The 57671-nt window shown below is 69.0% G+C and carries 44 protein-coding genes (2 of these 44 only partly in view); 21 read left to right on the forward strand and 23 right to left on the reverse strand.

What is annotated here, in order from left to right; genetic code table 11:
- Positions 1–8, reverse strand: the start of a protein-coding gene (locus tag PLC66_RS05775) for a cation:proton antiporter (protein WP_324538293.1). It extends 2077 nt beyond the left edge of the window; the window shows 8 of its 2085 coding nt (coding positions 1–8); its start codon is at positions 6–8; the stop codon falls past the left edge of the window.
- 167 nt (positions 9–175) lie between these two features.
- On the opposite strand from PLC66_RS05775, the gene gntR reads away from it, so the two are divergent.
- From gntR to PLC66_RS05810, 7 genes are all read left to right on the forward strand, one after another.
- On the forward strand, positions 176–1204 hold the full coding sequence (gntR, locus tag PLC66_RS05780) for an HTH-type transcriptional regulator GntR (protein WP_324538294.1): 1029 nt from the start codon (positions 176–178) through the stop codon (positions 1202–1204).
- Positions 1205–1449: 245 nt separating this feature from the next.
- Positions 1450–1977 carry a gluconokinase gene (locus PLC66_RS05785; protein WP_324538295.1) on the forward strand — a complete coding sequence of 176 codons (528 nt, stop codon included), beginning with the start codon at positions 1450–1452 and terminating at the stop codon, positions 1975–1977.
- Positions 1978–2475: a TRAP transporter small permease gene (locus PLC66_RS05790; protein ID WP_324538296.1), complete on the forward strand. Its 498-nt coding sequence runs from the start codon at positions 1978–1980 to the stop codon at positions 2473–2475.
- On the forward strand, positions 2472–3749 hold the full coding sequence (locus PLC66_RS05795; RefSeq protein ID WP_324538298.1) for a TRAP transporter large permease: 1278 nt from the start codon (positions 2472–2474) through the stop codon (positions 3747–3749). The genes PLC66_RS05790 and PLC66_RS05795 overlap by 4 nt, the downstream gene beginning before the upstream one ends.
- A 37-nt stretch (positions 3750–3786) precedes the next feature.
- Positions 3787–4809, forward strand: a complete 1023-nt coding sequence (locus PLC66_RS05800; protein ID WP_324538300.1) for a TRAP transporter substrate-binding protein — start codon at positions 3787–3789, stop codon at positions 4807–4809.
- 214 nt (positions 4810–5023) lie between these two features.
- Positions 5024–6199, forward strand: coding sequence for an aldose epimerase family protein (locus PLC66_RS05805; RefSeq protein WP_324538302.1), 1176 nt, complete (start codon positions 5024–5026; stop codon positions 6197–6199).
- Positions 6196–7263, forward strand: coding sequence for an oxidoreductase (locus tag PLC66_RS05810; protein WP_324538304.1), 1068 nt, complete (start codon positions 6196–6198; stop codon positions 7261–7263). The genes PLC66_RS05805 and PLC66_RS05810 overlap by 4 nt, the downstream gene beginning before the upstream one ends.
- A gap of 41 nt (positions 7264–7304) precedes the next feature.
- Here the strand turns inward: PLC66_RS05810 and PLC66_RS05815 are convergent, their stop codons facing one another.
- The 19 genes from PLC66_RS05815 to zwf all read right to left on the reverse strand — a co-directional run bounded on the left by PLC66_RS05815 (position 7305) and on the right by zwf (position 35933).
- On the reverse strand, positions 7305–8237 hold the full coding sequence (locus PLC66_RS05815; protein ID WP_324538306.1) for a carbohydrate kinase family protein: 933 nt from the start codon (positions 8235–8237) through the stop codon (positions 7305–7307).
- A gap of 147 nt (positions 8238–8384) precedes the next feature.
- Positions 8385–9317 carry an ABC transporter substrate-binding protein gene (locus PLC66_RS05820; protein WP_324538308.1) on the reverse strand — a complete coding sequence of 311 codons (933 nt, stop codon included), beginning with the start codon at positions 9315–9317 and terminating at the stop codon, positions 8385–8387.
- Positions 9318–9415: 98 nt separating this feature from the next.
- Positions 9416–10399, reverse strand: a complete 984-nt coding sequence (locus PLC66_RS05825) for an ABC transporter permease subunit (RefSeq protein WP_324538310.1) — start codon at positions 10397–10399, stop codon at positions 9416–9418.
- Positions 10400–10442: 43 nt separating this feature from the next.
- Entirely contained in the window at positions 10443–12008 is a 1566-nt protein-coding gene (locus PLC66_RS05830; protein ID WP_324538312.1) for a sugar ABC transporter ATP-binding protein, read from the reverse strand.
- On the reverse strand, positions 12001–13245 hold the full coding sequence (locus PLC66_RS05835) for an ROK family transcriptional regulator (protein ID WP_324538314.1): 1245 nt from the start codon (positions 13243–13245) through the stop codon (positions 12001–12003). The genes PLC66_RS05830 and PLC66_RS05835 overlap by 8 nt, the downstream gene beginning before the upstream one ends.
- A 112-nt stretch (positions 13246–13357) precedes the next feature.
- Positions 13358–15832: a glycogen/starch/alpha-glucan phosphorylase gene (locus tag PLC66_RS05840; protein WP_324538316.1), complete on the reverse strand. Its 2475-nt coding sequence runs from the start codon at positions 15830–15832 to the stop codon at positions 13358–13360.
- Positions 15833–15871: 39 nt separating this feature from the next.
- Positions 15872–17332, reverse strand: a complete 1461-nt coding sequence (gene glgA / locus PLC66_RS05845; protein WP_324538318.1) for a glycogen synthase GlgA — start codon at positions 17330–17332, stop codon at positions 15872–15874.
- Between the two features lie 14 nt (positions 17333–17346).
- Positions 17347–18615, reverse strand: a complete 1269-nt coding sequence (gene glgC, locus PLC66_RS05850) for a glucose-1-phosphate adenylyltransferase (RefSeq protein WP_324538320.1) — start codon at positions 18613–18615, stop codon at positions 17347–17349.
- Positions 18616–18680: 65 nt separating this feature from the next.
- Entirely contained in the window at positions 18681–20318 is a 1638-nt protein-coding gene (locus tag PLC66_RS05855; RefSeq protein WP_324538322.1) for an alpha-D-glucose phosphate-specific phosphoglucomutase, read from the reverse strand.
- Positions 20319–20325: 7 nt separating this feature from the next.
- On the reverse strand, positions 20326–22683 hold the full coding sequence (gene glgX / locus PLC66_RS05860; RefSeq protein ID WP_324538324.1) for a glycogen debranching protein GlgX: 2358 nt from the start codon (positions 22681–22683) through the stop codon (positions 20326–20328).
- Positions 22684–22725: 42 nt separating this feature from the next.
- Positions 22726–24981, reverse strand: a complete 2256-nt coding sequence (gene glgB, locus PLC66_RS05865; protein ID WP_324538326.1) for a 1,4-alpha-glucan branching protein GlgB — start codon at positions 24979–24981, stop codon at positions 22726–22728.
- Positions 24982–25037: 56 nt separating this feature from the next.
- Positions 25038–26363, reverse strand: coding sequence for an NAD(P)/FAD-dependent oxidoreductase (locus PLC66_RS05870; protein ID WP_324538328.1), 1326 nt, complete (start codon positions 26361–26363; stop codon positions 25038–25040).
- A gap of 126 nt (positions 26364–26489) precedes the next feature.
- Positions 26490–27773, reverse strand: a complete 1284-nt coding sequence (gene eno / locus PLC66_RS05875; RefSeq protein WP_324538330.1) for a phosphopyruvate hydratase — start codon at positions 27771–27773, stop codon at positions 26490–26492.
- Positions 27774–27937: 164 nt separating this feature from the next.
- Entirely contained in the window at positions 27938–29581 is a 1644-nt protein-coding gene (locus tag PLC66_RS05880; protein WP_324538332.1) for an NADP-dependent glyceraldehyde-3-phosphate dehydrogenase, read from the reverse strand.
- A gap of 50 nt (positions 29582–29631) precedes the next feature.
- On the reverse strand, positions 29632–31059 hold the full coding sequence (gene pyk / locus PLC66_RS05885; protein ID WP_324538334.1) for a pyruvate kinase: 1428 nt from the start codon (positions 31057–31059) through the stop codon (positions 29632–29634).
- Between the two features lie 22 nt (positions 31060–31081).
- Positions 31082–32737, reverse strand: coding sequence for a glucose-6-phosphate isomerase (gene pgi, locus PLC66_RS05890; protein WP_324538336.1), 1656 nt, complete (start codon positions 32735–32737; stop codon positions 31082–31084).
- A 19-nt stretch (positions 32738–32756) separates the two neighbouring features.
- Positions 32757–33797 carry a glucokinase gene (locus PLC66_RS05895; protein ID WP_324538338.1) on the reverse strand — a complete coding sequence of 347 codons (1041 nt, stop codon included), beginning with the start codon at positions 33795–33797 and terminating at the stop codon, positions 32757–32759.
- The gene (pgl, locus tag PLC66_RS05900; protein ID WP_324538340.1) at positions 33778–34470 is read right to left on the reverse strand and encodes a 6-phosphogluconolactonase; all 693 of its coding nucleotides are present in this window, start codon (positions 34468–34470) and stop codon (positions 33778–33780) included. Before pgl ends, PLC66_RS05895 begins: the two co-directional genes overlap by 20 nt.
- Before the next feature lie 2 nt (positions 34471–34472).
- Complete coding sequence (gene zwf / locus PLC66_RS05905; RefSeq protein ID WP_324538342.1) at positions 34473–35933, reverse strand: glucose-6-phosphate dehydrogenase; 1461 nt, start codon at positions 35931–35933, stop codon at positions 34473–34475.
- Positions 35934–36199: 266 nt separating this feature from the next.
- Here zwf and edd point away from each other — a divergent pair, with 266 nt between their 5' ends.
- The 3 genes from edd (at position 36200) to glk (ending at position 40690) form a co-directional block, all read left to right on the forward strand.
- The gene (gene edd / locus PLC66_RS05910; RefSeq protein ID WP_324538344.1) at positions 36200–38023 is read left to right on the forward strand and encodes a phosphogluconate dehydratase; all 1824 of its coding nucleotides are present in this window, start codon (positions 36200–36202) and stop codon (positions 38021–38023) included.
- A gap of 69 nt (positions 38024–38092) precedes the next feature.
- Positions 38093–38734 (forward strand): bifunctional 4-hydroxy-2-oxoglutarate aldolase/2-dehydro-3-deoxy-phosphogluconate aldolase, encoded by a 642-nt coding sequence (locus tag PLC66_RS05915; protein WP_324538346.1) that lies wholly within the window; start codon positions 38093–38095, stop codon positions 38732–38734.
- Between the two features lie 66 nt (positions 38735–38800).
- Complete coding sequence (gene glk, locus PLC66_RS05920; RefSeq protein WP_324538348.1) at positions 38801–40690, forward strand: glucokinase; 1890 nt, start codon at positions 38801–38803, stop codon at positions 40688–40690.
- Here glk and PLC66_RS05925 read toward each other — a convergent pair.
- Positions 40683–41804, reverse strand: coding sequence for a substrate-binding domain-containing protein (locus PLC66_RS05925; protein ID WP_324538350.1), 1122 nt, complete (start codon positions 41802–41804; stop codon positions 40683–40685). The two genes, glk and PLC66_RS05925, sit on opposite strands and share 8 nt — an antisense overlap.
- Positions 41805–42035: 231 nt before the next feature.
- Between PLC66_RS05925 and PLC66_RS05930 the strand changes: the two genes are divergently transcribed.
- The 10 genes from PLC66_RS05930 to PLC66_RS05975 all read left to right on the forward strand — a co-directional run bounded on the left by PLC66_RS05930 (position 42036) and on the right by PLC66_RS05975 (position 55117).
- Positions 42036–43676: a glycoside hydrolase family 13 protein gene (locus tag PLC66_RS05930; RefSeq protein WP_324538352.1), complete on the forward strand. Its 1641-nt coding sequence runs from the start codon at positions 42036–42038 to the stop codon at positions 43674–43676.
- Positions 43677–43744: 68 nt separating this feature from the next.
- Positions 43745–45439: an alpha-glucosidase gene (locus tag PLC66_RS05935; RefSeq protein WP_324538354.1), complete on the forward strand. Its 1695-nt coding sequence runs from the start codon at positions 43745–43747 to the stop codon at positions 45437–45439.
- 66 nt (positions 45440–45505) lie between these two features.
- A complete protein-coding gene (locus PLC66_RS05940) occupies positions 45506–46771 on the forward strand; it encodes an ABC transporter substrate-binding protein (RefSeq protein WP_324538356.1) in 1266 nt (421 codons plus the stop codon).
- Between the two features lie 104 nt (positions 46772–46875).
- On the forward strand, positions 46876–47862 hold the full coding sequence (locus PLC66_RS05945) for a carbohydrate ABC transporter permease (protein ID WP_324538358.1): 987 nt from the start codon (positions 46876–46878) through the stop codon (positions 47860–47862).
- Positions 47859–48704, forward strand: coding sequence for a carbohydrate ABC transporter permease (locus PLC66_RS05950; protein ID WP_324538360.1), 846 nt, complete (start codon positions 47859–47861; stop codon positions 48702–48704). Before PLC66_RS05945 ends, PLC66_RS05950 begins: the two co-directional genes overlap by 4 nt.
- Positions 48705–48802: 98 nt before the next feature.
- Positions 48803–49981, forward strand: a complete 1179-nt coding sequence (locus tag PLC66_RS05955; protein WP_324538362.1) for an ABC transporter ATP-binding protein — start codon at positions 48803–48805, stop codon at positions 49979–49981.
- Positions 49982–50215: 234 nt separating this feature from the next.
- Positions 50216–51715, forward strand: coding sequence for a carbohydrate porin (locus tag PLC66_RS05960; protein ID WP_324538364.1), 1500 nt, complete (start codon positions 50216–50218; stop codon positions 51713–51715).
- Between the two features lie 101 nt (positions 51716–51816).
- Positions 51817–52995, forward strand: coding sequence for an MFS transporter (locus PLC66_RS05965; RefSeq protein ID WP_324538367.1), 1179 nt, complete (start codon positions 51817–51819; stop codon positions 52993–52995).
- Positions 52992–54566 carry a trehalase family glycosidase gene (locus PLC66_RS05970; protein WP_324538369.1) on the forward strand — a complete coding sequence of 525 codons (1575 nt, stop codon included), beginning with the start codon at positions 52992–52994 and terminating at the stop codon, positions 54564–54566. The genes PLC66_RS05965 and PLC66_RS05970 overlap by 4 nt, the downstream gene beginning before the upstream one ends.
- Positions 54563–55117 (forward strand): sugar O-acetyltransferase, encoded by a 555-nt coding sequence (locus PLC66_RS05975; RefSeq protein WP_324538371.1) that lies wholly within the window; start codon positions 54563–54565, stop codon positions 55115–55117. Before PLC66_RS05970 ends, PLC66_RS05975 begins: the two co-directional genes overlap by 4 nt.
- A gap of 38 nt (positions 55118–55155) precedes the next feature.
- On the opposite strand, the gene pyk (PLC66_RS05980) is transcribed toward PLC66_RS05975, so the two are convergent.
- A complete protein-coding gene (gene pyk / locus PLC66_RS05980; protein WP_324538405.1) occupies positions 55156–56574 on the reverse strand; it encodes a pyruvate kinase in 1419 nt (472 codons plus the stop codon).
- Positions 56575–56719: 145 nt separating this feature from the next.
- Between pyk (PLC66_RS05980) and PLC66_RS05985 the strand changes: the two genes are divergently transcribed.
- A complete protein-coding gene (locus tag PLC66_RS05985) occupies positions 56720–57670 on the forward strand; it encodes a LysR family transcriptional regulator (protein ID WP_324538373.1) in 951 nt (316 codons plus the stop codon).
- Here the strand turns inward: PLC66_RS05985 and ttdB are convergent.
- Positions 57663–57671, reverse strand: partial view of a L(+)-tartrate dehydratase subunit beta gene (gene ttdB / locus PLC66_RS05990; RefSeq protein WP_324538375.1) — the 3' end only. It continues 600 nt past the right edge of the window; only the last 9 of its 609 coding nucleotides appear in the window; its start codon lies beyond the right edge, outside the window — the gene reads right to left on this strand; its stop codon occupies positions 57663–57665. The genes PLC66_RS05985 and ttdB overlap by 8 nt on opposite strands.

Genomic DNA, 57671 nt, shown 5'->3' on the forward strand with positions numbered 1-57671 from the left:
TTCGACATCGTGCACCGCAGCAAGCTCGATCGAGGTTGCATCATAGCGCGTTCGCCGGTCTGCGCACGCTGGGCCATCGCGCTGCCGCGAAGGGCCGGGTCCGGCATCGAAACTTGCCCTCCGTCCCCTGGATAGCGCTATCCTAAGCGCATCTCCCTTCGCTCCAGCTTTCGTGATGAAGAAGCCCAAGACCGCGACCCCGCGCACGCGCGGCGGCAGCACCTTGCAGGACGTGGCCGCGCTGGCCGGTGTCAGTCCGATGACCGCATCGCGGGCGCTGCGTGGCTTCGACAGCGTGGCCCCGGAGCTGGCCGAGCGCGTGCGCGCTGCGGCCGAGCAGCTTCAGTACGTGCCCGATCCGGCGGCACGCGCGCTGGCATCGGCACGCAGTCGGTCGGTGGTGGTGCTGGTGCCGTCGCTGGCGAACACCGTGTTCATCGACCTGCTCGAGGCGGTGCACGAGGTGCTCGCGCCGGCGGGCTATCAGGTCCTGATCGGCAACACCCACTACGCGCGCGACGAAGAAGAGAAGCTGTTGCGCAACTACCTTGCCCATCGGCCGAGCGGCATGCTGATCACCGGCTTCGAGCGCAACGAGGCGGCACGGCGGTTGATCGAGGCGAGCCACGTGCCCTGTGTCTATCTGATGGAGCTGACCGATGCGCCGGGCGTGCATTGCGTCGGCCTGTCGCAGGTGGCGGCCGGCGAGGCCGTGACGCGCCACCTGCTGGGCGGTGGGCGAGGGCGGGTCGGCTTCGTCGCTGCCCAGCTCGATGCGCGCACCATGCAGCGCGCCGAAGGCTATCGGCGGGCGATGCAGGCCGCGGGCTGTTACGACCCGGCGCTCGAGCTGCTGAGCCCGGCGCGCTCCTCGGTCAAGCTGGGCGGGCAGTTGTTCACCGACTACCTGCGGCGTCACCCCGACGTCGAGGCGCTCTTCTTCTGCAACGACGACCTCGCGCAGGGGGCGTTGCTCGAGGCCTTGCGCACCGGCGTGAAGGTGCCCGAACAGCTGCGGGTGGCGGGCTTCAACGACCTGGAGGGGTCGGAATGCACCGTGCCGCGACTCACCACGGTGCGTACCCCACGTGCCGAGATCGGGCGCCGGGCGGCGGCGATGCTGCTGCGCATGATGCGCGGGGAGGCGGTGCCGGTCGCATCCGTGGATGTGGGCTTCGAGCTGGTGTGCAGGGAGAGCGCTTGAGGGGCGCTGCATCGGCGGCTTGAATCGCTAAAAAAAATTCCCTGATGGGCTTGTGGTCGCCGATATGCGGCGTTAGGATAGCGCTACCTCATCGCTGAAGACGCCTCGCTGCTCCCGGCTAGCGGGCTACGAAGCCGTCTGGGGTGCATCCATGAAGTCTGAAAAGTGTTGAAGCCAGAGGAGGCAGCGGGCATGGAAAGCGTTCGTATTGGCGAGATAGCGGTATCTTGCTCTGCAGGTGCATCATGAGAGCCCCGGTTCCCGCCCTCGTGGTGATGGGTGTGTCGGGTTGCGGCAAGAGTGAGCTGGGCAGGGGCGTGGCCGGGCGTTACGGCGCCGCCTTCATCGAGGCCGACGAGTTCCATCCCGCCGAGAACGTGGACAAGATGCGCCGCGGCACTCCGCTTGACGACGCGGACCGCGCCGGCTGGCTGGCGCTGCTCGCGGACAAGCTCCGCGACGCCAGCACGCGCGGTGAGCCGGCCGTCATGGCCTGCTCGGCCCTGAAGGCGAGATATCGCGATCAACTGCGCGCGGCCGCGCCCGGCCTGCGCTTCGTCTTTCTGGAGCTTTCACGCGACGCGGCGGCCGAGCGGGTCGCCAACCGGCCCGGCCACTACATGCCGCCCAGCCTCGTCGACAGCCAGTTTGCCGCGCTCGAGCCGCCTTGCGGCGAGCCCGGGGTGCTGACCGTGGATGCGACTGCGCCGCGCGAGGCGCTCGTCGAGCAGGTCCTCGCCTGGCTCGACCAGGCGCTGACGGAGGAGGTCTGAATGCGAACGATCGGACATTGCCTGCAGCATCTCATCGAGCTGCTGATGGCGCTGATGCTGTCGGTGATGGTCATCGCCGTATTCATGAACGTGGTGCTGCGCTACACCGCGGGCACCGGCTTTGCGAGCTCCGAAGAGCTCGCGCGGCTGCTCTTCGTCTGGCTGGTCTGCCTGGGCGCCATCCTCGCCAGTGCGGAGAATCGTCACCTTGGCTTCGATCTCGTGCAGTCCCGCCTGCCGTGGCGCGCGCGCCAGGCCTGCACCTGGATCACCCGCGTGCTGGTGCTCTATCCCATCCTGTTGCTGATCCAGGGCGCCTACGAGCAGGTCAAGGTCGGCGTCGGCATCTACAGCCCGGTCATGGGTTATCCGCTGGCACTGACTGCGGCCGCCGTGCTGGTGATGGCGGCGGCGATGCTGGGCCTGCTGGCGGTCAATACACTTCGCGGCCTGCGTGAGCAGGCGGACGACAACGCCGGCGAGGATCGTCAAGCATGAGCATCCTGATCTTCCTCGTCGTGCTCTTCGTCGCCATGACGCTGGGTGCGCCCATCGCCTTCGCCCTGATGCTGACCGCGATCGCGCTGATGTGGCAGCTCGACTTCTTCGACGCGCAGCTGCTGGCGCAGAACGTGCTGGCCGGCATCGACAGCTTTCCGCTGCTGGCCGTGCCCTTCTTCGTGCTGGCCGGCGAACTGATGAACGCGGGCGGCCTGTCGCGGCGCATCATCGACCTGGCGCAGGCCTTCTTCGGTCACATTCGCGGTGGCCTTGGACTGGTCGCGATCGGCGCCGCGATCATGCTGGCGAGCATGTCGGGCTCGGCGATTGCCGACACCGCTGCGCTGGCGACGCTGCTGCTGCCGATGATGCGGCGACAGAACTACCCGGAAGGGCCTTCGGCCGGCCTCATCGCGGCGGGCGGCATCATTGCGCCGATCATTCCGCCGTCGATGCCGATGGTCATCTATGGCGTCACCACCGGCACCTCGATCACCAAGCTGTTCCTGGGCGGCATCGTGCCCGGCGTGCTGATGGGCATCGCCCTGATCTTCGCCTGGCGCTGGGTGCAGCGCGGCCAGGATTTCGCGGTGGCGCCGCGCCAGCCGTGGAGCGCGCGGGTGAAGGTGCTCGGCTCCTGCGTGTGGGCGCTGATGCTGCCGGTCATCATCGTCGGCGGCCTGCGCGGCGGCATCTTCACGCCGACCGAGGCGGCCGTGGTCGCCGCGGTGTATGCGCTGTTCGTCGCCACCGTGGTGTATCGCGAGCTCGACTTCAAGCGCTTGTACGACGTGCTGGTCGCCGCCTCGCGCACCACCGCGGTGGTGATGTTCCTGTGCGGGGCGGCGACGGCCTCGGCCTACATGATCACGCTCGCCGACCTGCCCTCGGAGCTCGCCGACTCGCTGGCGCCGGTGATGAGCGATCCGCGTCTGTTCATGGTGGCGGTGGTGGTGTTCCTGCTGCTGTTCGGCATGGTCATGGACCTGACGCCCGCGATCCTGATCCTCGGCCCGGTGCTCGCGCCGCTGGCGGTCAAGGCCGGTGTCGACCCGGTGTATTTCGGCGTCGTGTTCATCCTGACCGGTTCGATCGGCCTGATCACGCCGCCGGTGGGCACCGTGCTCAACGTGGTCTCCGGCGTGGGACGCCTGCGCATGGAGACGGCGGTCACCGGCGTCCTTCCCTTCCTCACCATCTACCTGATCCTGCTCGGCCTGCTGATCGCCTTCCCGGCCATCGTCACCGCGCCGCTTGCCTGGATGTCCTGAGCCACCCCCGCCACCCCCCCTGTCTGGAGACGACATCATGAAGATCCTTCGCCGCACCCTGATCGCCCTCACCACCGCTGCGCTGCTCGGCGCGGGCGCCGTCGGCAGCGCCGCCGCGGCCGACGTCAAGTCGCGCATGATCCGCTTCGGCTACGGCCTGGCCGAAGACACCAACCAGGGCCGCGCCACCAAACGCTTTGTCGACGAGGTGGCAAAGCTGTCCGACGGCAAGCTCAAGGTGCGCGCCTTCGGCGCCGCCAGCCTGGGCTCGGACGTGCAGATGCAGAACGCCCTGATCGGTGGCGCGCAGGAGATGATGGTGGGCTCGACCGCCACGCTGGTGGGCATCACGCCCGAGATGGCGCTGTGGGACACGCCCTTCCTGTTCGCCAACGAGAAGGAGGCCGACGCCGTCCTCGACGGCCCGGTCGGCCAGAAGCTGCTCGACAAGCTGCAGGAGAAGGGCCTCGTCGGCCTGGTGTACTGGGAAAACGGCTTCCGCAACCTGACCAACAACAAGCGCGCGGTCAACAGCCTGGAAGACCTGGGCGGCATCAAGCTGCGGGTGATGCAGAACAACGTCTTCCTCGACACCTTCAGGACGCTGGGTGCCAATGCGATCCCGCTGTCCTTCTCCGAGCTCTTCACCGCGCTCGAGACGCAGGCGGTCGACGGCCAGGAGAACCCGTTCAACACCATCCTCACCAGCAAGTTCTACGAGGTGCAGAAGTACCTGACCGTGACCAATCACGTCTACAGCCCGTGGGTGATGCTCGCCAGCAAGAAGTGGTGGGACAAGCTGAGCAAGGATGAGCAGGACATCCTGATGCAGGCCGCACGCAACGCGCGCGATTTCGAGCGCCAGGACACCCGCGAGGAGGCAGCACGGGCACTGGGCGAGCTCGAAGGCAAGGGCATGATGGTCAACACGCTGACGGGCGACGAGGTGCAGCGCATGCGCGAGAAGATCGAGCCGATCACGCAGAAGGTCGCTGCCGATGTCGGCGCCGAACTGTGGAACGAGGTCCAGCAGGAGCTCGCCAGGGTGCGTGCGCAGTAAATCCTGCACCAGCAGCCGGTGTGCGCGTGTGCGTCGGCGGGACGAGACCGGCTTCGGCCGGTTTCGTCGTCTCTGGCATGCGCCGTTCGCGAGCACGCCTGATTGCGCTTTCCAGGCACCGGGATCATTGTTCGCTCGAGCGCGGCAATCCCGCTTGACAGGGCAGGCGGCGCATCTTTAAATAAGTCAATTTACTTTATTAAAAGGTCGATGCATGGCGTCTCAGTCTCGCGAGGACAAAGCCGTACCCGCGGCGCCACGCGCGCCCACCGCTGCGCCCGGCGAAGAGGCCTCGGAAGCGGCAGATCGGGCGGAACACCGCTTGCCGCGCTTCCGGGTGACGGCCGGTCGCTTCGGCGGCATCGATGGGGTGATGCTCAGCGACGTCGCCGACGGTGCCCATGTCATCCTTGCCCTGCGCGGCGCGACCTTGCTCGACTGGTGCGTCCCCTTCGGCGGCGGGATGCTGTCGCTCACCGACGGCTACTGCTCGCGGATCGAGCTCTACCGCCAGGACGGCGTGCGCAATGGGCTGATGGCTCCGTTTCCCAATCGCATTGCGGCCGGGCGCTACCACTTCGAGCACCGCGACCACGACCTGCTGCCCGCCGTGGAGGAAGGCAAGCGTCTGATCTATCATGGCTTTCTGCGCGAGCTCGACCTCGAGCTGGGCGGTGCGCGCGAGCGTGACGACGGCGCCCAGGTGCTGTTCGTGAGTGACGCCATCCAGCCCGGCGTCTTCCCGGGCTATCCCTTCGCGCTGGCGCTGCATGTGCTCGTGCGCTTCGGGCTGGACGGGCTGTCGCTCGCGGTGACGGCCACCAACCTCGGCCATGTGACCGCACCCTATGCCGCGGGCTGGCATCCCTATTTCCGCTTCGGCGAGGACAGCATCGACCATCTGGAACTGCAGGTGCCCGCATCGCAGGCCATCCTCACCGATGCCGACCTGCTGCCGCTGCCGGGCGAAGCCGCCTACGTGCCGATCGCGCGCCGACCCGATCTCGACTTTCGTGGCGGGCGCGCACTGGGCGGCGGGGCGGTCGACGCCTGCCTCGGCGCGCTGGCGGCCGATGCCGACGGCCTGATCCGCAGCCGGCTGCGCGACCCTGTGCGTGGCTGCGGCCTTGTTGTGTGGCAGCAGGGCGGGCTCGTCCACCTGTTTACGGGCGACACCCTGGCGCGCGATGCGCGTCGCTCGCTCGCCATCGAGCCGGTCGAGGTCATGACCGATGCGTTCAACCGCGCCGACTGCCAGGCCGCGATCAGCCTGCCGCCCGGTGCTTCGCGCAGCTTTCGGTGCGGCGCGCAGTTCGTCCCCGCGATGCAGCCCCTGGCTGCGCCGGGGGGGCTTGCCGGCGCCGCGGCGGCGCAGGGGTGGAGGCGATGAGCGCGGCACGGCTGCGAGTCGCCCTCATCGGCTACGGTGGGGCGGGGCGGGTGTTCCACGCCCCGCTGACCCAGCATACGGCCGGTCTCGAGCTGGCGCTGGTGGCAAGCAGCCGCGGGGATGAACTTGCCCGCGCACTGCCCGGCGTCGAGGTGGTCGCCACGCCGCAGCACGCCCTGAGCCGCGACGACATCGACCTGGTGGTCATCGCCAGCCCCAACGCCACCCACGCCGCGCTGGCCGAGGCGGCGCTGCGCGCCGGTCGCCACGTTGTCGTGGATAAGCCATTCACGCTCACCCTGGCCGAGGCGCGCGGCCTGGCAAGGCTTGCAGCGCAAAGCGGCCGCGTGCTCGCCGTGTTCCAGAATCGACGTTGGGACAACGACTTCCTCGCCTTGCGCGAGGTGCTCGCAAGCGGGCAGATCGGACGTCTCACCTGGCTGGAATCGCGCTTCGACCGCTTCCGGCCGCAGGTGCAGGATCGCTGGCGCGAGCGTGCCGACGATGGAGGCGGCATCTGGCTCGATCTCGGCCCGCATCTGATCGACCAGGCGCTGCAGCTGTTCGGCTTGCCCGCGCGGGTGGGCGGACGCTTGAGCCGGCAGCGCGACGGTGCCGTCGCCGATGACGGCTGCGAGGCCTGGCTCGACTACGAGGGGTTGCGGGTGAGCCTGTCGGCGTCGATGCTGGTCGGCGGCGGGTTACCCCGGTTTGCCGCGCACGGCTCGGCGGGAAGCTGGATCCGCCACGGGCTGGACGTGCAGGAGGACCAGCTCAAGGCGGGCCTCGTGCCGGGTGACACGGAGTGGGGGGAGGATGCACGGCCCGCCTGCCTGTACCGTGGCGACGGCGAGATCCTTGACCTGCCGGTCCCGCGCGGCCGCTACGAGGCTTTCTACGCCGCGGTGCGCGACGCCATGCTCGGCTGCGGCGCCAATCCGGTGCCGCCGGCGCAGGCGGTGGCGACGATGGCGGTGCTGGAGACGGTGGTGGAGGCGGCGCGTCTCGGCCGCATGCTGCCCTTGCCGCTGGACGCGGCCGAGCGCACGGCTTTCGCCGGCTGAGCGGCGCCGGCGCAGGGGCGTTGCCCAGCGCAGCGCTGGCTTCAGGCCGCGCCCACCTCGGTGCGCCGGGGCAGGTCGGCGCCGCGGCGCGAGCAGGTGAGCGCCGCGCCGTGGGCGGCAAACTGCAGCAGCGCGCGCACGCGCTCGGCATCGAGGCCGGCGAGGGCGTCCGGATTCAGAACGTCGTTCTCGGCCAGCCACGTCAGGCTGGCCGCCTGGAAGGTGTCGCCGGCACCGACGGTGTCGATCACGTTGACCCTCGGGGCGGCGATGTCCCCCCGTCCCTGCGCATTCCAGGCGCTGGCGCCGTCGCCACCGCGGGTCATCACCACCAGCCGCGCACCGGCGGCCAGCCAGCGTCCGGCGAGTTCATCGTCGGCGGTGCCGGCATACAGCAGGTGGGCGTCCTCGTCGCTGATCTTGACGAAGTGGGCCAGCCCGGCGAGCGTTTCCACCTTGTCCTGCCAGCGCGCTACCGAGGGTTCGACGTTGAGGCGGATGTTCGGATCGTAGGCGATCAGGCGGTGGTCGCGCTCGCGCCGCACCAAGGCCTCGAGCGCGCTTGCGACCGGTTCGACCACGGTGGCGAAGGAGCCCAGATGGATCGCGCGCACGGCCTGGTCGAGCACCGGCAAGGCGTCGGCGGTGATCAGGCGGTCGGCGGCGCCGTTGCCGTAGAAGGCGTAGTGCGGCACCCCGTCCGCCCCCACTTCGACCATGCCCAGCGTGGTCGGCGCGTCGAAGCGCTGCACGGTGGCGGTGCCGACGCCTTCGGCCTCGAGCACCTGGTGCAGGCGGTCGCCGAGCATGTCGCGGGCGATGCCGCCGAGGAAGGAGACCGGTTGGCCGAGGCGGGCGAGGCCGATCGCCACGTTGAAGGGCGAACCGCCCGGATGGGCGTCGAGATGCAGGGAACGGCCGGACTCGGCGCCGATGAAGACGTCGAACAGAGCTTCGCCACAGACGATGAACATGGGGGTATCCGTAAGTGCAGGTTCGGAAGGAAGACGGACGACTCCGCGACGGGAGAGACGGCGGCGCCGTCCGTGAAGGGATTCGCCGGCAGCGGCCGAAGGAGGGCCGCCGCCGGGCACGGGCCCGGCAGCAAGCCGGGCGGGTGCTCAGCGCGGCGCCGACCAGCCCTTGTAGTCGGCGACGTTGTCGCGCGTGATCAGCGCCGAGGGGATCAGCACCATCGGGTTGTCGGGCTTGGTGCCGTTCAGGATGCCGTGGCCGATCTCCACCGCACGCTGCGCCATCAGCCACGGGTCCTGGCTGGCCGAGGCCTCGACCAGGGTGTTGTTGCGGATCGCGTCCTCGATGTCGGGCGCGCCATCGACCGAAGCGATGACGATGCCGCTGCGCTTGAGCTGGCGGGCCGCAAGATCCGAGCCGATGGCCTGCGGATCATTGATCGTGAACACCGCATCGACCTTCTGGAAGCGGGTCAGGTGGCCGAGCATCACGTTGAGGCCGCCTTCGCGCGAACCCTTGCCGTCCTGGTCCTCGGACAGCACCTTGATGTCGGGCGCGGCGGCGAGCTTGGCCTTGCAGCCATTGACGCGGTCGATCACCGCCGACACCTGCGGACCGTTCTGGATGATCACGTTGCCCTTGCCGCCGAGGCGATCGACGATGTACTGGCAGGCGATCTCGCCGGCCTGCACGTTGTCGGTCTGCACCACCGCATCGGCACCGGCCGCCGCCACGTCGACACCGACCACGACGATGCCTGCCTTCTGCGCTTTCTTCACCGCCGGTTCGATCGCGCGCGCATCGGCGGCGTTGAGCAGAATCATGTCGACGCCGGCGGCGATGAAGTTGTCGATCTGGGTGAACTGCTTGTTGAGGTCGTAGTCGGCGGACACCGCCAGCACCTTCACGTCCGGGTTCAGCGCCTTCGCCTTCGCCTCCGCGCTCTTGGCGATGGTGACGAAGAAGGGGTTGCCGAGCGAACCGACGGTGATGCCGATGGACTTGAGGTCACGGGCCTGGGCGAAGCCGCCGGCGAGCGCCAGGGCGAGGCCGGCGGCGATGATTTTCTTGTTGAGCATGAGTGTCTCCTCGCTGGTCTTGGTTGTCTGCCGCACCCGGCGGCCAGAAGCCGGGTGCAGAATGGGGCAAATGTGGGAGGCGAAGGGGTGAGGCCGACTCAGGTGCGGGCGCCGGACTGGCGGTAACGGTCGAGGGCCACCGCGCCGATGATCACCAGGCCCTTGATGATGTATTGCCAGATGTCGGACACGCCGACCAGCACCAGACCGTTGGTGAGCACCGCGATGATCAGCGCGCCGATCAGGGTACCGACGATGGTGCCGACGCCACCGACGAAGCTGGTGCCGCCCAGGATCACCGCGGCGATCGCGTCGAGCTCGTAGGACTGGCCCAGCTGCAGGCCGTTGGCGGCCATCAGGCGGGACGAGGTCATCACCGCGCCGAGGCCGGCGAGCAGGCCCGAGATCGCATACACGGTGAGCAGCACCTTCCACACCTTGATGCCGGACAGGCGGGCGGCCTCCGGGTTGCTGCCCACCGAATAGATGTGCAGGCCGAGCACGGTGCGGCGCAGGATGAACCAGGAAGCGATGATCACCGCGGCGGCGATCACCACCAGCCAGGGCACGCCCAGGATGCTGTCGTTGCCGATGAAGGCGAAGGGCAGCTCGGGGTTGAACACGGTCTTGTCGTCGCCAATCAGGCGGGCGACGCCGCGCACCGCGGTGAGCGCGCCGAGGGTGACGATGAAGGGCGGCAGCTTCAGGAAGGCGATCAGGCCGCCATTGATGAGGCCGAAGATCAGCCCGGTGAGCAGGGCAGCGGCGATGCCGAGCATGCCGATGTCGGGGATGCCGGACACGATCAGCGCCACCACCGCAGCCGCGGCGAGGATGGAGCCCACCGACAGGTCGATGCCGCCGGTGAGGATGACGAAGGTCATGCCGGCCGCGAGCACGATGTTGATCGAGGCCTGCTGGGCGATGATCGAGAAGTTCTGCACGGTGAAGAAGGACTCGGCGATCAGCCCGAAACCGATCATCAGGAGGATCAGCACCGGCAGCATGCCGACGGCACGCATCAGGGACTGGAACTGCTCGCGGGGGTTGGCGGCGGTTGCGCCCAGGGTGGTGGAAGTCATGAGGGGTCTCCTGGATTTCTTGTCGTGAGAATGCGTGCGGGGCTCAGGCCGCGGCGCGCAGGGGTTCGGCCGTGCCACTGCCGGCACCGGTGGCGAGTTCGATGATGGATTCCTGGGTGATGCTGCGCCCGGAGTGGCCGCCGAGTTCGCCCACGATCTCGCCTTCGCGCATCACCAGCACGCGGTCGGCGGTGCCGACCACCTCGGGCAGCTCGCTCGAGATCACGATGACGCCCACGCCGCGGCGGGCGAGCGCGTTGATGATGCGGTAGATCTCGGATTTGGCGCCGATGTCCACCCCGCGCGTGGGCTCGTCGAGGATCAGCACCTTGGGGTGGATCTCGAGCAGGCGCGAGAGCAGCACCTTCTGCTGGTTGCCGCCGGACAGCGCGCCGACATTGACCTTGGGGCTCGGCACCTTGATCGCCAGCTCGCGGATCGCATCGACGGCGCGCGTGCGCCCGCGCACCAGGTCAAGCACGCCGAAGCTGCGGGCGTCGGTCGAGCAGGCGCAGGTGTTGATGTTGTCGCCCACGCTCATGTCGAGGAAGAGACCGCGGCCCTTGCGGTCCTCGGTCAGGTAGGCCATGCCGGCCTTGATCGCGTCGAGCGGCGTGCGGATGCCGACCGGCACCCCCTCGATACTGACCTCGCCCGAGGCGCGCTCGTCGGCGCCGAAGATCAGGCGCGCCAGCTCGGTGCGCCCGGCGCCGACCAGGCCGGCGATGCCGAGGACCTCGCCCGCATGCAGGTCGAAGCCGCAGCCCTTGACCCGGCCACCCTCGTGCCGGTCGCGCATGTCGCGTACCGCCAGCACCACGTGGCCGGGGTCGTAGGGCGCATGTTCCTTCTTGTAGAAACCGGAGATGTCGCGTCCCACCATCATCTGCACCAGGCGGTCGGCGGACAGCTCGGCGCGCTCGAGCGTGCCGACATAGGTGCCGTCGCGCAGCACGCTGACGCGGTCGGACAGCTCGTAGATCTCGGCCATGCGGTGGCTGACATAGACGATGGCCATCCCGTCGGCGCGCAGCTGGCGGATCAGCGCGAACAGGCGGTCGGTCTCGCGTGAGGACAGCGGCGTGGTCGGCTCGTCCATCACCAGGATGCGGGCCTTCGCCTCGAGCGCGCGGGCGATCTCGACCAGCTGGCGCTCGGCGATTGACAGCGTGTCGACCACGGTGTCGGCGCGGAACCCGGCGCCCAGGCGCTCGAGGATGCCGGTGCAGGCGGTTTCCATCTCGCGCCGCGCCACGCGCAGGCCGTGGCGCAGCTCGCGACCGAGGTAGATGTTCTCGGCCACGGTGAGGCTGGGGCACAGCGCGAGCTCCTGGTAGATCACCGCGACGCCCTGCTCGCGTGCCGACTGCGGTCCGGCGATCGTCACCGGCAGGCCGCCGATGCGGATCTCGCCGCCGGCGTCCGCCGTGTAGGCACCCGACAGGATCTTCATCAGGGTCGATTTGCCGGCGCCGTTTTCGCCCATCAGCGCATGCACTTCGCCCGGATACAGCGTCAGCGACACCTCGTTAAGTGCGCGCACGCCGGGGAAGGTCTTGGAGATGCCGCGCATCTCCAGCACCGGGGCCTTGTCCTTGTCTTCAGACATGTTGCATCTCCTCGTTTACGCGGTTGCCGCTGTCCAGCAGCTCGGAGCGCGGCGAGAAATTGAAGAACATCGGCAGGCTGGCGGCGCCGATCGCGCCGGCGTCGCTGCCGAAGGTGCCGCGCACGATGTCGGGCACGCCGCGCGCTTCGGGGGCGGTGTCGCGCAGTTCGCGGGCGAGTGCCTCGCGCAGGCGCTCGATCAGGCCGAAGTCGATGTCGGCATCGAGCACCACCACCGGCACGTCGAGCATGCAGTGCGCCGAGCGCACGGCCGGCGCGAGGGCATCCACGCAGTCCTGCAGCCATTCGTCCACCGCCGGATGGCCGTCGCGGATGAAGGGGCCGAGGTCGACATGGGTGTCGAGCCGCTCGCCGTGCCAGCGCAGGTGGCGGACCAGCGCATTGAGCGAGGCGCGCGCCAGCAGCATCGTCCACTTGCCCGTGGGTGCAGGCGCCGAGGGCAGGCGGCTGGCCGGGACGGGCATCACCGCGATGTCGCCGGCGTTGCCGCTGACGCCGCGCACGCAGGTGCCGCCGAGGGCGATGCCGGCGCCGATTGCCGGGCCCATGAAGACGTACAGGAAGTCGTCGTACTTGCGGCCGCAGCCATAGAACAGTTCGGCGATCGCGGCGGCGTTGCCGTCGTTCTCGGCATACACCGGCAGCCCGGCTTCGCGCTCGAGCGCGGCGCCGAAGTCGAAGCGGTCCCACTCGGCGAAGCTCGGGCTGTCGAGGCCGAGTTCGCCGAGCCAGGCGCCGAGGTTGTAGGGCTGGGCGACGCCGATGCCGGCGATGCGGGCGCGCTCCTCGGCCCCGAGCGGGGCGAGCAGGGCGCGGATGTCCATCACCACCAGCGCGAGCGCATCGGCGGGGGCGGGCAGCAGGCAGTCGTGCACCCGGCGGCCGATGATGTCGCCGCCGAGGTCGACGAGGATGGTCTCGATTGCGTCGCGGTCGAGGCGCACGCCGATGCCGAAGGCGCCCTTGGGGTTGATGCTCACCAGGGTGGCGGGCTGGCCGCGCTGGCCCTCGATGCGGCGGCCGGTGGGCGTGACCAGGCCATCCTGCTCAAGCGCCTGGATGATGGTGCCGACCGCCGTGCTGGTGAGTTGAGTGCGGCGCGCGAGCTCGGCCTTGGAGGCCTCGCCCAGGCGGCGCAACAGCTGGAACAGGCGGCGGTCGTTGGGGCGGCGCAGACCCATCGTGGGTGCGCCGCGTCCGCCTTGGTCGATGTCCATCCTGTCTCCTCCCGATCCCGCAGGGATCGCTCTGGCTTATTAATAAATCAACTGAGTTTATTAAAAGCCTTTGGAGGCAATTTGTCAAGATTGTTTATTAAATAGAATGGAGTTAAACGTTGCAGGACGGATCGAGCCTCACTTCGTCGAGCTGCCAGATCGTGCGCGCGTACTCCGCGATCGTGCGGTCGGCCGAGAACGGGCCCATTCCCGCGACGTTGAGCAGGCTGCGGCGAGACCATTCCACGGGCTCTCGGAACAGCGCATCGACGCGCCCCTGCGCCTCGAGGTAGGCGGCGAAGTCGGCCAGCAGCAGGTAGTGGTCGCCCCAGTTGACCAGCACGTCGAAGATCGCCTGGTAGCGGCCCGCTTCGCCGGGGCTGAAGCCGCCGTCGCGGATCGCGTCGAGCACCGCCTTCAGGCGGGCATCGCGCTCGTACAGGCTGCGCGGCTGGTAGCCGCGGCTGCGGATCTCCGCGACCTGGTCGGTGGTGTTGCCGAAGATGAAGATGTTGTCGGCGCCGACCTGCTCGCGGATCTCGACGTTGGCGCCATCGAGCGTGCCGATGGTGAGCGCGCCATTGAGCGCGAGCTTCATGTTGCCGGTGCCCGAGGCCTCGGTGCCGGCAGTCGAGATCTGCTCGGACAGGTCCGCCGCGGGAATGATCAGCTCGGCCAGACTGACGCTGTAGTTGGGAATGAAGACCACCTTCAGCCGCTCGCCGACGCGTGGATCGTTGTTGACCACCGCGGCGACGTCGTTGATCAGGCGGATCACGAGCTTCGCCATGTGGTAGGCCGAGGCCGCCTTGCCGGAGAAGATCACCACCCGCGGCACGTGATCGGCCTGCGGGCGGGCGAGGATGTCCTGGTAGCACGCGACCACGTGCAGCAGGTTCAGCAACTGGCGCTTGTACTCGTGCATGCGCTTGATCTGCACGTCGAAGAGCGCGTCCGGGCTGACGCGGATGCCGAGCTGGACTTCGATCCAGGCGGCGAGGCGCGCCTTGTTCGCGGCCTTCACCGCGCGGAACTCGCGCAGGAAGTCGGTATCGTCGGCGAACGCGCGCAGCGCCCGGAGCTGGTCGAGCTCGCGCCGCCAGCCGCGGCCGATGCGCCCATCGATCAGCGCTGCGAGCGCGGGGTTGGCATGGGCTAGCCAGCGCCGCGGGGTCACGCCGTTGGTCTTGTTGTTGAAGCGTTCAGGCCACAGCCGGGCGAGGTCGGCGAAGATCGACTGCTGCATCAGCTTCGAATGCAGTGCTGACACGCCATTCACCGAATGCGAGGCGACCACTGCGAGGTAGGCCATGCGCACGCGGCGCTCGCCCTGCTCGTCGATCAGCGACACGCGGCGCATCAGCTCGATGTCGTGGCCGTGGCGGAGGGTGAGCTCAGCGAGCAGTTCCGCGTTGATGTCGAAGATGATGCGCAGGTGGCGCGGCAGCACGCGGCCGAGCATGTCGACCGGCCAGGTTTCCAGTGCCTCGTGCATCAGCGTGTGATTGGTGTAGGAGAACACCCGTCGGCACAGGGCCCAGGCCTGCTTCCATGCCAGTCCGTGCTCGTCGACCAGCAGGCGCATCAGTTCGGGCACCGCGAGCACCGGGTGGGTGTCGTTCAGATGGATGCAGACCTTGTCCGGCAGGTTGTCGAAATCGGTGTGGTTCACCCGATGGCGGCGGACGATGTCCTGCAGGCTGGCGGAGACGAAGAAGTATTCCTGGCGCAGGCGTAGTTCGCGGCCGGACAGCGTGGAGTCGTCCGGGTAGAGCACCCGCGAGACGTTCTCGGAGTGGTTCTTGCTTTCCACCGCGCCGAGGTAGTTGCCGCGGTTGAAGGCGGAGAGGTCGATCTCCTCTGTGGCCTTCGCCGACCACAGGCGCAGCGTGTTGGTCACCTCGGTGCCGTAACCCGGGATGATCGAGTCGTAGGCCATCGCCAGCACGTCCTGGGTGTCCACCCAGCGCACGCGGCCGTCGCGCTCCTCGAGATGGCCGCCGTAGCGCACGCGGAACTGCATCTCGGGACGGGGGAATTCCCACGGGTTGCCATGGGTCAGCCAGTAGTCGGGCACCTCGACCTGCTGGCCGCCGACGATCTGCTGCCGGAACATGCCGTAGTCGTAACGGATGCCGTAGCCGTAGCCCGCCAGGCCGAGGGTGGCCATGGCGTCGAGGAAGCAGGCGGCGAGACGGCCGAGGCCGCCGTTGCCAAGCGCGGCGTCGGGCTCGAGCTCGGGCAGGCTGTCCGGGTCGACATCGAGCTCGACCAGCGCCCGGCGCACGGCATCGGTCAGTTCCAGCGCCAGCATGGCGTTGCCGAGGGTGCGCCCGATCAGGAACTCCATCGACAGGTAGTAGACGCGCTTGGCGTCCTGCGCGTAGCTCGCGCGCGTGGTCCGCATCCAGCGCTCGACCAGCTGGTCGCGCACCGCGTAGGACACCGCGTGCAGCCAGTCCTCCGGCCGCGCCGACTCGGTGTTCTTGCCGACCTGGTACATCAGCTTGTTGGAGATCGCGCGCTTGAGCGCCTCGACGTCGCGCGCGGGGTGGTCGTGCTGGCGGGAGAACTGTTCGATGTCCATGGTCTTTTGTCGTTATGGCGTTCGGGTCGGGGCCGGCGGTCAGCGCGGCAGGCCGCGGTAGAGCGCGAGGTAGGCCTCGGCCGCGCGCCGCCAGCCGAAGTCCTGCGTCATCGCGCGCCGCTGCACCGTCTTCCAGTCGGCGGTGCGGCGGAACAGGGCGCCCACGCGTTCGATCGTGCGCTGCAGTGCGGCGGCGGAGAACTCGTCGAACACGAAGCCGGTGGCGTCGGTGTCCAGGGTCTCCAGGCGGGCATCGGCGACCGTGTCGGCAAGGCCGCCGACACGGCGCACCAGCGGCAGCGTGCCGTACTTGAGGCCGTAGAGCTGGGTCAGCCCACAGGGCTCGAAGCGCGAGGGCACCAGGATGACGTCGCTGCCGGCGATCAGGCGGTGAGCGAAATGTTCGTCATAGCCCAGGCGCACCGCCACCGCCTCCGGCCGTGCCGTAGCCGCCTCGCGGAACGCGGCCTCGAGCGCGGCGTCGCCGCTGCCGAGCAGGGCGAACTGGCCGCCGCCGGCGACGATCGTCGGCAGGCTCTGCAGCACCAGGTGCAGCCCTTTCTGCTCGGTGAGCCGGCTCACCACGCAGAACAGCGGGCCGTCGGCCTCGCCCGCCAGACCGAGCTCCTCACGCAGCGCCCGGCGGCAGCGCGCCTTGCCGGCGAGCCGCGCGGCGTCGAAGCGGGCGGCGAGCAGGGCGTCGGTCGCCGGGTTCCAGACCGCGTCGTCGACCCCGTTGAGGATACCGTGCAGATCGTGCACCCGTTCGCGCAGCAAGCCGTCCAGGCCGCAGCCCTGTTCCGGACCCTGGATCTCGCGGGCATAGGTCGGGCTCACGGTGGTGATGCGGTCGGCGTAGTACAGGCCCGCCTTCATGAAGCTCAGCTGGCCGTGGAACTCGAGCCCGTGCATGGCGTAGAAGTGCGCGGGCAGGCCGAGCTCGGCGAAGCGGTCGGCGTCGAACAAGCCTTGGTAGGCGAGGTTGTGCACCGTATAGACGCTGCCCGGCAGTCCGCGCTCGCCGGCCGCGGCGGCCGCCCGCAGATAGGCGGGAGCCAGCGCCGCATGCCAGTCGTGCGCATGCAGGCACTGTGGCCGCCAGTGCGGGTCCAGGCCGCGGCCGAGCGCGGCGGCGGTCCAGCCCAGCAGTCCGAAGCGCAGGTGGTTGTCGGCGTAGGCATGGTGTTGCGCGTCGGCATACGGACCGCCGCTGCGCTGGTAGCAGTCGGGCGCATCGATCACATAGGCATCGACGTCGCAGGCCGGCAGGCGGCCGACCAGAAGGCGCGCATCGAGCGCCGCCATCGCGCCGGGGGCGTGCAGGCGGGCGAGCTCCTGCGCGCCCTCGAGTCCGTCAACGATCGCAGGAAAGCCGGGCAGCAGCACGCGCGGCTCGCCACCGAGGGCACGCAGTGCCGGCGGCAGCGCGCCGGCGACGTCCGCCAGGCCACCGGTCTTCAACAGCGGAAAGATCTCCGCACATACCTGCAGGATGCGCATCGTGTCCTCCTTCCTCAGAGCCTGGCGAGCATTTCGCGGGTAACGAGCACGACGCCGTTCTCTGTGCGGAAGAAGCGCTGCGCGTCGAGCGTCGCATCCTCGCCGATCACCAGGCCTTCGGGGATCGTGCAGCGGCGGTCGATCACCACCTTCTTCAGTCGGCAGTGGCGGTTGATCTGCACGTCGGGCAGCACCACCGCCTGCTCGATGGTGCTGTAGGAGCGCACCAGCACGTTGGAGAACAGCACCGACTCGCGCACCACCGAGCCGGACACGATGCAGCCGCCCGACACCAGGGTGTTGATCGCTTCGCCGCGGCGGCCGTCCTGGTCGTGCACGAACTTCGCCGGCGGCAGCTGCTCCTGGTAGGTCCAGATCGGCCAGTCCTTGTCGTACATGTTGAGCGCGGGCGTGGTCGAGGCCAGGTCGAGGTTGGCTGCCCAGTAGGCGTCGACGGTGCCCACGTCGCGCCAGTAGGGGCCGGAGAAGGGGGGGGTGGCGATTGCCGACAGGTTGAAGGGGTGGGCCAGCGCCTGGTTCTCGGCCACGGCGCGCGGGATCAGGTCCTTGCCGAAGTCGTGGGTCGAGTCCGGGTTCGCCGCGTCGTCCTCGAGCAGGCGGTACAGGTAGTCGGCGGAGAAGATGTAGATGCCCATGCTCGCCAGCGCCATTTCCGGATTGCCGGGCATGGCGGGGGGGTCGGCGGGCTTCTCGACAAAGGCGGTGATGTGGCGCGCGTCGTCGATCGCCATCACGCCGAAGGCCTTCGCCTCCTCGCGCGACACCTCGATGCAGCCCACCGTGACGCCGCGGCCGCTGGCGACGTGGTCGGCGAGCATGATCGAGTAGTCCATCTTGTAGATGTGGTCGCCGGCCAGCACCACGATGTAGTCCGGCGGGGTGGAGTTGCGGATGATGTCCAGGTTCTGGAACACGGCGTCGGCCGTGCCCTGGTACCAGTGCTCCTCGTCGACCCGCTGCTGTGCCGGCAGCAGGTCGACGAACTCGTTCATCTCGTTGCGCAGGAAGCTCCAGCCGCGCTGCAGGTGGCGCAGCAGCGAGTGCGACTTGTACTGGGTGATGACGCCGATGCGGCGCATGCCCGAGTTCATGCAGTTCGACAGGGCGAAGTCGATGATGCGGAACTTGCCGCCGAAGTGCACCGCCGGCTTGGCGCGCACATTGGTCAGGTCGCGCAGGCGCGAACCGCGCCCGCCGGCGAGCACCAGCGCGAGGGTGCGACGGGTGAGCGAGCGGCGCTGGGTGAAGGTCTCGATGTCCATGGGTGTCTCCGTGTCGTTGTTATTGCGGTGGATGCGGGCGTGCGGCGTGGCCGCGCGCGTCGGGATCAGGTCACCACGGTGGCCGCCGCCATGCCGCTGTGGCGGCGGATGGCGGCGATCTCGTCGGCGATGCGGATCAGCCCGGCCAGCGCCTGCTGCACCGGCTGGTCGTGGCGGGCGGGCTCGGCCTCGTAGCGCTCGAGGTAGACGCGCAGCGTGGCGCCCTCGGTGCCGGTGCCCGACAGGCGGAAGACGATGCGGCTGCCGTCGATGAACAGCAGGCGCACGCCCTGGCCGGTGCTGACCGAACCGTCGACCGGGTCGGTGTAGGCGAAGTCGTCGGCGCTGGCGATGCGCAGGCCGTCGCCGCAGTCGCGCCCGGCAAGGCTCGGCAGGCTCGCGCGCAGCTCGGCCATCAGCGCGTCGGCGCGGGCGGTGGCGATGCCCTCCCAGTCGTGGCGCGAATAGTAGTGGCGGCCGAAGCGCGCCCAGTGCGCGCGCACCAGGGCTTCGACCGACTGGCCTGTTGCGGCGAGCAGGTTGAGCCAGAACAGCACTGCCCACAGACCGTCCTTCTCACGCACGTGGTTGGAGCCGGTGCCGTAGCTCTCCTCGCCGCACAGCGTGGCCTGGCCGGCATCGAGCAGGTTGCCGAAGAACTTCCAGCCGGTGGGCGTCTCGTGGCAGGGGATGCCGAGCGCGGCGGCGACCTTGTCGGCGGCGCGCGAGGTCGGCATCGAGCGCGCGATGCCGGCCAGCCCGGCGCGATAGCCGGGCACCCTCCTGGCGTGCTCGGCGAGCAGCGCCAGGCTGTCGGATGGGGTGACCACGAAGTCGCGGCCGAGGATCATGTTGCGGTCGGCGTCGCCGTCCGAGGCGGCGCCGAAGTCGGGCGCGCCGGGGCCGGACATCGCCGCCATCAGCTCGGCGGCGTGCGCCGGGTTGGGGTCGGGGTGGTGGCCGCCGAAATCCTCCAGCGGCTCGCCGTTGATCACGGTGCCGGCGGGCGCGCCGAGCATGCCCTCGAGGATGGTGCGCGCGTAAGGGCCACTGACCGCGCTCATGGCGTCGAAGTGCATGCGGTGCCCGGCGGCGAACCAGGCGCGCATCGCGTCGAAGTCGAAGAGCTGCTGCATCAGCTCGGCGTAGTCGGCCACCGGGTCGATCACCTCGACGGTCATGGCGCCGAGCGTGCGCGTGCCCAGGGTGTCGACGTCGATGTCCTCGCCGTCGGCTTCGACGCGGTACTCGGCGATCTCCAGGCTACGCACGTAGATCGCCTCGGTGAGCTTCTCGGGGGCGGGGCCACCGTTGGCCATGTTGTACTTGATGCCGAAGTCGCCGTCCGGCCCGCCCGGGTTGTGGCTGGCCGACAGGATCAGTCCGCCGAAGGCGGCGCGACAGCGGATCACCGCGCTCACCGCTGGCGTCGACAGCAGGCCGCCGCGGCCCACCAGCACCTTGCCGAAACCGTTGGCCGCCGCCATGCGCAGGATGGTGCGCACCGCCACGCGATTGTGGAAGCGGCCGTCGCCGCCCAGCACCAGGGTCTGGCCCTGGTGGCCGGGCAGGGTGTCGAACACCGCCTGGACGAAGTTCTCGAGGTAATGGGGCTGCTGAAAGACGGTGACCTTCTTGCGTAGGCCCGAGGTGCCGGGGCGCTGGCCGGGAAAGGGGCGGGTGGGGACGGTCTGGATGCTCATGACAGGTTCACCTGTGCTGTGTGAAGGGTGGGGCGTTGCCAGATAAGTATGCCGGTGGGGCCGGCGGGGAGCGCTCATCCGCGCCTTGCGGGCTGGCGACGAAGATCAGCAGGCTGTGGCCGGGCACCTCGCAGATCGCCCTCGGCGCATCATCCGGGGCGCCGTGCGCGTTGCCTGCAGCAGCCGTCGGACGCCCGTCGGCGCACCCGTTGTCGAAGACGCAGCACCACGCATGGGCGGGCAGGGCGAAGCGGCAGGGCGAGGGCTCGGGGTTCAGCAGCAGCAGCACGTCGGCCCCTTCGCCGGGTGGCGACGTCCGGCCCAGCCCCGTGCCGTGCGCGCCGGCCGCGACCGCGCGGGCCGGCGCGCGCAGATGAATGGCGAGCGCCCGATCACGGCCTTCGGCCCACCCTTCGGCGCAGAGCTCGTCACCGTTGGGGGCCAGCCAGCGCACGGTGAAGTCGCGTCCGTTGCCAGCGGCGGACGGGCCGTGCAGCCAGGCCTCCTGCCGCAACGCCGGCAGCGTGGTGCGTAGCGCGACCAGATGCTGAAGGCAGGCGAGCAGATCGTGGTCGGCCGCAGCCCAGTCGAGCCAGCTAGTTTCGTTGTCCTGGCAGTAGGCGTTGTTGTTGCCCTGCTGGCTGTGGCCGATCTCGTCGCCGGCGAGCAGCATCGGCGTGCCCTGTGCGCACAGCAGCGTGGCGAGCAGGGCGCGCTGCAGGCGGGCGCGCAGGGCGAGCATGGCGCCATCGTCGGTGGGGCCTTCGACGCCGCAGTTCCACGACGCGTTGTGGTGCTGGCCATCGCGGTTGTGTTCGCCGTTGGCCTGGTTGTGTTTGTGGTCGAAGCTCACCAGGTCGCGCAGCGTGAAGCCGTCGTGCGCGGTGAGGAAATTGACGCTCGCGGTCGGCGCGCGCCCACCGTGGTTGAACTGGGCGGCCGACGCCGCGAAGCGATGGGCGCACATGCCGCGGTCGCCTGCGCCCCGCAGCCACCACGCGCGAACCGTGTCCCGGAACTGGTCGTTCCATTCCATCCAGCCCGCGGGAAAGGCGCCGAGCTGATAGCCGCCGGCGCCGATGTCCCAGGGCTCGGCGATCAGCTTCAGGGCGGCCAGTTGCGGGTCCGCCTGGATCGCGGCGAAAAGGCCGGCGTCGTGGTTGAAGTTGCCGTGGCGGTCGCGGCCGAGCGTGGTGGCGAGATCGAAGCGGAAGCCGTCCACACCGTAGTGCGTGGCCCAGTGCCGCAGGGCCCCGAGCACCAGCTCGACCATGCGCGCCTCGGCCAGGTTGATGCTGTTGCCGCAGCCGGTCCAGTTCTGGTAGTGGGCCGCGTGGCCGGGCGTCAGGTGGTAGGCGCGCGCATTGGCCAGCCCGCGCAGCGACAGCAGCGGACCGGCGGCATCGAGCTCGGCGGTGTGGTTGAAGACGACGTCCACCACCACCTCCAGTCCCGCGGCATGAAGGGCGTCGATCGCCTCGATCAGCTCGCCGGCAGGCGTGGTACCGGGGCGGCCGCTCCAGTAGCGGGGCTCCGGCGCCAGCCAGGCGATCGGCGCATAGCCCCAGTGGTTGGCCAGCCCGCGGCGCTGCAGCACGGCCTCGTCGGCGCGGAAGTGGAGCGGCAGCAAGGACAGGGTGGTGATGCCCAGGCTGCGGTAGTGGGCGAGCATCACCGGGTGGGCGAGCGCCGCGTAGCTGCCGCGCAGCGCGGCCGGGACGTCGGGGTGGCGCCGGGTGAGGGCGCGCACGTGGGCTTCGTAGATCAGGGTACGGGCGCGCGGGATCTGCGGACGCGGTGGGCACTGGCGGGGCGCGGCAGGTGCGGGCACGCGGGCCTTCGGCGCGACGCCGGCGTTGTCACGCATGTCCGGGGCCTGCGGGTCGTCGCTGCGGCAGGCGCGGAACAGCTCGAGTTCGGCCGCGAGGGTGGCGTCGTCCGCGGCACCCGGGCCCTGGCGGCCGTAGCGTCCCACCACGTCCTGCGCCCAAGGGTCGAGCAGCAGCTTGGCGGGGTTGAACCAGTGGCCCTGCTGCGGTGCCCACGGGCCGTGCGCGCGCAGGCCATACACCAGGCCCGGCCCGCCGCCGGCCAGGAAGCCGTGCCACACCCCCTCGCTGCAGACGGGTAGCGGCAGGCGGTGCAGTTCCTTGCGCCCGTCCACGTCGAACAGGCACAGTTCGAGCGCGCTGGCATCCGGCGCCCAGACGGCGAAGTTCAGCCCCTCGGCCTCGCCTTGCCGTCCCGGGCTGGCGCCGAGCGGCCACGGACGACCGTCGTCGAGCGCTGGCGCCGGCACGGCTGGACCGGCCGCTGGCCAGGGCTCGGCGGCGAGGGGGCAGGGCGGGTTCGCTGGGGCGGACATGGTCGCGATCTCATGCGGGGGCGTTGGCCTGCGGCTGTCGCGTCACTCCTCGCGCACCAGCATCACCGTGGCGAGCGGCGGCAGGCGCAGCGTCAGCGACTGGTCCTGGCCCTGCCACGGCACGGACTCGCTCGCGCGCGGACCATTGACAACGCCCGAGCCCCAGTAGGCCGTGTCGTCGGTGTTGATCAGCTCGCGCCAGGTGCCGGCCGCGGGCACGCCGATGCGCCAGTCCTCGCGCGCCACCGGGGTGAAGTTGCACACCACCACCACGTTGCGGCCGTCGCGCGCGCGGCGCTCGAAGGCGAGCACCGAGTGCTCGGCGTCGTCGTGGCTGATCCAGCGGAAGCCGTCCGCCGACACGTCCTGCTCGTAAAGGGCAGGGTGGGCACGCAGGACGCGGTTGAGGTCGCGCACCAGGCGCTGCATCCCGGCGTGCGGAGCGTGCGCGGTGAGGTGCCAGGGCAGCGCGGCGTCGGCATTCCACTCCTGCCAAGGCGCGAATTCACAGCCCATGAACAGCAGCTTCTTGCCCGGGTGCCCCCACATGAAGCCGTACAGCAGGCGCAGGTTGGCGAACTTCTGCCAGTCGTCGCCGGGCATCTTGGCAAGCAGCGCGCCCTTGCCATGCACGACCTCGTCATGCGACAGCGGCAGGACGAAGTTCTCGGTGAAGGCATACACCAGCGAGAAGCGGATCTGGTCGTGGTGGTGCTTGCGATGCACCGGATCACGCGCCATGTAGGCGAGGACGTCGTTCATCCAGCCCATGTTCCACTTGTAGTGGAAGCCCAGCCCGCCCGACCGCAGGTCGGGCGCAGGCGGACGGCTGACCTCGGGGAAGGCGGTCGATTCCTCGGCGAGCGTGATCGCCTCGGGCCGTTGCGTGCCGACGAGGTGGTTCATGCGGCGCAGGAAGTCGATGGCCTCCAGGTTCTCGCGGCCGCCGAAGCGGTTCGGGACCCATTCGCCGCCCTTGCGGCTGTAGTCGCGGTACAGCATCGACGCCACGGCATCCACGCGCAGGCCGTCGACGCCGTAGCGCTCGATCCAGTACAGCGCGTTGCTCGCCAGGTAGTTGCGCACCTCGCTGCGGCCGTAGTTGTAGATCAGCGTGTTCCAGTCCTGGTGAAAGCCCTCGCGCGGGTCGGCGTGCTCGTACAGGTGGGTGCCGTCGAACTCCGCCAGACCGTGCGCGTCGCTGGGGAAATGGGCGGGCACCCAGTCGAGGATCACGCCCAGGCCGGCGGCGCGCGCTGCGGTGGTGAAGGCGCGGTAATCCTCCGGTGTCCCGAAGCGCGAGGTCGGCGCGTACAGTCCGGTGGGCTGATAGCCCCATGATCCGTCGAACGGATGCTCATGCACGGGCAGCAACTCGAGATGGGTGAAGCCCTGCTCCACCGCGTAGGGCACGAGTCGCTCGGCCAGTTCGCGATAGCTCAGCCAGCCGCCGTCGGCCTTGCGCTGCCAGGAGCCCAGATGCACCTCGTAAATGCTGACCGGGGCGTCGAGCGCGTTGGCACGACGCCGTGCCTCGTCGATCGGCACGCCGGGCAGCAGGCGCTGCACCACCGAGGCGGTCTGCGGCCGGACCTCGGCGCGGAAGGCAAAGGGATCGGCCTTCAGCCGCAGGCTGCCGTCGGCGCCGAGGATCTCGTACTTGTACAACTCGCCATCACCGACCGCGGGCACGAAGATCTCCCACGCGCCGCACTCGCGCCGCAGGCGCATCATGTGGCGCCGGCCGTCCCAGTGGTTGAAGCCGCCCACGACCGACACCCGGCGCGCGTTCGGCGCCCAGACCGCGAAGCGGGTCCCGGCCACGCCATCGACCACGCCCGGGTGGGCGCCCAGCCACTCGTAGGGGCGGTGGTGGCTGCCCTCGGCGAGCAGCCACACGTCGAGATCCTCGATCAGGGCACCGAAGCGGTAGGGGTCGTCCATGATCACCGGTGCCGTCGGCGCACCATCGGCGCCGCGCCACTGCACGCGCAGCCGGTAGGCGAAGGGATTGCGCCGGCGCGGCAGCACGGCGGTGAACAGTGCGCTGCCGTCCTGCGCGGCCAGGCTTGCGATCCAGCGCTCGCGGCCATCGACCACATCGACCGCGAGGGCGCCCGGCAGCAGTGCACGCAGCACCAGCGCGCTACCCACGCGGTGCATGCCCAGCGTGCCGAAGGGGTCGCCGTGGCGGGCGCACAGCAGGGCGTCGAGCGTGGCCGGGTCGACACGGGAGGGATCGTCGGCGGCATCGTCCGCGCCCCCGGGCCTGCCCGTGCGTTGCATCTTGGTCGTCATGAGGGCCTCTTTTGGGCAGTCGCTGCACGCCGCGGTCGCGCTTGCGATGGATGGAATCAGTGCAGTTTTACATGGGGATCGGTCTGGCGGCGCAGCCAGCTGCTCACGGTGTCGAGTGCGGTCTTCCAGAATCCGTGCAGGGCAAGCAGGTGACTGCGGTACAGCGACCAGTACATCAGGCTGGCCACCATGCCCTCGATGTGGATGCCCTTGCCGCGGATGAAGCCCATCAGGTTGCCGAGCGTGTCGTGGCGGCCGAGCGAGACCAGCGAACCTTGGTCGCGGTAGCGGAAGGGCGTGGGCGCGAGGCCGCGCACACGGGCGCTCAGCACGCGGGCGAGGTGGCTCGCCTGCTGGTGGGCAACCTGCGCGCGCGGCGGCAGGCAGCTTTGTGCATCGTGCCAGGGCGCGGCGGCGCAATCGCCCAGCGCGAAGATGGCCTCGTCGCGGGTCGTGCGCAGGCAGGCGTCGACCACCAGGCGATCGATGCGGTCGCTCTCGAGTCCGTCGAGCTCGCGCAGGAACGCGGGTGCGCGGATGCCGGCCGCCCAGACGACGAGACTGGCGGGCAGCTCGGCGCCATCGCCGGTATGGACAGCGGTGGGCGTCACCGCGGTGACCTTGACCCCGGTATCGACGCTCACGCCGAGGCCGCCCAGCACGCGGGCGACGGCGGCCGACAGCGGCGCCGACAGCCCGGGCAGGATGCGCGGTCCGGCCTCGATCAGGCGGATGCGGATATGGCGTTCGGGGTCGATGTTGCGCAGGCCGTAGCCGGCCAGCACGCGGGTGGTATTGTGCAGCTCGGCCGCCAGCTCGACCCCGGTGGCACCGGCGCCGACGATGACGATGTCGAGCCGGCCGTCGGCGCCGGGCAGACTGTGGTCGGCGGCAAAGCAGGCGTTGACCAGCTTGCGGTGGAAGAGGTGGGCCTCCCAGGCCGCGTCGAGCTTGTAGGCGTGCTCGGCGACGCCCGGCGTGCCGAAGTCATTGGACAGCGAGCCCACGGCGAGCACCAGCGTGTCGTAGGCCAGCCGACGCTCGGGCAGCACCAGTTCGCCGTCGTCGCCGCGCACCTCGCCGACGACGATCTCGCGCGCTGCGCGGTCGAGGCCGGTCATCGGCCCGCGGCAGTAGGTGAAGCCGTTCCAGCGCGCCTGGTAGAGGAAGTCGATCTGCTCCTCGTGGATGTTGAGGCTGCCGGCGGCGACCGAATGCAGCAGCGGCTTCCACATGTGGGTGCGGGTGCGGTCGACGAGCACAACCTCGATCTCGCCCTTGCTGCCGTGCCTGCGCCCGAGCCGGGTGGCGAGTTCGAGGCCGCCGGCACCGCCGCCGACGATGACGATGCGATGGGGTCGGTCTGGAGTCGGGTGCGCCATGGTGCCTGGATCCTTGAACGGCGTTCAGCGTACGCCGCCTGGGGGTGCAAAAAGAAGGTCCGGCCCCCGGGATTGGGAAGGGAGACCAGGCGGGGCCGGACCAAGGGAGGAAACGGTTGTGCGCGCTCAGCGCGCGACGAAGGCCTGCGAGCCGGCGAAGCGGGCGTCGGCACCGAGCTCGCGCTCGATCGCGAGCAGGCGGTTGTACTTCTCGACGCGGTCCGAGCGGCTGGCCGAGCCGGTCTTGATCTGGCCGCAGGCGGTGGCTACCGCGAGGTCCGCGATCGTGGTGTCGCCGGTCTCGCCGGAGCGGTGCGACACGATCGACGCATAGCCCGCCTTGCGCGCCATCTCCATCGCCGCCAGGGTCTCGCTGAGCGTGCCGATCTGGTTCGGCTTGATCAGGATGGCGTTGGCGATGCCCTTGGCGATGCCTTCGGCCAGGATCGTGGTGTTGGTGACGAAGAGGTCGTCGCCGACGAGCTGGGTGCGGCGGCCGAGGCGGTCGGTGAGGCAGCCCCAGCCGGTCCAGTCGTCCTCGGCCATGCCATCCTCGATGCTGATGATCGGATAGTCGTTGACCAGCTCGGCCAGATAGCCGACGAACTCGGCACGGCTGTAGCTGGCACCCTCGCCCTCGAGGCGGTAGCGGCCGTCGTGGTGGAACTCGGAAGCGGCGCAGTCGAGCGCGAGCGAGATCTCGCTGCCCGCCTTATAGCCGGCGAGTTCGATCGCGGCGAGGATCAGGTCGAGCGCCTCGCGGGTGCCGGCGACGTTGGGGGCAAAGCCGCCCTCGTCGCCCACCGAGGTGGGCAGACCACGGCCGTCGAGCAGCTTGCGCAGGGCATGGAAGACGCCGACGCCGGCGCGCAGCGCGTCGCCGAAGCGCGCGAAACCGTGCGGCACGATCATGCATTCCTGCACGTCCAGGCTGTTGTTGGCGTGCGCGCCGCCATTCATCACGTTCATCAGCGGCACCGGCAGCACGAAGCCGCGCTCGGCGTGGCCGAGGTGACGGTAGAGCGGCAGGCCGCGCGCGGCGGCACCGGCGTGGGCGCTCGCCATCGACACCGCGAGCAGCGCGTTGGCGCCCAGCGCGGACTTGTCGGCGCTGCCGTCGAGTTCGCACAACAGGCGGTCGATGCGAGCCTGGTCGGTGGCGTCGCGGCCCTTGAGCGCAGCGGCAATCGGTCCTTCGATGTGGCCGAGCGCCTTCAGCACGCCCTTGCCGCCGAAGCGCGCGGGGTCGCCGTCGCGCAGCTCGAGGGCCTCGCGGCTGCCGGTGGAGGCACCCGAAGGCACGGCGGCGCTGCCGAGGTGACCGGAGGCCAGGCGCACCGTGGCCTGCAGGGTGGGGTTGCCGCGGGAGTCGAGGATCTCGAGCGCGTCGATGGAAGCGATTTCGTACATGGTGATGGTCCGGAAAGCGTGTTGTCGACTGAGGGGTTGGGGTCCGTGTGCGCGCAGGGCGGCCCGAGGCAGAGGCGGGGAGTCCTCGCCCGGGTGCCGCAGGCTGCGGCACGCGGATGAGCGGCGAATCAGGGGTTGAAGCGGGGGCGGCGAATGAAGCGCGATCAGAGAATGAAACGCGTGTTCACGAAGTTCGACTTGTTGCCGAGCACGATGCTGTCGAGCAGCTTCTTGCTCGCCTCGGTCTGCTTGGCGGCGACCATGGTACGGATCGAGAACGAGCGCAGCGCGTCATGCACCGACAGCGTGCCCTCGGCCGAGTCCTTGCGTCCGGCGAAGGGGAAGACGTCGGGGCTCCTCTGGCACTGGCAGTTGATGTTGACGCGGCAGACCTGGTTCACCAGCGGATCGACGAGCTGCGCGATCTGGTCCGGATTGCTGCCGAACACGCTGACCTGCTGGCCGTGGTCGGAAGTGATCACGTAGTCGAGCGCGGTCTCGATGTCCTCGAAGGGGGCCACCGGGATCACGGGGCCGAACTGCTCCTCGCGGTACAACTTCATGCCGGCCTTCACCGGGAACACCACCGCCGGGTAGAACAGCGTCTCCACCGAGCTGCCGCCTTCGGCGTTGAGCACCTTGGCGCCCTGGGCGAGGGCGTCGGCGATGCACTCGTTCATGTAGTCGACCTTCTGCATTTCGGGCAGCGGGGTCAGCATCACGCCCTTTTCCCACGGCATGCCGATCTTCAGCTTGGCGATCTCCTCGTTGAAGCGGCGCAGGAACTGGTCGGCGATCGACTGGTGCACCAGGATCATCTTGATCGCGGTGCAGCGCTGGCCGTTGAAGGACAGCGTGCCGGCGATGCATTCCCTGACCGTCAGCTCGATGTCGGCGTCGGGCAGGATGATCGCGGCGTTCTTGGCCTCAAGGCCGAGCACCGCGCGCAGGCGGTTGGTCTTCGGGTGGGCCTTCTTCAGCTGGTCGGCGACTTTGCTCGATCCGATCAGGGCCAGCACATTGACCTTGCCCGAAGCCATGATGTGCGGCACCACCACGCTGCCCTGGCCGTAGACGATGTTGATGACGCCGGCCGGGAAGGCGCTGCGGAAGGCCTCGAGCATCGGGTAGTAGAGCAGCACGCCGAAGCGCGGCGGCTTGAACAGCACCACGTTGCCCATGATCAGCGCCGGGATCAGCGTGGTGAAGGTCTCGTTCATCGGGTAGTTGTACGGCCCCATGCACAGCACGATGCCCAGCGGCGAGCGGCGGATCTGGGCGATCGTGCCGTCCACGATCTGGAAGCGCGAGTTGGCGTTGTCCAGGCTCTTCAACTCGGCGATGGTGGCCTTGATGTAGTCGATCGTGCGGTCGAACTCCTTCTCCGAGTCGGCCAGGCTCTTGCCGATCTCCCACATGATCAGGTTCACGATCTCGCGCCGGCGGGCGACGATCTGGTTGGTGAAGTTCTCGACGCAGGCGATGCGCTCCGCGACCGACATCGTCGGCCAGCGCCCGCGGCCGTTGTCGTAGGCCTGGGTGGCGGCGGTGATCGCGGCGTCGGCCTCGGCGGTGCCGGTGACCGGGAAGCTGCCAAGCTCGACCGGCGTCAGGCTGCCGTCGGCTGCGCGCACATGCACCGGCGAGAACACCGCGCGCGTCTCGCCCTTCCAGATCTGCATCTCGCCGTTGAGCAGGATGGCGCGCTGGTGCAGCGGCGCGAGCACGCGGCAGTCCTCGGGAATGTCGGCTTCGGCGGGGAAGAGGTCGTGCAGCTTCTTCTGCATCGGGTTGAGCTTCATGTCCATGGTGGCGGGGTTCCTGTTCGATGTTCGAGGGTGTGGAGGGGGCGGCCGTATCAGGCGGGCAGCGCGCTCGGCCAGGCCAGACGCAGCAGGTTGGTCGTACCGGGGGTGCCGAAGGGCACGCCGGCGGTGACGATCACAGCCTCGCCGGGGCGCACCAGATCGTCGCCGCGGCAGGCGGCGACGGCGGCATCGACCATTTCCTCGACCGTGCCGGTGGCGGTGGAGACCCGTGGGCGCACGCCCCAGGCCACCGTCAGGCGGCCGGCGACACGCGCCGACGGGGTCAGGCACAGGATGCGCGACTGCGGGCGCTGGTGCGCGATGCGCAGCGCGGTGGCGCCGGTGGCGGTGAAGGCCACGGTGGCGCACACCGGCATCATCGCGGTGATGCTGCGGATCGCGGTGCCGATGGCGTCGGTGCCGCTCGCCTGCATGTTGGCGGCGACGGTGTCGATGTACTGGCGGTGCAGCGGATCGGCCTCGGTGCGGCAGATGATGCGCGACATCATCTGCACCGCCTCGAGCGGGTACTGGCCGGAGGCGGACTCGGCCGACAGCATCACCGCGTCGGCGCCGTCGAACACCGCGGTGGCGACGTCCGAGGCCTCGGCGCGGGTGGGCGCGGGGGAGGCGACCATCGACTCCAGCATCTGGGTGGCCACCACCACCGGCTTGCCGGCGGCGCGCGCCAGGCGCACCAGCTTCTTCTGCAGGCCGGGCACTTCCTCGGCCGGCATTTCCACACCGAGGTCGCCGCGCGCCACCATGATGCCGTCGGCGGCAGCGAGGATGGCCTCGATGTCGGTGATCGCCGAGGGTTTCTCGATCTTGGCCATCAGCGCGGCGCGGCCGCCGATGCGCGCCTGCGCCTCGGCGACGTCGGAGGCCCGCTGGACGAAGGACAGCGCCACCCAGTCGACGCCCAGGCCGAGGGCGAAGTCGAGGTCGGCGAGGTCCTTCGCGGTCAGCGGCGACAGGTCGAGGGTGGCCGACGGCACATTCACGCCCTTGCGGTTCGACAGCACGCCGTCGTTGAGCGCCACCAGCTCGAGCGCGCCGGGCTGCGCCGCGCACACCTCGAGGCGGATGCGGCCGTCGTCGAGCAGCAGCAGGTCGCCCACCGCCGAGGCGGCGATGATCTCCGGGTGCGGCAGGCACACGCGGCGGGCGTCGCCCGGCGTGGGGTCGGCGTCGAAGCGGATGCGCTCGCCACGCTTGAGGCTCACGGCGCCGTCGGCGAAGGTGCCGATGCGCAGCTTGGGGCCCTGCAGGTCGGCGAGGATGCCGATCGGGCGGCCGCTCTCGGCGGCCACGCGGCGGATCAGCTCGGCGCGGGCGGCGTGGTCCTCATGCGTGCCGTGGCTGAAGTTCAGGCGGAACACGTCGGCGCCGGCTGCATGCAGGGCGCGGATGGTGTCCAGGTCCGAGCTCGCCGGGCCGAGGGTGGCGAGGATCTTGGTATTGCGCGAAGTGCTCACGATGTCTCCTGGGGAAGGGCGCTCAGGCCCGGTCGCCGACGCTGCGGGCGTGGTGGCGGTAGTGCGCGATCAGCGCCGCGGTGCTGCTGTCATGAGGGCTCGCATCGTGCTCGGCGGCGAGATCCTCGAGCACGCGGGCGGCGAGCTGCTTGCCGAGTTCCACCCCCCATTGATCGAAGGAATTCACGCCCCACACCACGCCCTGCACGAAGGTGCGATGCTCGTAGAGCGCGATCAGCGCGCCCAGCGTGAAGGGGTCGAGGCGCTCGAGCAGCAGGGTGTTGCTCGGGCGGTTGCCGGCGAACACGCGGTGCGGGATCAGGCTCGCGATGCGCTCTTCGGGCAGGCCCGCGGCGCGCATCTCGGCCTCGACCTCGGCGGCGGTCTTGCCCCGCATCAGCGCCTCGGCCTGCGCCACCATGTTGGCGAAGGCGATGCGGTGGTGCTGGTGCAGGCGTGCCGGATGCTCGAGCACGCCGATGAAGTCCACCGGCGCGAAGCGCGTGCCCTGGTGCAGCATCTGGAAGTAGGCGTGCTGGCCATTGATGCCGGGCTCGCCCCAGATCACCGGGCTGGTCTGGCAGTCGACCGGGCTGCCGTCGAGCCGCACCGACTTGCCGTTCGACTCCATGTCGAGCTGCTGCAGGTAGGCGGGCAGGCGGTTCAGGCCCTGGTGGTAGGGGGCGATCACCTGGGTGGGCGCATCGAGGAAGTCGATGTTCCAGATGCCGAGCAGGGCGAGGATCACCGGCAGGTTGCGCTCGAGCGGCGCGCTGCGGAAATGCTCGTCCATCGCGTGGGCGCCGGCGAGCAGGGCGTCGAAATGCTCGGCGCCGATCTGCAGCACGATCGGCAGGCCGATCGCGCTCCACATCGAGTAGCGACCCCCCACCCAGTCCCAGAAGCCGAACATGTTGGCGGTGTCGATGCCGAAGCGCGACACCGCCTCGGCATTGGTGGACACCGCGACGAAGTGGCGCGCGATCGCTTCCTCGCGGCCGGCGTGTGCCAACAGCCAGCTGCGTGCGGTGTGGGCGTTGGTCAGCGTCTCCTGGGTGGTGAAGGTCTTGGAGGCGATGATGAACAAGGTGGTGGCCGGATCGAGCGTGCGCAGCAGCGCATCGATCTGTACGCCATCGACGTTGGAGACGAAGTGCAGGCGCAGCGCCGGGTGGGCGAAGTCGCGCAGGGCCTCGCAGGCCATCAGCGGGCCGAGGTCGGAGCCGCCGATGCCGATGTTGACGATGTCGGTGATCGGGCGGCCGTCGTGCCCCACCCACTGGCCGTCGCGCACGCTGTCGCTGAAGCGGCGGATGCGTTCGCGCACCGCCACCACGGCGTCGACGACGTTGTCCCCGTCGACCGTGACCACACCGCCGGCAGGCTTGCGCAGTGCGGTGTGCAGCACGGCGCGGCCTTCGGTGACATTGATGCGCTCACCCGCGAACATCGCCGCGCGACGCTCGACGACGCCGGCTTCGCGGGCGAGCTGGAACAGCAGGCCGAGGGTGGTGTCGTCGACGCGGTTCTTCGCATAGTCGAGGAAGAGGCCGCAGGCTTCGGCCTGCATGCGGCGGCTGCGGCCGGGGTCGGCGGCGAAGAGGTCCTTGAGGTGCTGCCCGGCGATCTCGTCGCGGTGGGCGGCGAGGGCTTGCCAGCTGGGGAGGGCCTTGCTCATGGTCGGCGTGTCCTTCGGGTCAGGCGAATGGGATGGTCGATGGGTTGGTCGATGCGCCCTGCGGCGCGTGGCTGTCGAAGCCGACCGCGATGGCGGTGTCGAGGGCATGCGCGGCGCCGGTGAGCGCGGCGTAGGGGGCGCGGATCACGCGCGTCGGAATCGGCTCGAGGTAGCTGCGGAAGCGGCCCTTGGCGAGAAAGCGCTCGCGGAAGGCCGAGCGGGCGAAGAATGCGCCCAGGCGGGGTACGATGCCGCCACCCACGAACACGCCGCCGCGGGCGCCCAGCGTCAGCGCCAGGTCGCCGGCCACGGTGCCGAGCAGGGCGCAGAACAGGTGCAGCGTCTCGGCGCACACCGGGCACTGGCCGGCGAGCCCGCGCGCACTGATCGTCGCGCTGTCGAGCGCGAGCGCGGGCAGGCCGTCGAGACGGCGCAGCGCGTCGTGCACCGCCACCAGTCCGGGGCCGGACAGCACGCGTTCGGCCGACGCGTGGCCGTAGCGCTCGGCCAGCAGCGCGATCAGATTCGCTTCGCGCCGCGTGCCGGCGGGCAGGGTGACATGGCCGCCCTCTCCCTGCAGCGGCACCCAGGTATCGCCTGCCGGGACCAGGCCGGAAATGCCCAGGCCGGTGCCGGCGCCAAGCAGGGCAATCGTCTGGCCGGGCAGCGCCTGGCCGTCGCCGATCTGCTCGAGCTCGGCCGCCGCCAGGTGCGGCAGCGACAGCGCGAGCGCGGTGAAGTCGTTGACCAGCAGCAGGCGCTCGAGACCGAGGGCGGCGCGCAGGCCGTCCACCGAGAAGGCCCAGTGATGGTTGGTCATCGCCACGCGGTCACCGGTCACCGGGTTGGCGATGCCGAAGGCGGCCGCGCGCGGCAGGGCCACCCCTTCGGCGGCGAGGTAGGCGCGCACCGCCTGTTCCGGGCCGGCGAAGTCCACGCAGGGCAGCACGCGGATGTGGCTGGGTGCGGCGCCGGGCGCGGCGACGAGGGCGAAGCGTGCATTGGTGCCGCCGATGTCGGCGACCAGGCGCGCGGCGGGTTCAGGCAGTCCAGAAAACACGGCAGGGGACCTCTTCCTGTTGCAGTAGGTTGCGCACGGGGTACTGGCCGAGCGGGCCGGGCTTGAGCGCCTCGCACAGCACCGACCACTTCGCCGCGCCGGTGAAGTGCAGGGCGAGCAGGCGGGTGTCGAGCAGCGCCGACGGGGTCAGCGAGATGCGGTCGTGCGGTGCGCGGGTGGGGCGCACGCCGATCAGGTCGGGCGTGGCGGTGTCCGACGGCGCCGGCGCGGTGTCGGCGGCAGGAAACAGCGACGCGGTGTGGCCGTCCTCGCCCATGCCCAGCACCACCGCGTCGAAGGGGCGCGGCAGCGCGGCGAGCGCGGCGGCGCTGGCGGCAAGCGCCGACCACGGCTCGGCGGTGTCGCGGTACAGGGGCACGAAGCGGGCCTGCGCGGCGTGGTCGCGCAGCAGCGTCTCGCGCACGCTGCGGGCATTGCTGTCGGGGTGGTCTTCGGCCACCCAGCGCTCGTCGGCGAGGGTGATCGTGACCCGGTCCCAGGCCAGCGGGGCGGCGGCCAGCCGCGCGAACAGGCCGCGCGGCGTACGTCCGCCCGACACCACCAGGCTGGCGGCGCCGCGCTGGTAGATGCCTTCGCGCAGCGACTGCACGATGGCCTCGGCGAGCGCAGCGTCGAGCGCTGCGGTGTCGGCAAAGCGCTGCAGCTCGATCATGCTCAGACCTCCTCGTGCCAGTGGAAGCCCTCGCGCCCCAGCAGGGCGGTGGAGGCGGCCGGACCCCAGGTGCCGGCGGTGTAGGACTTGGGCGGTTCGCCCGAGTCGCGCCAGCTCGACATGATGGGCTCAACCCACTTCCATGCCGCCTCCTGCTCGTCACGGCGCACGAACAGCGTCAGGTTGCCGCGCATCACGTCCATCAGCAGGCGCTCGTAGGCCTCCAGGCGGCGGCTCTGCGCGCCCTCGGTGAAGTCGAGGTCGAGCGACACGGGGTTGAGCAGCATCTGGTCGCCGGGACGCTTGGCTTGCAGATGCAGCTTGACGCTCTCGTCGGGCTGCATGGTGATGACCAGGCGGTTGTTCTGCAGCGCGGCGGCGGGCTTGCCGAAGATCGAGTGCGGCACGGCGCGAAAGTTGATGACGATCTCCGCCAGGCGCTCCTGCATGCGCTTGCCGGTGCGCAGGTAGAAGGGCACGCCGGCCCAGCGCCAGGTGTCGACGTTGGCCTGCAGCGCGACGAAGGTCTCGGTGCGGCTGCCGGCGGCGATGCCCGGCTCGTCCAGGTAGCCCGGCACCGGCTGGCCGCCACTGGCGCCGGCACGGTACTGGCCACGCACGGTGCGCAGCGGCACCTCGTCCTCGCCGATCGGGCGCAGCGCGCGCAGGATCTTGAGCTTCTCGTCGCGCACCGCGTCGGCGTCGATCGAGGCCGGCGGCTCCATGGCGACGATGCACAGCAGTTGCAGCAGGTGATTCTGCACCATGTCGCGCAGGGCGCCGGTCTTGTCGTAGAACTCGGCGCGCGACTCGACGCCGATCTGCTCGGCGACGGTGATCTGCACGTCGCTCACCCACTCGCGCCGCCACAGGGGCTCGAACAGCGCGTTGCCAAAGCGCAGCGCCAGCAGGTTCTGCACCGACTCCTTACCGAGGTAGTGGTCGATGCGATAGATCTGCTGTTCGCCGAAGTAGCGGCCGACCTCGTCGTTGATCTCGCGCGAGGAGGCGAGGTCGTGGCCAAGGGGCTTTTCCAGCACCACGCGGCTGGCGGGCGTGATCAGGCCGGTCTCGTGCAGATGGCGGCAGATCGCGGTGAATAGCGCCGGTGCGGTCGACAGGTAATAGACCTGGGAGCGGCTGGTGACCGCGCCGAGGCGCTCGCGCAGGGGAATGAAGCCGGCAGCATTGCGGGCGTCGAGCGCGATGTAGTGGAGGCGGGCTTCGAAGGCCTCCCAATGCGCGGCATCGAAGTGTCCCTTCAGGAAGCGTTCGCACTGCTCGGCGGCGAGCCGGCGGTAGCCGGCGGTGTCGAGTGTCTCGCGGGCGACGCCGATGATCGAGACGTCGGCGCCGAGCATGTTGGCGCAGTGCAGGTGGTAGAGCGCGGGCAGCAGCTTGCGCATCACCAGGTCACCCGTGCCGCCGAAGAGAACGACGTCTTGTCCAGTGTGTAGTGACATCTTGATCTCGCGTGTTGATGAGTGGGCTTCAGTGAATCGTTGATCGGACTATAAGTAGGAAAACTACAAAATGCAAGCGCTTTGGGCCAAATTCCCTCCACGGCCCTGTTGTCCGCGGTTCGTGTCCGGCCCTGGCTCGCAAGGAAGTACATAGGCGAATTCAGCAGAATGCCCGCGTCCCGCCGGGTTCAAGGGTGCACGAGGGGCTTGCAAAAGAAATGTAGTTAAACTACTCTTCGACTACACCTTGAATGGAGAACACCCAGATGGCCATCCATCCGACGCTGCAGCACGTGACCCGCCGCATCCAGGCTCGCAGTGCCCAGTCGCGCGCGGCTTACCTGCAGCGCGTGGACGACGCCTCGCGCGCAGGTCCGCTGCGCGGCTCGCTGTCCTGCACCAATCTCGCCCACGGCTTTGCCGCGGCGCCCGCCGGCGACAAGATCATGCTGCGCGAGCAGCGTCGGCCCAACCTGGCCATCGTGTCCTCCTATAACGACATGCTGTCGGCGCATCAGCCCTTTCATGCCTTCCCGGAATGGATCAAGCAGGCCGCGCGCGAGGCCGGCGCCACCGCGCAGTTCGCCGGTGGCGTGCCGGCCATGTGCGACGGCGTCACCCAGGGCCAGCCGGGCATGGAGCTGTCGCTCTTCTCGCGCGACGTGATCGCGATGGCGACCGCGGTGGCGCTGTCGCACAACATGTTCGACGCCGCGCTGTGCCTCGGCGTGTGCGACAAGATCGTGCCTGGCCTGCTGATCGGCGCGCTGTCCTTCGGTCACCTGCCGACGGTGTTCGTGCCCGCCGGGCCGATGGGCTCGGGCCTGTCGAACAAGGAGAAGGCGGCGATCCGCCAGCGCTATGCCGCCGGCGAGATCGGCAAGGCCGAGCTGCTCGAGGCCGAGGCGCGCGCCTACCACTCGGTCGGCACCTGCACCTTCTATGGCACGGCCAATAGCAACCAGATGCTGATGGAAGTGATGGGCCTGCACCTGCCTGGCTCCGCCTTCGTGCCGCCCGGCACCGCGCTGCGCGAGGCGCTGACCCGCGAAGCCGCGCGCCAGGCGGCGGCGATCACGCGCGAGGGCGGCCGCTTCACGCCGATCGGGCGCATGGTGGACGAGCGCACCATCGTCAATGCGATCGTCGCGCTGCTGGCCACTGGCGGCTCCACCAATCACACCCTGCACCTGGTGGCGATCGCGCGTGCCGCCGGCATCCACATCGACTGGACCGATTTCGACGAACTGTCGGCCTGCGTTCCGCTGCTCGCCCGCGTCTATCCGAACGGCAGTGCCGACGTGAATGCCTTCCACGCCGCCGGCGGCACCGGTCTGCTGATCGGCGAGCTGCTCGACGCCGGCCTGCTGCACGAGGAGGTCGATACCGTGGTCGGCCGCGGCCTGTCGCTGTACCGCCGCCAGCCGCTGCTCGAGGACGGCCGTCTGCAATGGGTCGAGGGGCCGGCCGAGAGCCTGGACCCCAGCGTGCTGACGTCCGCCGCGCAGCCTTTCTCGGCCGACGGTGGCCTGAAGGTGCTGGCGGGCAACCTCGGCCGGGCGGTGACCAAGGTGTCGGCGGTGGCGCCCGAGCTGCGCGTGGTCGAGGCGCCGGCCAAGGTGTTTGCCTCGCAGGAAGCCTTGATCGCCGCCTACAAGCGTGGCGAGCTGACCGGCGATTTCGTCGCCGTGGTGCGTTTTCAGGGGCCCAGGGCGAACGGCATGCCCGAGCTGCACGGCCTCACGCCCACGCTGGCCAACCTGCTCGACAACGGCCAGCGTGTGGCACTGGTCACCGACGGGCGCATGTCGGGCGCGTCGGGCAAGGTGCCGGCAGCGATACACGTCACGCCCGAAGCCTGTGACGGCGGCCTGATCGCCCGCGTGCAGGACGGCGACATCGTGCGCGTCGATGCCGAGCAGGGCGTGCTCGAGCTGCGCGTCGAGGCCGCCGAACTGGCCGCGCGCACGCCTGCGCAGGCGGACCTGTCGGCCAACCAGCACGGAATGGGGCGCGAGCTCTTCAGCGGCTTCCGCAGCCAGGTGTCGGGCGCCGAGGACGGCGCCATGAGTTTCGGGCTGCCGGCCTGATCCCCTGCGGTGCGCGGACCGGGGGTCCGGGCGCCGTCATCGAACCGAATTTTTGCCATCGAGGTCGTCATGGATTCGAAACAACAAGTGCTGGACCAGATTCTGGGACTGGGGCCGGTCATGCCCGTGCTGGTGATCGAGGAGGTCGTCGACGCGGTGCCGCTCGCGCGCGCGCTGGTCGACAATGGCGTGCGCGTGCTGGAGGTGACGCTGCGCACGCCGAATGCGATGTCGGTCATCGCCTGCCTGTCCGAGGCCGTGCCCGAGGCGGTGGTGGGCGCCGGCACGGTGACCACGCCCGAACAGCTTGTCGCCGTCGAGCGTGCCGGTGCGCGTTTCGCGGTCTCGCCCGGGCTCACGCCGCGGCTGACGGCCGCCGCGCGCGAATCGAGCTTTCCGCTGCTGCCCGGCGTGATGACCACCTCCGAGGCGATGAGCGCGGCCGAGGCCGGCTTCACCCGGCTCAAGCTCTTTCCTGCCCAGCAGGCCGGCGGCGTGGGCATGCTGAAGGCGCTCTACGGTCCGCTGCCGGAGCTGCGTTTCTGCCCCACCGGCGGCGTCAGCGTCGACAACGCCGCCGATTTCCTCGGCCTGCCCAACGTGCTGTGCGTGGGCGGCTCCTGGCTAGCGCCTGATGCGCTGGTGAAGGCACGCGACTGGGACGAGATCGGTCGCCGTGCGCGCGCGGCCTCGCAGCTGCGCGCGCACTGAGTCGGCCTCGTCGTCGGGCATCATTGCGGGTCCGCGGGTGGAGCCGCATCAAGGAGCGAACGGGACATGGGACGCAACGACGAATCGCCGAAGCTGGCGCGGGTGGGGGCCTATGCGGCGGGGCCGCGGCTGGTCGCCAACATCGGTGCGACCACGGCGCGCTTCGCGCTGGAGCTTGCCCCGGGCGTCTTCGAACAGCCGGCCAACCTGGCTTGTGCCGATTACGCGGGCATCGAGGCGGTGTGTCGCGCCTACCTCGAAGGCATCGACGGGCCGCGGCCGCTGCATGCGGCGATGGCCTTGTCGAACCCGATCGACGGCGACATCGTGCGCATGACCAATCGCGACTGGCAGTTCTCGATCGAGGCGGTGCGCGGTGCGCTCGGCATGCACACCCTGCTCGCAGTGAATGACTTTGTGGCGATGGCGATGGCGCTGCCCAAGCTCGCGCCCGACGAGAAGCGCCGGATCGGTGGTGGCGAGGCGCGTGTAGAGGGGGTGATCGGCCTCATCGGTGCCAGCACCGGCCTCGGCGTATCGGCCCTGATCCCCAACGGTGAGCGCTGGGCGACGCTGGCGTCCGAAGGCGGCCACATGGCCTTTTCGCCGGCCAACGAAACCGAACTGGTCGTGCTGCGCCACGCCTGGAAACGCTGGCCGCACGTGTCCTCGGAGCGGCTGATCTCGGCTTCCGGCCTGGTGCTGATCCACGAGGCGCTGGCAGCCGACGAAGGGAGTGCGGCGCACATCGACTCGGCTGACGAGGTGCTGCGTCGCGGCCTGCACGAGGGCGACGCGCTGTGCCGGCGCGCCCTCGATTGCCTGTGCGGGATGCTCGGCACCGCGGCGGGCAATCTTGCGGTGATGCTCAACGCGACCGGCGGCATCTATGTCGGCAGCGCGCTGGTGCGTGATCTGGCGGGCTTCATAGAGCAGTCGAGCTTCCGCCGTGCGTTCGAGAACAAGGGCCGCAACACCGAGTTCGTGTCGCGCATCCCCACCTACCTCGTGCTGTCGGACCAGACCGGCCTGCGCGGCGCGGCCGAGGTGCTGCGCAACCACCTGCAGGACCATGCGGACTCCGGCCAGCTGCTCGAGCGCATCCGTGCCGGCATGGACAGTCTGAGCCCGGCCGAGCGGCGCGTGGCGAGCCTGGTGCTGGAGCAGCCGCGCACGGTGCTCAACGACCCGGTGGCCGAGATCGCGGCCAAGGCCGAGGTCAGCCAGCCAACGGTGATCCGCTTCTGCCGTTCGCTCGGCATGCAGGGTCTGTCGGACTTCAAGCTCAAGCTCGCCTCGGGCCTCACCGCCGCGGTACCGGTGCGGCACAGCCAGGTGCGGATCGGTGATCCCGGCGCGGAGCTGGTGGCGAAGATCTTCAACAACACCAGCTCGGCGATCATGAAGCTGCGCGACCAGCTCGACGGCGCGGCGATCGAGCGCGCCATCGCGCTGCTGGCGGCGGCGCGCCGCATCGAGCTCTACGGCGTGGGCAACTCCAGCGTCGCCGCACTTGACGGCCAGCACAAGTTCTTCCGCTTCAGCATTCCGAGCAACGCCTACATCGACAGTCACATCCAGCTCATGGCCGCGCGCCTGCTCGGTCCGGGCGATGTGGTGGTGGCGATTTCCAAGTCGGGCAGCCTGGCAGAAACACTGCAGGCGGCGGACGCCGCCCTGCAGGCGGGCGCGGCGGTGATCGCGATCACCGCCGCGGGATCGCCGCTTGCGCGGCGGGCGACGGTGGCGCTGGAAGTGGCGCATCCGGAGGAGGGCGCCGGCTACCTGTCGATGGTGTCACGCATCCTGCATCTGCTGCTGATCGACGTACTCGCTGTGGGCGTGGCCATGCGCCGCATCACCGCCACGGGTGAGCCGGTCGAGGAAAGTGCGGTGCAGCGCGAACTCGAATCCTTGCAGGCACGCTTCGAGGCGCTGATCTCCCATGCTAGCTGAGCGGACTTGCCACCTTCTTGCGCGCTCGCGGGCGCGGCGCGGGCGCCGCCTGCGGGGGCGCCGGGGCGACGGCCGGCGCCACGGCGGCGACCGTGGCGTTGTCGAGCGGGCCGTCGGTCTCGCCCGGCACAAGGCGCGGCCTGGCCAGGTGGCGGATGCGGCCGACCGGCTTGCCATTGAGCACGGCGACGATCTGTTCGGCCATCTTGAGGCCGGTGCGCTCACCGGTCGCCTGTTCGACCCAGCTCACGCGGTAGGGCAGCGGGATGTCGGGCGAGACGCCGTCATAGACGATGAGCGAGATGTCCCTGCCCGGGCGCAGCTGCAGGTCGCCTACCGCGCGCAGCGCGCCGACGCCGGCGAGGTTGTTGTCGATCAGCACCGCCGTGGGTGGGTCGGAGCGCGCGAGCAGGGCGTGCATCGCGGCGTAGCCGGCGAGCCGGCTGAGGCGGGCGTCGGCGATCAGCGAGTCGTCGCGCACGATGCCCGCCGCCTCGAGCGCGGCGAGATAGCCGGCGAAGCGCTGCGCGGCGAAGTTGAAGCTCAGTGGGGCGTGGATGATCGCAATGCGGCGGTGGCCCAGTCCGATCAGGCGTTCGACCGCCATGCGCGCGCCGGCCTCGTTGTCGAAGTCGAACCACGGGTAGGGCTTGTCGGTCTGCGTGCGGCCGTAGGCGAGGAAGGGAAAGCCGCGCCGCTGCAGCAGGGCGATGCGCGGATCATGGACCTGGGTCCAGCCGACGATGAAGGCGTCGACCCGGCGCGTGTCGATGATGCGCGCATAGGTCTCGAGTTCGTTCTCGGGCCGGGTGGGAATGATGTTGAGGTCCATGTTGTGCTTCGCCAGGCCCTCGGTGAGTCCGGCCACCACTTCGCCGAAGCGGTGGTCGCCGAACTCGGTCGCATTGAACGGAAACACCATGCCGATGGTGTCGGTGCGACCCGTTGCCAGCCGCCGCGCCAGCGGGTCCGGCTGGTAGCCCATCGCCGCCGCCGCTTCCTTGACCCGCCGGCGGGTCGCCTCCGCCACGTCGGTGTAGCCGTTGAGGGCCCGACTGACGGTGGTCTGGGATAGCCCCAGGGATTCGGAAAGCGTCTTCAGATTGACTTTCATGTGCTTGCTCCAGCGGGCGGGTGCGGCCCTTGTTCCAAAGTGCTTTGGATTCTAGCACCACGGGCGGCTGATCATAGGGAAACTGAAATCCGTTGAAGAAAATGCTTTACATCCAAAGCGCTTCGGAATACGATTCAAACCGCTTTGGAGATTATGTGGCGATTAGCCGGATTGATGGATGCCCATCACGCCGGGTGATCCGGAACCGACAGGGACGACGAGGAGACGGACGTGGAGCGCAAGTGGTGGCATGACGCGGTGGTGTATCAGATCTATCCGCGCAGCTTTGCCGACGGCAATGGCGACGGCATGGGCGACCTGCCCGGCATCATCTCTCGGCTGGATTACCTGCAGCAGCTCGGCGTGGGCGTGATCTGGCTGTCGCCGGTGTTCCGCTCGCCGATGGACGACAACGGCTACGACATCTCCGACTACCAGGACATCGCGCCCGAGTTCGGCACCCTGGCCGACATGGACCGGCTGATCGCCGAGGCCGGCCGGCGCGGCATCCGTATCGTCATGGACCTGGTCGTCAATCACAGCTCGGACGAGCACCCCTGGTTCGTCGAGGCCCGCAAGTCGAAGGACAGCCCCTATCGCGACTACTACATCTGGCGTCGGCCCACTGCCGACGGTGGCCTGCCGGACGATCAGCGCTCGTACTTCGGCGGTTCGGCATGGGAGTTCGATGCCGCCAGCGGCGAGTACTACTTCCACCAGTTCTCGCGCCGCCAGCCTGACCTCAACTGGGACAACCCGAAGGTGCAGGACGAAGTGCACCGCATGATGAACTGGTGGCTGGACCGCGGCATCGGCGGCTTCCGCATGGACGTCATCGACCTCATCGGCAAGGACGTCGACCGCAAGATCATGGCCAACGGCCCGCGCCTGCACACGCTGCTGCAGCAGATGAACGCCGCCACCTTCGGCCGCCGCGACGTGCTCACCGTGGGCGAAACCTGGAGCGCGACGCCCGAGACCGCAAAGCTGTATTCCGACCCGGCCCGCCACGAGTTGTCCATGGTGTTCCAGTTCGAGCACGTCACGATCACCTTCGATCCGGTCGAGGGCAAGTGGAAGCCGCGCGCCTTCGACCTGGTCGAGTTCAAGCGCGTGATGGGCAAGTGGCAGACCGAGCTTGCCGATCAGGGCTGGAACTCGCTGTTCTGGTGCAATCACGACCTGCCGCGCGCGGTGTCGAAGTATGGCGACGATGGCCGCTACCGCGTCGAGTCGGCGAAGATGCTCGCCACCGTGCTGCATTTCCTGAAGGGCACGCCCTATGTCTATCAGGGCGAGGAGATCGGCATGACCAACGTGCGCTTCGACGCCATCGACGATTACCAGGACATCGAGACCTTGAACCTGTACCGCGAGCGCACCGCCGCGGGCGTGGCGCACGACGCGATGATGCAGGGCATCTGGGCCAACGGCCGCGACAACGCGCGCACCCCGATGCAGTGGGACGCCACCGCGAACGCCGGCTTCAGCACCGCCAGACCCTGGCTGAAGGTGAACCCCAACTATGCGCAGATCAACGTCGCCGCGGCGCTCGCCGACGACGGCTCGATCTTCCACCACTACCGCCAGTTGATCGCACTGCGCAAGCGCACACCGACCATGGTGTATGGCAGCTATCGCGATCTGCTGCCGTCCCATCCACAGGTATATGCCTACGAGCGCCGCCTGGGCGACGTGCGCATCGTGGTTATCGCCAGCTTCACCGCCGAGACGCTGCACCTCGAGCTGCCAGCGGCGATCGCCGGGCTCGCAGGCGAGTGCCTGAGCGCGAACCACGGCGCGCGGACACAGCTTGGCGCGGTGCTGGAGCTGGCCCCCTACGAAGCCTTCGCCATCGCCTGCACGGCCTGATCCACGAGCGCGCCGCAGCAAGCGCCGGCCAGCCCGACCCCGAACCCGACAAGAACCACGGAACCGACATGAGCAAGCACACCCCGACCGCAAAAACCCCGAGCCGCGCCTGGTGGAAGGAGGCCGTGGCCTACCAGATCTATCCGCGCAGCTTCATGGACTCGAACGGCGACGGCATCGGCGACCTGAACGGCATCACCGAGCGCCTGGACTACCTGAAGTGGCTGGGCATCGACGTGATCTGGATCTGCCCGATGTACAAGTCGCCCAACGACGACAACGGCTACGACATCAGCGACTATCAGGACATCATGGACGAGTTCGGCACCCTGGCCGACTTCGACCGCCTGCTCGCCGAGACGCACCGGCGCGGCATGAAGCTCATCCTCGACCTGGTGGTCAACCATACAAGTGACGAGCACGCGTGGTTCGTCGAGTCGCGCTCCTCGCGCGACAACCCCAAGCGCGACTGGTACGTGTGGCGCGATGGCAGGGATGGTCGCGAGCCGAACAACTGGGAGAGCATCTTCAAGGGCTCGGCCTGGAAGTACGACGACACCACTGGCCAGTACTTCCTGCACCTGTTCTCCGCCCGCCAGCCCGACCTTAACTGGGAGAACCATGCGGTGCGCGGTGCCATCTTCGACATGGTGCGCTGGTGGCTGGACAAGGGCATCGACGGTTTCCGCCTCGACGCGGTCAGCCACATGAAGAAGGTCGACGGCCTGCCCGACCTGCCCAACCCGGAGGGCCTGGACTACGTGCCGAGCCAGCCGATGCACATGAACGTCAACGGCGTGCTCGAGTACATGGACGACCTGTGCCGCAACACCTTCAACCACTACGACGTGATGACGGTGGGCGAGGCCAACGGCGTGTCGCCGAAGCAGGCGGTCGACTGGGTCGGCGAGAAACACCAGCGCCTGAACATGATCTTCCAGTTCGAGCACCTGGCGCTGTGGTCCGAGGCGCCGCGCGAGCCGCTCGACGTGGTGGCGCTGAAGAAGGTGTTCACCGCCTGGCAGGACAGCCTGCACGGCGTGGGCTGGAATGCGCTGTTCCTGGAGAACCACGACATCCCGCGCATCGTGTCGAAGTGGGGCGACCCGGTGCATCACTGGCACGCCAGCGCCACCGCGCTCGCCACCCTGTACTTCCTGATGCAGGGCACGCCCTTCATCTACCAGGGCCAGGAGATCGGCATGACCAACACCGTGTTCGAGTCAGCCGACGACTTCAACGACGTGTGGGCGAAGAACCAGTTCGCGCTGCGCCGTGCGGCGGGCGACGACGAGGCCACCATCCTCGCCGACGTGTCGCTGACCGCGCGCGATCACTCGCGCACCCCGATGCAGTGGGATGCCAGCGCCAACGCCGGCTTCAGCCGCGCCACGCCGTGGCTGAAGCTCAATCCCAACTACCCGCGCATCAACGTCGCCGCGCAGCAGGGCGATCCCGATTCGGTGCTCGGTTACTACCGCCGCCTGATCGCGCTGCGCAAGGCGGAGCCGACTCTGGTGTATGGCCGCTACGCGCTGCTGGGGCCGGCGGATACGCAGGTCTATGCCTACAGCCGCAGCGAGGATGACAGCCGCATCGTCGTCATCACCAACCTCAGTGGCCGCACGGCGTGCTTTGCCGACGCCCACTGCGCGCTGCGCCATGCCGACCTGCTGCTCGCCAACCGCCCGGTGGCGGCCCACGCCGACACCGACACGATTTCGCTCGAACCCTATGAGGCGCGCGTCTACCGCACAGCCTGATCGCAACACCCCGTGGGCGGCTCGTGACCGCCCCGGCCCGGTTCAATCCATGGAGGAGACACAAGCATGAAACTCAAGAAAATCGCCGCTGCCGCCCTGCTCAGCCTCGGCGCCAGCCTCGCCCAGGCCGACACCGTAAAGATGGAATGTGGCGCCGGCGCCACCGTGAAAAGCTTCTGCGACTACGTCAAGGCCCGCTTCGAAGCCGAGACGCCGCACAAGCTGCAGTTCATCGACCTGCCGCGCGCGTCCGACGAGAAGCTGTCGATGCTGCAGCAGATCTTCGCCACCAAGGACAGCAAGGTGGTGGACGTGATGGCGATCGACGTCGTCTGGCCCGGTGTGCTCGACCGCCACCTGCTCGATCTCACCGAGCACGTCAAGGATCTGGAGCCGGCCTTCTTCCCCTCGGTGTGGCAGAACAACATGGTCAATGGCCGGGTGAAGGGCGTCCCCAACTTCATCGACGCCGGCGTGCTGTTCTACCGCAGTGACCTGCTCGAGAAGTACGGCGAGCAGCCGCCGACCACCTGGCAGGAGATGGCGCGCATCGCCGCCAAGATCCAGGATGCCGAGCGCGCCGCGGGCAGCCGCAACCTGCACGGCTTCGTGTTCCAGGGCAAGGCCTACGAGGGCCTCACCTGCGACGCGCTGGAGTGGGTCGCCTCCTTCGGTGGTGGCAGCTTCGTCGAGCCCGACGGCAGCATCTCGGCCAACAACCCGAAGGCGGTTGAGGCCTTCAAGACCGCGGCGAACTGGATCGACACCATTTCGCCCAAGGGCGTGCTGGCCTACCAGGAAGAGGAAGCGCGCGCGGTGTTCCAGAACGGCGACGCGGTGTTCATGCGCAACTGGCCCTACGCCTACCTGCTGAGCCAGGACGATTCCAGCCCGGTGAAGGGCAAGGTGGGGATGATGCCGCTGCCGCGCGGCGGCGAGGGCGGCCAGCATGCCGCCGCGCTGGGTGGCTGGCAGTGGGCAGTGAGTGCCTACACCCAGGTGCCCGAGGCCGCGATTGCGCTGGTGCGCATGCTTTCCGACTTCGAGAGCCAGCGCCAGAACTTTCTCCAGATGGGCGTCTCGCCGGCTCGCCTCGATGTTTACGAGGACGCCGAGGTCCAGGCCAAGGGGCCGCACCTGACGCTGCTCAAGCAAGCCTTTGATGGCGCCGTCGCGCGGCCCTCGACGGTCACCCGCACCGAGTATCCGAAGGTCTCGAAGGCGATCTGGAACGCCGCCTACGACACCCTGAGCGGTCGCACCAGTGCAGAAGCCGCGCTGGCCGACCTCGAAGGTCGCCTGAAGCGCTTCAAGGGGCGCGAGTGGAAGTAAGCCGCTGCGCCAGCGTCGGCAGGGCAGGGTGCCTCGGTGCCCGGCTCGCCGGCCGGCTTGCCGGAACGGCGAGCGACGCCTGAAACGACCGAAGGAGTAAGACCATGAACCCCAAGACCGAACTCGCGGCAGCCGCAGCGAGTCCATCCGCGCCAGCGGCTGCGCACGGCCGCAAGCGCAGCCTGCAGTCGCGGCGTGCCCGCGCCGCCTGGCTGCTGGTGGCGCCGACGCTGGTACTGCTGGCCGGGGTGGCCGGCTGGCCGCTGCTGCGCACGCTGCTCTACAGCTTCACCGACGCTCGCCTCGACACACCGGACGAGTACGAACTGGTCGGTTTCGCCAACTACCTGGACTTCATCGACGGCGAGGCTTACGGCGTGCTGGCCGATCCGCTGTGGTGGCAGGCGATCTACAACACCCTGTGGTTCACGGTCATCTCGGTGAGCCTGGAGCTGTTCTTCGGGCTGCTGCTGGCGCTGCTGATGAACCAGAAGTTCCGCGGCCAGGGCCTGGTGCGGACCGCCATCCTGGTGCCGTGGGCGATCCCGACCATCGTCACCGCCAAGATGTTCAGCTGGATGTTCCACGACCAGTACGGAACGATCAATGACCTGCTGATGCGCATCGGCATGATCGACGCCCCGCTGGCCTGGATCGCCGAGCCGACGCTGTCGCTGTGGGCGGTCGTCATCGCCGACGTGTGGAAGACCATCCCCTTCATGGCCCTGATGTTGCTGGCGGCGCTGCAGATGGTGCCCTCCGACCTCTACGAGGCCGCACGGGTCGACGGCGCCAGTGCCTGGCAGCGCTTCCGGCGCATCACGCTGCCGCTGATCTTCCCGGCCATGCTGGTGGCGCTGATCTTCCGCACCATGGACGCGCTGCGCGTGTTCGACCTGATCTACGTGCTGACCTCGAACAGTGAAGCGACGATCTCGATCTCCGGCTATGCCCGCGAGCAGATGGTGGTGTACCAGGAGATGGGAGTCGGCTCGGCCGCCTCGGTGCTGGTGTTCATGATGGTCGCCGGCGTGGCAGCGGTCTTCCTCTACATCGGCCGCATCGCCGAACCCAAGGAGAAGCAGGCATGAAGCTCACCCGCAAGCAAAGACAGGCGGCGCACCTGGCGTGGATCTACGCCGCGGCCGCCCTGGTCACGGTGATCAGCGTGTTCCCGTTCTACAACGCGATCATCACCTCGCTGCAGACCGGCCAGGACCTGTTCCTGCCGAGCTATCTGCCGACCTCCTTCCACTGGGAGAACTATGCGACGGCGCTGGTGCATAACGGCGTCGGCCGCAGCCTGGCGAACTCGGTGCTGGTGGCCACGGTGACGGTGGGCGGCTGCCTGCTGGTGTCGATCACCGGGGCCTTCGCGCTCGCCCGCATCCGCTTCCGCGGCCAGCGCGCGCTGCTGTTCACCATCCTGTGCGTGTCGATGTTCCCGCAGGTGGCGGTGCTGTCGGGCATGTTCGAGCTGGTGCGCTTCCTCGGCCTGTACGACTCGCTCGGCGCGCTGGTGGTGTCCTACACGACCTTCTCGCTGCCCTTCACGATCTGGGTGCTGACGACCTTCATGAAGAACATCCCGGTCGAGCTGGAGGAGGCGGCGATCGTCGATGGCGCCAGCCTGTGGGTGATCATCACCAAGGTGTTCGCCCCGATCATGGGGCCGGCGCTGGTGACCACCGGCCTGCTCGCCTTCATCGGCGCCTGGAACGAGTTCATGTTCGCGCTCACCTTCGTGATCTCGGGCGAGAACCGCACCGTGCCCGTGGCGATCGCGCTGCTGCAGGGCGCCTCGCAGTACGAGCTGCCGTGGGGAAGCATCATGGCCGCCTCGGTGACGGTGACCCTGCCGATCATCGTCATGGTGCTGATCTTCCAGAAGCGCATCGTCAGCGGCCTGACCGCCGGTGCGGTGAAGGGCTGAGGGCCCGAACGACATTGGATGCGGGGCGGCGTGCGCCGGCCCGCAGGCGAATTCCGGCGCGCCGTGCGCGGCGCGCCACCGAAGGAGGAGAGAGCATCATGGCTCAACTGACACTCAAGCAGATCAACAAGCGCTACGGCGACAACGCCGTGGTGGTGAAGTCGCTGGACCTCGAGGTCAACAGCGGCGAATTCATCGTCTTCGTCGGCCCCTCGGGCTGCGGCAAATCCACCCTGCTGCGCATGATCGCCGGCCTGGAGGACATCACCGGCGGCGGCATGTACATCGACGGCCGCTACGTCAATGACGACACTCCGGCCGAGCGCGGTATCGGCATGGTGTTCCAGTCCTACGCCCTGTACCCGCACATGAGCGTGTACGAGAACATCGCCTTCGGCATGAAGCTGGCCAAGCTGCCGGCAGCCGAGATCGACAAGCGCGTGATGGACAGCGCCCGCATCCTGCAGCTCGAGCCGCTGCTGCAGCGCAAGCCCAAGGACCTGTCCGGCGGCCAGCGCCAGCGCGTGGCGATCGGCCGCGCGATTGCGCGCGAGCCCAAGCTCTTCCTGTTCGACGAGCCGCTGTCCAACCTCGATGCCGCGCTGCGCGTGCAGATGCGCATGGAGATCGCCAGCCTGCATCGCCGCCTCGGTTCGACCATCATCTACGTCACCCACGACCAGGTCGAGGCGATGACGCTGGCGCAGCGCATCGTCGTGCTCAACCGCGGCAACATCGAGCAGGTCGGCACCCCGCTCGAGCTCTACGACCACCCGGCCAACACCTTCGTCGCCCAGTTCATCGGCTCGCCGAAGATGAACCTGATGCCGGCGACCCTGGTGCGCAGCGGCGCCGAGAGCGTGGTCAGGCTGTGGAGCGGCAAGGAGCTGGCGCTGCCGATCGCCACCCCGGCGAGCGCCGAAGGCAGCGCGGTCAGGCTCGGCATCCGCCCCGAGCACATCGAGTGGGGCGAGGTGTCGAGCGCGCCCAACCTGGCCGACGTGCTGTTCGTCGAGCACATGGGCAACGAGACCTACCACTACCTCGACAGCGGCGACATCGGCGAGCCCTGGGTGGTGCGCGACCCGAGCCGCTCGGATGTGGCCGTCGGCCAGACCGTGGGCTATCGCATCCCGCCCGAGCACTGCCACCTGTTCGACGAGTCGGGCCGCGCTTTCGCCCGCCCGCCGCAGGCGGCCACCGCGATGAAGATCGGTGCGAACCAGGAGGCGCCGGTGATCTTCTCGGAGCGCGCGGCAGCCAGAGTGACGCACTGATCCGCCGGCAGGCCGCGTCCCGATCACGCCCCGGCCTGCCGACCCCGAACTAAATCCAGAGCCGAGCTTCGCCTGCGCGAAGCGGAGCGATGAACCGGCAGACGCTCTGCGTCTGCGCCGGCGGGCGGCTTCGTGCCTTCGCCCGGCAAGTAGCGCTCTGGGCTGCCTGTAAGACAAGCCGTCGGCATCGTCCTGCATGCCCCCTCAATCACTGTCCTGTCGAGGAGACTTCAAATGATCAAGAAAACCACCATCGCGCTCGCGCTCACCATGGCCTTCTGCGCAACAGCCAGTGCCGCTGACAACGCGGCCGCGCGCCAGGTGCAGGCGCTCGAGGAGCGCATTGCCAAGCTCGAACAACTGCTGCAGGCGGTGAAGAACGAAGCCCAACAGGCCGGCGAAGTCGCGCGCAAGGCTGACAGCACCGCCAGTGAGGCGAAGGCCGCCAGCGCGACCCAGGCCGCGCTGACCGAGAAGGCGGCCGAGACCGCCAGTTCCTTCGAGTTCGGCGCCTATGCGCGCTCGGGCACCTTGTCGGGCAGCGATCAATTCACTGTCGAGGGCGTCGGCCCCTATATCACGCCGGCGGCGCGCCTCGGCGGGGCAGTGGGCCGCCTCGGCCTCGAGAGCGACACCTACGTCGAGGCCAAGATGGCCAAGCGCTTCCAGACTGCCGACGGCACCACCGGCGTGTTCCACTTCATGCTCGCCGATGGCACCAACAGCAACAACGACTGGACCGCGGGCGAGAACGGCGTCAACGTGCGTCACGTCTTCGCCGAACTCGGCAACCTCGCCGCATTCAAGGGTACGGCCTTCGAGGGCGCGACCCTGTGGGCAGGCAAACGCTTCGACAAGAAGAACTTCGACATCCACTTCCTTGACAGCGACGTGGTGTTCCTGGCCGGTACGGGCGCCGGCTTCTACGATGCCCAGGTGACGCCGGACTGGAAGACGAGCTTCTCGGTGTACGGTCGCGACTTCGTGGTGGACGACCAGACCACGAGCGGCGTCGATGTGCGCGGCAAGAGCTACATCGCCACCAGCAACAACTACATCGGCGACTGGCAGGTCATGCTCAGTGGCATGCGGGCCAAGCAGAACGACGTGCGCTACCCCGAGCGCGCCACGACCGGCTACCACGGCCTGCTCGCCTACCATGCGCCGAGCTTCTACGGCGTCGCCAATGGCTTCTCGAAGACCGGTGTGCTGTATGGCAACGGCCTCGGCGCGCAGGTCAAGGTGCTCGGCGGCCAGGGCAGCCTGCTCGACGATGCCGAAGCGGTGCGGGTGTTCACGATGGGCGTGACCGATCTCAACGCAAACTGGAAGATCGCGCCGGCGCTGATGGCCGAAGTCAGCAAGGACCGCTTCAACAAGGGTGACGACTACAAGTGGGCGACCGCGAACGTCCGCCTGGTCAACTCGATCAACCAGAACTTCGCCATGACCTACGAGGGCAGCGTCCAGTACATGGACCTGGACAGCACCTTCTCGTCGGCCAGCGGCAACTTCTACAAGCTCACCGTGGCGCCGACCTTCAAGCTCGACACCGGGGGGGGCTTCTTCGCCCGTCCGGAACTGCGCCTGTTCGCCTCCTACCTCGCGTGGGACAAGGACCTCAACGGTTTCAGCTACGACAGCGCTCAGGATCCGGACGGTGGCTTCGGCAACACCCGCTTCAACGACGACAGCAAGTGGCTGCTCGGCGCGCAGATGGAGGTGTGGTTCTGAGCAAGCGTCGCACCGGCGCGCACGCGCTGCCCTGCTGACGGCTGCGGCCGGGGCGTGGAGTGCGCCTCGGCCGCGTATGCACTTCCTGCCTGACCGAGATCATGAGACTCCCTTCCCTGAGCCTGCGCGCGCTCATCACCGGCTTCGCCTCCATGGGCGTCGTCGGCAGCGTGCTGATGACCCGCCAGCCCGAGTTCCAGTCCCTGTGGTCGCTCGATGCGGCCGAGTGGGGCTGGGTGCTGTTCGCCGTCGGCTTCGGCGGCGTGATGTCCTTCCCCGTCAACCGCTGGTTCCTGGCGCGCATCGGCAGCCGCGCGATGATCGGTCGCTTCGGCATCGCCGGTGGCGTGGTGATGGCCCTGATTCCGTGGCTGCCGGGCCTGCATGGGTTGCTCGCCGGCATGTTCCTGCAGGGCATGATCTACAACGGCGTCAGCGTCGCGGTGAATCAGCAAGCGGCCGAATGGGAACTGCGCGAGAAGACGCGCATGATGGGCCGGCTGCATGCCACCTTCTACGTCGGCAGCATGCTGTCGGCCTTCGTCAGCGGTGCGCTTGCCGCCAGCGGCCTGGCGCTGTGGATGCACATGACGGTGGTCGGCGCCCTCGCGGCGGCGCTGCACGTGTGGGTGGGACGCAGGCTGCCGGCCGAAACCCCGGGGGCGGAGAATCCCTCCAGCACGCCGATCCCGGCCGGAGCGTGGCAGGGGTTGGCGGTGCTCGCCGGCTGCCATGGCGTCGTCGAGAGCGGCATCATGGGCTGGTCGGCGATCTACCTGCATCAGGGGCTGCAGGCCAGCGAGAGCGTGGCCGGCATGGCGCTGGCGGTGTTCGCCGGGACGATGGCCGTCGGCCGTTTCCTCACCGATGCGGTGGTCACCCGCTTCGGTCCGGTGGCGGTGATCGCCGTCGGCTCGCTGCTGTGCGGCCTCGGTCTGGCGCTGGCCGTGCTCGGCGCGACGCCCGTCGCGATGTTTGCCGGTCTTGCCGCTTGCGGGCTGGGGCTGGCAGCGGTGGCGCCGGTGTTCTTCTCGGCTGCCGGCCGCCTGGGCGGGCAGACGCTGGCCCTGATCGCCAGCTTCAACGCCATCGGTGGCCTGATCGGGCCGCCGGTGCTGGGCCAGGTGGCCAAGATGTGGTCACTGGGGACGGTGTTTGGCGTGCTCGCAGCGATGTGCGTGGTGATGGCCTGGAATGCGCGCGTGCTGCGTCTGCCCGCCGCCAGGAGCCAGGCGGCAGGCGTGGTGGCAGCCGATCCGGCGCTGCCGGGCAGCAAATGAGCAAACGTGTTTGCAGGATCAGCGGCAACGATGCCGAGGAGCGCATGATGGAACACAAACCGGCGCAGATCGCAGGCCTGCTGTTCGAGGCCGTGCAACAGGCGCGGATCTTTCCCGACTCGAAGACCTTCGCCGACTGTCGCGCCCGCTTCGATGACGCGCACATCCAGCGCGCCTTCGCGCAGCAGTTGCGCGAATTCGTCGGCGCCCATTTCGAGCTGCCGGCCGAGCCGCCCGCCGTCGCGCTTGCCGACAGCGCCTCGCTCGCCCAACACATCGACCGCCTGTGGACGCAGCTCGAACGCGCGCCGCAGGCGGACGAAGCGGGCAGCAGCGCGATCGCGCTCGCCCATCCGCATGTGGTGCCGGGTGGCCGTTTTCGCGAGATCTATTACTGGGACAGCTACTTCACCGCCGAGGGGCTGGCCGCGTCGGGCCGGCTCGACCTGGTCGAGGGCCTGATCCGCAACTTTGCCGACCTCATCGAGCGCTTCGGCTACGTGCCCAATGGCACTCGCCTGTACTACCTCGGTCGCTCGCAGCCGCCGATGTTCTGCGCGCTGCTGCAACTGCTCGAGCGCCACCGTGGGTTCGATGCGATCCGCGCCTTCGTGCCGCAACTGGTGCGCGAATACGACTTCTGGATGGACCCGCGCTTCGGCATGGAGGCCGGGCAGGGCGTGCAGGCGGCCGCGGCATCGGTGCACTGGCCGCAGGCGCACGCCCACGTGGTCGAACTCGCCCCCGGCGAGCGCCTGAACCGCTACTGGGATGCCCACGACAGCCCGCGTCCGGAGTCCTTCGCCGAGGATCTGCATACTCGCGCCCAGGCCCCTGCGTCGCGCCGCGCCAGCATCCTGCGCGACATCCGGGCGGGGGCGGAGTCGGGCTGGGACTTCAGCAGCCGCTGGTTCGGCGCGGGCGGGACCCTGGCGCATATCCGCACGACCGAACTGCTGGCGGTCGACCTCAATGCGCTGCTGTGGGAGATCGAATGCCGGCTCGCCGACTGGCTCGGCCGTGTCGGCGACGACCGCGCACCGGTGTTCGCCGCCGCGGCCGCGCGCCGCGGTGCGCTGATCCAGGCGCAGTGCTGGGATGCATCGGCAGGCTGGTTCTTCGACCGCCACTGGCCCAGCGGCGAGCGCAGCGAGGCATGGACGCTGGCTGGCGCCTTCCCGCTCTACTGCGGGCTGGTCGAAGAGGACCAGGCTGCGCGCATGGCCGAGGTGATTGAATCGCGCTTCCTGCGCCCGGGCGGAGTGGTAACCACCCTGGTGCGCTCGGGCGAGCAGTGGGACGCGCCCAACGGCTGGGCGCCCTTGCAGTGGATCGTGGTGCAGGGCCTGCGCCGCTATGGTCATCACCGTCTCGCCGACGACATCGCCGAACGCTTCATCGGGCTTGTCGAGCGCGTCTGGCGTCGCACCGGCAAGATGATGGAGAAGTACGACGTGTGCGACATGGCGCTCGCGGCCGGCGGCGGGGAGTATCCGGTACAGGACGGTTTCGGCTGGACCAATGGCGTGGTGCGGGCGCTGCTCGCCGCGCGCAAAGGGATCAGGGGATGAAGAGCGAGAAGGAAAAGTGGCTCGCCGGCGAGTATTTCGACCCGCTGGACCCCGAGCTGTGCGCGGCGCGCAGCCGTGCCCGCCGCCTCACCAAGGCCCTCAACGACAGCGACGACGAGGCCGCGCTGCGCGAGAGGCTGCTGGCCGAACTGCTGCCGCGCGCCGCCGGCCGCGTCTGGATCGAGCCGCCCTTCCACTGCGACTACGGCAACAACATCGAGTGCGGCGAGCGGGTGTTCTTCAATTTCGACTGCGTGGTGCTCGACGTCGGTCCGGTGCGCATCGGCTCGCGCGTGCTGTTCGGGCCTGGCGTTCACATCTACACCGTGACGCATCCGATGGATGCCGCCGAGCGCGCCGGTGGCCTCGAGGTGGGCCGGGCGGTGGAAATCGGCGACGACGTGTGGGTCGGCGGTGGCAGCATCGTCTGCCCGGGGGTGAAGATCGGCGCCCGCAGCGTCATTGGCGCGGGCAGCGTGGTGACGCGCGACGTGCCCGACGGCGTGTTCGCCGCGGGCAACCCGTGCCGGGTGATCCGCCGCCTGGGCTAGGACTCATTGCGGCACGTATGGCGCGGACTGCGCAGCGATCAAGGGATTGTTGCGATGCGCAGCAGGTTGGTCGTGCCCGAAGTCCCGAAGGGCATACCGGCCGCGATGACGATGGTGTCGCCGTGGCCGCCGAGGCCTACCTTGCACGCCGTCTCGCAAGCGAGTTCGGTCATCTCGGTCACATCCGCAACATCGCCGATCGCTACGGCATGGATTCCCCAGGCGAGGGCAAGTTGGCGCGCAGTGGCGAGGCGCGGGGTGATGCCCAGGATCGGGCCTTGAGGGCGCTCGCGCGCGACTCGGAGCGCCGAATGGCCCGAGCTGGTGTAGGCGACGGTCGCAGCCACCTGCAACAACCCGGCGACATGCCGCACCGCGGCGCCGATTGCGTCGGCCTTGTCGCGATGGCATGGCGACTGCAGGGTGGCGAGGGCTTCGCGATAGAAGGGGTCGTTTTCGGTCTGGGCGATGATGCGGTCCATCATGCGTACCGCCTGCAGCGGGTAGCGGCCTGAAGCCGATTCCGCCGACAGCATGACCGCATCGGCACCGTCGTAGATCGCGGTGGCGACATCGCTCGCCTCGGCGCGGGTCGGCACCGGGGCGGTGATCATCGACTCCAGCATCTGGGTGGCGACGATCACCGGTTTGCCGGCCTTGCGGCAGGCGCGGACGATGCGTTTCTGGATTGCCGGCACCTGCTCGGGCGGCATCTCGACGCCGAGATCGCCTCGGGCGACCATCACCGCGTCGCTCTCGGCCACGATCGCTTCCAAGGTGGCGATGGCAGCCGGCTTTTCCAGTTTGGCGACGATGCCGGCACGACCAGCGACGATGCCCTTGATCTCGGCGATGTCCTCCGGTCGCTGTACAAACGACAGCGCGATCCAGTCGATACCGAGCGAAAGGCCGAAATCCAGATCGGCCCGATCCTTCGCGGTCAGGGCTGAGATCGGCAACACGACGCCGGGGACGTTCACACCCTTGCGGTCGGACAGGCTGCCGCCTGCGATGACCCTCGCGGTCACCGCGCCAGGGCGGATCTCGTCTACCCGCAGGCGGATGCGGCCGTCGTCGAGGAGCAGGTCTGTGCCCTTCATCAAGGCGTCGAAGATCTCCGGGTGGGGCATCGACACACGGGTGAGGTCCCCCGGTCGGTCGCGATCCAGGTCGAGCTGGAAGCTCGCTCCCTCAGTAAGGGTGACGGCACCCTCAGCGAAGGTGCCGACGCGCAGCTTGGGACCCTGGAGGTCAAGCAGCACGCCGATCGGACGTCCAACTTCATGCTCGACGAGACGGATGGTCTCCAGCCGCGCGCGGTGATCGGCATGCGTGCCGTGGCTGAAATTGAGCCGGAAGACATCGGCCCCGGCCTCGAACAGCGCGCGGATGGTGGCGGCGTCCGAGCTGGCGGGGCCGAGGGTGGCGACGATCTTGGCGTTGCGTTTGCGTTGCATGGAAGAGTCCTTTCGTCTGTGTGGCCGGGAAGATGCGATGCGGATCTCGAATCGTCTTTGCAGGCCCAAAGTTAGTGGATGGACGACCTGACATGGCCGGCGTAAGCTCAAACCATCCTTAACCTGAAGAAAATAATCACCGCAGATGAACTCGGGAATCCAGCCCGCTGAACTCGGCTTCTTCGTCGCCATCGCAAGTTGCGGCAGCCTGAGCCGCGCCGCGCGCGAGCTCGGCATCAGCACGCCGGCGGTGAGCAAGCGTCTCGCCCAGATCGAAGCCCGCATCGGTGTGCCGCTGATCAACCGCACCACGCGGCGCATGAGCCTGACGCCGGAGGGTGAGGTCTTCCTTGAGCACGCGCGCCGCATCCTGGCCGAGCTGGACCTGCTCAACGAGGTGCTGGGCGGCGCGAAGGCCACGCCCAAGGGGCTGCTGCGGGTGAATGCGACGCTTGGCTTCGGTCGCCTGCATGTGGCACCGGTCATTTCGCGCTACGTCGCGCGTTACCCGGAGGTAGACGTCCAGCTCCAGCTTTCGGTGAGCCCGCCGGCGCTCACCGACGACCAGTTCGACGTCTGCGTGCGCTTTGGCGAGCCGGGCGATGCACGGGTGGTGGCCCGCCGCCTGGCGCCGAATCGACGCCTGCTGTGTGCCGCGCCTTCCTACCTCGCGGCCCGCGGCGCGCCCCGCGCGCCGGACGATCTGCGCCACCACAACTGCATCACCATCCGCCAGGGCGACGACGCCTACGGCACCTGGCGCCTGAGCGCGGCCGACGGCGCCGGCGCGGAGAGCGAGTCGATCAAGGTGCGCGGCAACCTCGCCACCAACGACGGCGAGATCGCGGTGCAGTGGGCGCTGGATGGGCGCGGCATCCTGATGCGTGCCGAATGGGATGTGCTGCGCTACCTGCAGAGTGGCCGGCTGGTCCAGGTCCTGCCGGACTATCGCACGCCGGATGCCGACATCTACGCCGTCTACCCGAAGCGCCACCAGCTCTCGACGCGCATCCGAACCTTCGTCGACGAACTGGTGGCGGCATTCGCACACCTGAATGCAGGCGGGGGCCGCCCCCGCGCCGCCGGCCTTACTTGAT

The organism is Thauera sp., assembly GCF_035444905.1.
In the GTDB taxonomy this organism is placed as follows: Bacteria; Pseudomonadota; Gammaproteobacteria; order Burkholderiales; family Rhodocyclaceae; genus Thauera.

Excerpts from the sequence above, each read along its gene's own strand:
- PLC66_RS05855 (WP_324538322.1), bottom strand. The coding sequence starts at position 20,318 with ATGAGCATCCAGACCGTCCCCACCCGCCCCTTTCCCGGCCAGCGCCCC.
- PLC66_RS05810 (WP_324538304.1), top strand. The coding sequence starts at position 6,196 with ATGAGCGCGGCACGGCTGCGAGTCGCCCTCATCGGCTACGGTGGGGCG.
- PLC66_RS05790 (WP_324538296.1), top strand. The coding sequence starts at position 1,978 with ATGCGAACGATCGGACATTGCCTGCAGCATCTCATCGAGCTGCTGATG.
- PLC66_RS05970 (WP_324538369.1), top strand. The coding sequence starts at position 52,992 with ATGAGCAAACGTGTTTGCAGGATCAGCGGCAACGATGCCGAGGAGCGC.
- PLC66_RS05960 (WP_324538364.1), top strand. The coding sequence starts at position 50,216 with ATGATCAAGAAAACCACCATCGCGCTCGCGCTCACCATGGCCTTCTGC.
- PLC66_RS05985 (WP_324538373.1), top strand. The coding sequence starts at position 56,720 with ATGAACTCGGGAATCCAGCCCGCTGAACTCGGCTTCTTCGTCGCCATC.
- PLC66_RS05785 (WP_324538295.1), top strand. The coding sequence starts at position 1,450 with ATGAGAGCCCCGGTTCCCGCCCTCGTGGTGATGGGTGTGTCGGGTTGC.
- PLC66_RS05815 (WP_324538306.1), bottom strand. The coding sequence starts at position 8,237 with ATGTTCATCGTCTGTGGCGAAGCTCTGTTCGACGTCTTCATCGGCGCC.
- PLC66_RS05955 (WP_324538362.1), top strand. The coding sequence starts at position 48,803 with ATGGCTCAACTGACACTCAAGCAGATCAACAAGCGCTACGGCGACAAC.
- PLC66_RS05870 (WP_324538328.1), bottom strand. The coding sequence starts at position 26,363 with ATGGCGCACCCGACTCCAGACCGACCCCATCGCATCGTCATCGTCGGC.
- PLC66_RS05965 (WP_324538367.1), top strand. The coding sequence starts at position 51,817 with ATGAGACTCCCTTCCCTGAGCCTGCGCGCGCTCATCACCGGCTTCGCC.
- pyk (WP_324538405.1), bottom strand. The coding sequence starts at position 56,574 with ATGCAACGCAAACGCAACGCCAAGATCGTCGCCACCCTCGGCCCCGCC.
- glgB (WP_324538326.1), bottom strand. The coding sequence starts at position 24,981 with ATGACGACCAAGATGCAACGCACGGGCAGGCCCGGGGGCGCGGACGAT.
- edd (WP_324538344.1), top strand. The coding sequence starts at position 36,200 with ATGGCCATCCATCCGACGCTGCAGCACGTGACCCGCCGCATCCAGGCT.
- zwf (WP_324538342.1), bottom strand. The coding sequence starts at position 35,933 with ATGTCACTACACACTGGACAAGACGTCGTTCTCTTCGGCGGCACGGGT.
- PLC66_RS05880 (WP_324538332.1), bottom strand. The coding sequence starts at position 29,581 with ATGGACATGAAGCTCAACCCGATGCAGAAGAAGCTGCACGACCTCTTC.
- glgA (WP_324538318.1), bottom strand. The coding sequence starts at position 17,332 with ATGCGCATCCTGCAGGTATGTGCGGAGATCTTTCCGCTGTTGAAGACC.
- PLC66_RS05830 (WP_324538312.1), bottom strand. The coding sequence starts at position 12,008 with ATGTCTGAAGACAAGGACAAGGCCCCGGTGCTGGAGATGCGCGGCATC.
- glgC (WP_324538320.1), bottom strand. The coding sequence starts at position 18,615 with ATGGACATCGAGACCTTCACCCAGCGCCGCTCGCTCACCCGTCGCACC.
- PLC66_RS05935 (WP_324538354.1), top strand. The coding sequence starts at position 43,745 with ATGAGCAAGCACACCCCGACCGCAAAAACCCCGAGCCGCGCCTGGTGG.
- gntR (WP_324538294.1), top strand. The coding sequence starts at position 176 with ATGAAGAAGCCCAAGACCGCGACCCCGCGCACGCGCGGCGGCAGCACC.
- PLC66_RS05925 (WP_324538350.1), bottom strand. The coding sequence starts at position 41,804 with ATGAAAGTCAATCTGAAGACGCTTTCCGAATCCCTGGGGCTATCCCAG.
- PLC66_RS05805 (WP_324538302.1), top strand. The coding sequence starts at position 5,024 with ATGGCGTCTCAGTCTCGCGAGGACAAAGCCGTACCCGCGGCGCCACGC.
- eno (WP_324538330.1), bottom strand. The coding sequence starts at position 27,773 with ATGTACGAAATCGCTTCCATCGACGCGCTCGAGATCCTCGACTCCCGC.
- PLC66_RS05800 (WP_324538300.1), top strand. The coding sequence starts at position 3,787 with ATGAAGATCCTTCGCCGCACCCTGATCGCCCTCACCACCGCTGCGCTG.
- PLC66_RS05820 (WP_324538308.1), bottom strand. The coding sequence starts at position 9,317 with ATGCTCAACAAGAAAATCATCGCCGCCGGCCTCGCCCTGGCGCTCGCC.
- PLC66_RS05835 (WP_324538314.1), bottom strand. The coding sequence starts at position 13,245 with ATGGACATCGACCAAGGCGGACGCGGCGCACCCACGATGGGTCTGCGC.
- PLC66_RS05840 (WP_324538316.1), bottom strand. The coding sequence starts at position 15,832 with ATGGACATCGAACAGTTCTCCCGCCAGCACGACCACCCCGCGCGCGAC.
- glgX (WP_324538324.1), bottom strand. The coding sequence starts at position 22,683 with ATGTCCGCCCCAGCGAACCCGCCCTGCCCCCTCGCCGCCGAGCCCTGG.
- PLC66_RS05915 (WP_324538346.1), top strand. The coding sequence starts at position 38,093 with ATGGATTCGAAACAACAAGTGCTGGACCAGATTCTGGGACTGGGGCCG.
- pgl (WP_324538340.1), bottom strand. The coding sequence starts at position 34,470 with ATGATCGAGCTGCAGCGCTTTGCCGACACCGCAGCGCTCGACGCTGCG.
- PLC66_RS05975 (WP_324538371.1), top strand. The coding sequence starts at position 54,563 with ATGAAGAGCGAGAAGGAAAAGTGGCTCGCCGGCGAGTATTTCGACCCG.
- PLC66_RS05940 (WP_324538356.1), top strand. The coding sequence starts at position 45,506 with ATGAAACTCAAGAAAATCGCCGCTGCCGCCCTGCTCAGCCTCGGCGCC.
- PLC66_RS05825 (WP_324538310.1), bottom strand. The coding sequence starts at position 10,399 with ATGACTTCCACCACCCTGGGCGCAACCGCCGCCAACCCCCGCGAGCAG.
- PLC66_RS05950 (WP_324538360.1), top strand. The coding sequence starts at position 47,859 with ATGAAGCTCACCCGCAAGCAAAGACAGGCGGCGCACCTGGCGTGGATC.
- PLC66_RS05945 (WP_324538358.1), top strand. The coding sequence starts at position 46,876 with ATGAACCCCAAGACCGAACTCGCGGCAGCCGCAGCGAGTCCATCCGCG.
- glk (WP_324538348.1), top strand. The coding sequence starts at position 38,801 with ATGGGACGCAACGACGAATCGCCGAAGCTGGCGCGGGTGGGGGCCTAT.
- PLC66_RS05795 (WP_324538298.1), top strand. The coding sequence starts at position 2,472 with ATGAGCATCCTGATCTTCCTCGTCGTGCTCTTCGTCGCCATGACGCTG.
- pgi (WP_324538336.1), bottom strand. The coding sequence starts at position 32,737 with ATGAGCAAGGCCCTCCCCAGCTGGCAAGCCCTCGCCGCCCACCGCGAC.